The 57671-nt window shown below is 61.9% G+C and carries 47 protein-coding genes, 3 tRNA genes and 1 pseudogene (1 of these 51 running past the window's edge); 28 read left to right on the top strand and 23 right to left on the bottom strand.

The features are described 5' to 3' along the window. Both NA647_RS11730 and NA647_RS11735 read left to right on the top strand, forming a co-directional pair. Positions 1–623 (top strand): annotated as a pseudogene (locus NA647_RS11730) (aminoglycoside adenylyltransferase family protein); the annotation flags it as partial. 107 nt (positions 624–730) lie between these two features. Then, entirely contained in the window at positions 731–2959 is a 2229-nt protein-coding gene (locus NA647_RS11735; RefSeq protein ID WP_256057858.1) for an esterase-like activity of phytase family protein, read from the top strand. Between the two features lie 102 nt (positions 2960–3061). Here NA647_RS11735 and NA647_RS11740 read toward each other — a convergent pair whose 3' ends face one another. After that, positions 3062–3391, bottom strand: a complete 330-nt coding sequence (locus NA647_RS11740) for a four-helix bundle copper-binding protein (protein ID WP_256057859.1) — start codon at positions 3389–3391, stop codon at positions 3062–3064. A gap of 183 nt (positions 3392–3574) precedes the next feature. On the opposite strand from NA647_RS11740, the gene NA647_RS11745 reads away from it, so the two are divergent. From NA647_RS11745 to NA647_RS11755, 3 genes are all read left to right on the top strand, one after another. Next, positions 3575–4165 (top strand): IMPACT family protein, encoded by a 591-nt coding sequence (locus tag NA647_RS11745; protein WP_256057860.1) that lies wholly within the window; start codon positions 3575–3577, stop codon positions 4163–4165. Between the two features lie 157 nt (positions 4166–4322). Continuing rightward, positions 4323–4619, top strand: coding sequence for a hypothetical protein (locus NA647_RS11750; RefSeq protein ID WP_256057861.1), 297 nt, complete (start codon positions 4323–4325; stop codon positions 4617–4619). A gap of 502 nt (positions 4620–5121) precedes the next feature. After that, on the top strand, positions 5122–6072 hold the full coding sequence (locus NA647_RS11755; RefSeq protein WP_256057862.1) for an adenosine deaminase: 951 nt from the start codon (positions 5122–5124) through the stop codon (positions 6070–6072). 30 nt (positions 6073–6102) lie between these two features. Here NA647_RS11755 and NA647_RS11760 read toward each other — a convergent pair whose 3' ends face one another. After that, positions 6103–7020, bottom strand: a complete 918-nt coding sequence (locus NA647_RS11760; RefSeq protein WP_256057863.1) for a LysR family transcriptional regulator — start codon at positions 7018–7020, stop codon at positions 6103–6105. Between the two features lie 105 nt (positions 7021–7125). Here NA647_RS11760 and NA647_RS11765 point away from each other — a divergent pair, with 105 nt between their 5' ends. Further along, positions 7126–8139 (top strand): zinc-binding alcohol dehydrogenase family protein, encoded by a 1014-nt coding sequence (locus NA647_RS11765; RefSeq protein WP_256057864.1) that lies wholly within the window; start codon positions 7126–7128, stop codon positions 8137–8139. A gap of 30 nt (positions 8140–8169) precedes the next feature. On the opposite strand, the gene NA647_RS11770 is transcribed toward NA647_RS11765, so the two are convergent. Further along, on the bottom strand, positions 8170–9360 hold the full coding sequence (locus NA647_RS11770) for a Bcr/CflA family multidrug efflux MFS transporter (protein WP_256057865.1): 1191 nt from the start codon (positions 9358–9360) through the stop codon (positions 8170–8172). Between the two features lie 200 nt (positions 9361–9560). On the opposite strand from NA647_RS11770, the gene NA647_RS11775 reads away from it, so the two are divergent. Further along, positions 9561–10193 (top strand): TetR family transcriptional regulator, encoded by a 633-nt coding sequence (locus tag NA647_RS11775; protein ID WP_256048384.1) that lies wholly within the window; start codon positions 9561–9563, stop codon positions 10191–10193. 38 nt (positions 10194–10231) lie between these two features. On the opposite strand, the gene NA647_RS11780 is transcribed toward NA647_RS11775, so the two are convergent. Then, a complete protein-coding gene (locus NA647_RS11780) occupies positions 10232–10423 on the bottom strand; it encodes a heavy-metal-associated domain-containing protein (RefSeq protein ID WP_256057866.1) in 192 nt (63 codons plus the stop codon). Positions 10424–10569: 146 nt separating this feature from the next. Between NA647_RS11780 and NA647_RS11785 the strand changes: the two genes are divergently transcribed. The 4 genes from NA647_RS11785 to NA647_RS11800 all read left to right on the top strand — a co-directional run bounded on the left by NA647_RS11785 (position 10570) and on the right by NA647_RS11800 (position 17435). Beyond that, complete coding sequence (locus NA647_RS11785) at positions 10570–12951, top strand: heavy metal translocating P-type ATPase (protein WP_256057867.1); 2382 nt, start codon at positions 10570–10572, stop codon at positions 12949–12951. Between the two features lie 61 nt (positions 12952–13012). Further along, a complete protein-coding gene (cueR, locus tag NA647_RS11790; protein ID WP_256057868.1) occupies positions 13013–13444 on the top strand; it encodes a Cu(I)-responsive transcriptional regulator in 432 nt (143 codons plus the stop codon). 281 nt (positions 13445–13725) lie between these two features. Further along, positions 13726–15318: a malate:quinone oxidoreductase gene (locus NA647_RS11795; protein ID WP_256057869.1), complete on the top strand. Its 1593-nt coding sequence runs from the start codon at positions 13726–13728 to the stop codon at positions 15316–15318. 206 nt (positions 15319–15524) lie between these two features. Continuing rightward, complete coding sequence (locus NA647_RS11800; protein ID WP_256057870.1) at positions 15525–17435, top strand: HAMP domain-containing methyl-accepting chemotaxis protein; 1911 nt, start codon at positions 15525–15527, stop codon at positions 17433–17435. A 213-nt stretch (positions 17436–17648) separates the two neighbouring features. Here the strand turns inward: NA647_RS11800 and bfr are convergent, their stop codons facing one another. Then, a complete protein-coding gene (gene bfr / locus NA647_RS11805) occupies positions 17649–18116 on the bottom strand; it encodes a bacterioferritin (RefSeq protein WP_256057871.1) in 468 nt (155 codons plus the stop codon). 217 nt (positions 18117–18333) lie between these two features. On the opposite strand from bfr, the gene NA647_RS11810 reads away from it, so the two are divergent. The 3 genes from NA647_RS11810 to NA647_RS11820 are packed head-to-tail and all read left to right on the top strand — an operon-like array spanning position 18334 to position 23964. After that, positions 18334–19422 carry an efflux RND transporter periplasmic adaptor subunit gene (locus NA647_RS11810; protein WP_256057872.1) on the top strand — a complete coding sequence of 363 codons (1089 nt, stop codon included), beginning with the start codon at positions 18334–18336 and terminating at the stop codon, positions 19420–19422. A gap of 4 nt (positions 19423–19426) precedes the next feature. Next, positions 19427–22483, top strand: coding sequence for an efflux RND transporter permease subunit (locus NA647_RS11815; protein WP_256057873.1), 3057 nt, complete (start codon positions 19427–19429; stop codon positions 22481–22483). Continuing rightward, positions 22483–23964 (top strand): efflux transporter outer membrane subunit, encoded by a 1482-nt coding sequence (locus NA647_RS11820; RefSeq protein ID WP_256057874.1) that lies wholly within the window; start codon positions 22483–22485, stop codon positions 23962–23964. Before NA647_RS11815 ends, NA647_RS11820 begins: the two co-directional genes overlap by 1 nt. A 459-nt stretch (positions 23965–24423) precedes the next feature. Here the strand turns inward: NA647_RS11820 and NA647_RS11825 are convergent, their stop codons facing one another. Next, positions 24424–25314: a PA4780 family RIO1-like protein kinase gene (locus NA647_RS11825; protein ID WP_256057875.1), complete on the bottom strand. Its 891-nt coding sequence runs from the start codon at positions 25312–25314 to the stop codon at positions 24424–24426. A 158-nt stretch (positions 25315–25472) separates the two neighbouring features. On the opposite strand from NA647_RS11825, the gene ada reads away from it, so the two are divergent. From ada to NA647_RS11840, 3 genes are read left to right on the top strand one after another with little or no spacing between them, the layout of a single operon-like run. Then, complete coding sequence (gene ada, locus NA647_RS11830; RefSeq protein ID WP_256057876.1) at positions 25473–26510, top strand: bifunctional DNA-binding transcriptional regulator/O6-methylguanine-DNA methyltransferase Ada; 1038 nt, start codon at positions 25473–25475, stop codon at positions 26508–26510. Between the two features lie 51 nt (positions 26511–26561). Next, on the top strand, positions 26562–26807 hold the full coding sequence (locus tag NA647_RS11835) for a hypothetical protein (RefSeq protein WP_256057877.1): 246 nt from the start codon (positions 26562–26564) through the stop codon (positions 26805–26807). A 33-nt stretch (positions 26808–26840) separates the two neighbouring features. Beyond that, entirely contained in the window at positions 26841–27620 is a 780-nt protein-coding gene (locus NA647_RS11840; RefSeq protein ID WP_256057878.1) for a TatD family hydrolase, read from the top strand. Between the two features lie 140 nt (positions 27621–27760). On the opposite strand, the gene NA647_RS11845 is transcribed toward NA647_RS11840, so the two are convergent. The 6 genes from NA647_RS11845 to nfi all read right to left on the bottom strand — a co-directional run bounded on the left by NA647_RS11845 (position 27761) and on the right by nfi (position 33326). Next, positions 27761–28129: a DUF3140 domain-containing protein gene (locus NA647_RS11845; RefSeq protein ID WP_256057879.1), complete on the bottom strand. Its 369-nt coding sequence runs from the start codon at positions 28127–28129 to the stop codon at positions 27761–27763. Further along, positions 28126–28644 carry a DUF5872 domain-containing protein gene (locus tag NA647_RS11850; RefSeq protein WP_256057880.1) on the bottom strand — a complete coding sequence of 173 codons (519 nt, stop codon included), beginning with the start codon at positions 28642–28644 and terminating at the stop codon, positions 28126–28128. Before NA647_RS11850 ends, NA647_RS11845 begins: the two co-directional genes overlap by 4 nt. A 99-nt stretch (positions 28645–28743) precedes the next feature. Further along, the gene (locus NA647_RS11855; RefSeq protein ID WP_256057881.1) at positions 28744–30774 is read right to left on the bottom strand and encodes a methyl-accepting chemotaxis protein; all 2031 of its coding nucleotides are present in this window, start codon (positions 30772–30774) and stop codon (positions 28744–28746) included. A 237-nt stretch (positions 30775–31011) separates the two neighbouring features. Further along, complete coding sequence (gene ampE / locus NA647_RS11860) at positions 31012–31848, bottom strand: regulatory signaling modulator protein AmpE (protein ID WP_256057882.1); 837 nt, start codon at positions 31846–31848, stop codon at positions 31012–31014. A gap of 22 nt (positions 31849–31870) precedes the next feature. Continuing rightward, positions 31871–32422: a 1,6-anhydro-N-acetylmuramyl-L-alanine amidase AmpD gene (ampD, locus tag NA647_RS11865; protein WP_256057883.1), complete on the bottom strand. Its 552-nt coding sequence runs from the start codon at positions 32420–32422 to the stop codon at positions 31871–31873. A 187-nt stretch (positions 32423–32609) separates the two neighbouring features. Further along, on the bottom strand, positions 32610–33326 hold the full coding sequence (gene nfi, locus NA647_RS11870) for a deoxyribonuclease V (protein ID WP_256057884.1): 717 nt from the start codon (positions 33324–33326) through the stop codon (positions 32610–32612). Positions 33327–33519: 193 nt separating this feature from the next. Here nfi and NA647_RS11875 point away from each other — a divergent pair, with 193 nt between their 5' ends. Continuing rightward, the gene (locus tag NA647_RS11875) at positions 33520–34512 is read left to right on the top strand and encodes a GlxA family transcriptional regulator (RefSeq protein ID WP_256057885.1); all 993 of its coding nucleotides are present in this window, start codon (positions 33520–33522) and stop codon (positions 34510–34512) included. 113 nt (positions 34513–34625) lie between these two features. Here the strand turns inward: NA647_RS11875 and zapE are convergent, their stop codons facing one another. The 3 genes from zapE to NA647_RS11890 all read right to left on the bottom strand — a co-directional run bounded on the left by zapE (position 34626) and on the right by NA647_RS11890 (position 37935). Then, on the bottom strand, positions 34626–35720 hold the full coding sequence (zapE, locus tag NA647_RS11880) for a cell division protein ZapE (protein ID WP_256057886.1): 1095 nt from the start codon (positions 35718–35720) through the stop codon (positions 34626–34628). A 151-nt stretch (positions 35721–35871) separates the two neighbouring features. Next, positions 35872–37230 carry a tryptophan--tRNA ligase gene (locus tag NA647_RS11885; RefSeq protein WP_256057887.1) on the bottom strand — a complete coding sequence of 453 codons (1359 nt, stop codon included), beginning with the start codon at positions 37228–37230 and terminating at the stop codon, positions 35872–35874. Positions 37231–37305: 75 nt separating this feature from the next. Continuing rightward, entirely contained in the window at positions 37306–37935 is a 630-nt protein-coding gene (locus NA647_RS11890) for an alpha/beta hydrolase (RefSeq protein WP_256057888.1), read from the bottom strand. Between the two features lie 240 nt (positions 37936–38175). Between NA647_RS11890 and NA647_RS11895 the strand changes: the two genes are divergently transcribed. After that, complete coding sequence (locus tag NA647_RS11895) at positions 38176–38607, top strand: YhcB family protein (RefSeq protein WP_181099948.1); 432 nt, start codon at positions 38176–38178, stop codon at positions 38605–38607. A 180-nt stretch (positions 38608–38787) separates the two neighbouring features. Here the strand turns inward: NA647_RS11895 and nadC are convergent, their stop codons facing one another. Further along, positions 38788–39636, bottom strand: coding sequence for a carboxylating nicotinate-nucleotide diphosphorylase (nadC, locus tag NA647_RS11900; RefSeq protein WP_256048409.1), 849 nt, complete (start codon positions 39634–39636; stop codon positions 38788–38790). Between the two features lie 337 nt (positions 39637–39973). Between nadC and NA647_RS11905 the strand changes: the two genes are divergently transcribed. The 3 genes from NA647_RS11905 to NA647_RS11915 all read left to right on the top strand — a co-directional run bounded on the left by NA647_RS11905 (position 39974) and on the right by NA647_RS11915 (position 43937). Beyond that, positions 39974–42256 (top strand): DUF1631 domain-containing protein, encoded by a 2283-nt coding sequence (locus tag NA647_RS11905; RefSeq protein WP_256057889.1) that lies wholly within the window; start codon positions 39974–39976, stop codon positions 42254–42256. A 160-nt stretch (positions 42257–42416) separates the two neighbouring features. Then, entirely contained in the window at positions 42417–42590 is a 174-nt protein-coding gene (locus tag NA647_RS11910) for a DUF3094 family protein (RefSeq protein WP_256048411.1), read from the top strand. Between the two features lie 51 nt (positions 42591–42641). Beyond that, positions 42642–43937 (top strand): NAD(P)/FAD-dependent oxidoreductase, encoded by a 1296-nt coding sequence (locus tag NA647_RS11915; RefSeq protein WP_256057890.1) that lies wholly within the window; start codon positions 42642–42644, stop codon positions 43935–43937. A gap of 301 nt (positions 43938–44238) precedes the next feature. On the opposite strand, the gene NA647_RS11920 is transcribed toward NA647_RS11915, so the two are convergent. The 6 genes from NA647_RS11920 to rluD all read right to left on the bottom strand — a co-directional run bounded on the left by NA647_RS11920 (position 44239) and on the right by rluD (position 49166). After that, positions 44239–44314: transfer RNA gene (locus NA647_RS11920), tRNA-Lys, on the bottom strand. Between the two features lie 5 nt (positions 44315–44319). Then, a tRNA-Pro gene (locus tag NA647_RS11925) sits at positions 44320–44396 on the bottom strand. A 9-nt stretch (positions 44397–44405) separates the two neighbouring features. Beyond that, positions 44406–44481: transfer RNA gene (locus NA647_RS11930), tRNA-Asn, on the bottom strand. A 213-nt stretch (positions 44482–44694) separates the two neighbouring features. Then, positions 44695–47265 (bottom strand): ATP-dependent chaperone ClpB, encoded by a 2571-nt coding sequence (gene clpB, locus NA647_RS11935; RefSeq protein ID WP_256057891.1) that lies wholly within the window; start codon positions 47263–47265, stop codon positions 44695–44697. 192 nt (positions 47266–47457) lie between these two features. Next, a complete protein-coding gene (gene pgeF, locus NA647_RS11940) occupies positions 47458–48195 on the bottom strand; it encodes a peptidoglycan editing factor PgeF (protein WP_256057892.1) in 738 nt (245 codons plus the stop codon). Continuing rightward, positions 48192–49166, bottom strand: a complete 975-nt coding sequence (gene rluD / locus NA647_RS11945) for a 23S rRNA pseudouridine(1911/1915/1917) synthase RluD (protein ID WP_256057893.1) — start codon at positions 49164–49166, stop codon at positions 48192–48194. Before rluD ends, pgeF begins: the two co-directional genes overlap by 4 nt. Before the next feature lie 275 nt (positions 49167–49441). Here rluD and NA647_RS11950 point away from each other — a divergent pair, with 275 nt between their 5' ends. The 4 genes from NA647_RS11950 to NA647_RS11965 all read left to right on the top strand — a co-directional run bounded on the left by NA647_RS11950 (position 49442) and on the right by NA647_RS11965 (position 53795). Continuing rightward, the gene (locus tag NA647_RS11950) at positions 49442–50449 is read left to right on the top strand and encodes an outer membrane protein assembly factor BamD (protein WP_256057894.1); all 1008 of its coding nucleotides are present in this window, start codon (positions 49442–49444) and stop codon (positions 50447–50449) included. An 87-nt stretch (positions 50450–50536) separates the two neighbouring features. Then, the gene (locus tag NA647_RS11955; protein ID WP_256048417.1) at positions 50537–50773 is read left to right on the top strand and encodes a PP0621 family protein; all 237 of its coding nucleotides are present in this window, start codon (positions 50537–50539) and stop codon (positions 50771–50773) included. Beyond that, a complete protein-coding gene (locus NA647_RS11960) occupies positions 50763–52355 on the top strand; it encodes a sensor histidine kinase (RefSeq protein ID WP_256048418.1) in 1593 nt (530 codons plus the stop codon). Before NA647_RS11955 ends, NA647_RS11960 begins: the two co-directional genes overlap by 11 nt. 99 nt (positions 52356–52454) lie before the next feature. Further along, a complete protein-coding gene (locus tag NA647_RS11965; protein ID WP_256057895.1) occupies positions 52455–53795 on the top strand; it encodes a sigma-54-dependent transcriptional regulator in 1341 nt (446 codons plus the stop codon). Between the two features lie 223 nt (positions 53796–54018). Here the strand turns inward: NA647_RS11965 and NA647_RS11970 are convergent, their stop codons facing one another. Continuing rightward, positions 54019–55074: a DUF2333 family protein gene (locus tag NA647_RS11970; RefSeq protein WP_256057896.1), complete on the bottom strand. Its 1056-nt coding sequence runs from the start codon at positions 55072–55074 to the stop codon at positions 54019–54021. A 216-nt stretch (positions 55075–55290) separates the two neighbouring features. Between NA647_RS11970 and NA647_RS11975 the strand changes: the two genes are divergently transcribed. Continuing rightward, positions 55291–56904 carry a response regulator gene (locus NA647_RS11975; protein WP_256057897.1) on the top strand — a complete coding sequence of 538 codons (1614 nt, stop codon included), beginning with the start codon at positions 55291–55293 and terminating at the stop codon, positions 56902–56904. Positions 56905–56952: 48 nt separating this feature from the next. Continuing rightward, on the top strand, positions 56953–57671 hold the 5' portion of the coding sequence (locus NA647_RS11980) for a methyl-accepting chemotaxis protein (protein WP_256057898.1). It continues 1246 nt past the right edge of the window; the window shows 719 of its 1965 coding nt (coding positions 1–719); the start codon lies at positions 56953–56955; the stop codon falls past the right edge of the window.

Genomic DNA, 57671 nt, shown 5'->3' on the forward strand with positions numbered 1-57671 from the left:
CAAGCCATCCGGCGGGCGCTCTCGCTCGAACTGTTGACCGTCTCGGCGCCTCCCGGCCACAGCGAAGCGCTGCGGCCGCTGGAGGTGACGGTTGTTTCGCTGGGTGAAGTGCTGCCCTGGCGCTACCCGGCCCGGCGCGAGCTTCAGTTCGGGGAATGGCTGCGAGAAGACCTTCTAGCGGGCGTCTTCGAGCCGCCTGTTCTGGACATTGACCTTGCGATTCTGTTGTCGAAGGCGAGGCAGCATAGCCTCGCGCTGACGAGGCCAGCGGCGGACAGGCTTTTCGAAGCGGTGCCCAAGCAAGACTTCTACGCTGCGCTCGCTGACACGCTCAGGCAGTGGAACGCGCCCGAGGATTGGCTAGGTGATGAGCGAAATGTCGTGCTCGCGTTGGCTCGCATCTGGTACAGCGCTTCGACCGGGCGGATCGCGCCGAAAGAGGTTGGGCGGCCTGGCTGCTGAATTGCCTGCCTGCTGAGCGTCAGCCGGTACTGCACGAGGCTCGGCATGCCTACCTGAATGGCGAGATAGATAATCTGGCGGCTCGCGCAGAGGAGACGACGGCGTTCATACGCTTCGCCAGGGCCGCGATCTCTGCCCTGCCTGAAATGTCCAGAACATAACCACTCATCCGAGCGCGACGGGCGCAACGAGCATCGGTCATCGTCCCGTAAGAAACCCGGCATAGCGTGCTTTGGCTAACTCCCAATCACCGAATGCCGAGGCCCGCATGAGAACACCGACCCGCCTGACCCGCACTGCGCTGTCGACCGCGCTGACACTGGCTCTGCTGCCGTTGGCTGCCCAGGCCGCGCCTTCGCGCGCCGCGGAGTACTTCGAGCGGGTCGCGACCTTTCCGGTGTACCGCAACCTTGGCGCCGATGAAAACACGTCGAACCAGACCGTTGCTGAAATCACCGCCGTGAGCCGTGATGGCCGGACGTTGATCTACACCGACAGCCCTGGCAAGCGGATTGGTCTGGTGGACATTCGTGATCCGAAATCACCGAAGCCGGCGGGCTTCGTGCAGCTCGAAGGCGAGCCGACTTCGGTAGCAGTGCACCAGCACTATGTCCTCGTCGCGGTGAATACCTCGCTCAGCTTCACCCAGCCCGATGGTGTGCTGGCGGTGTTCGATATTCGCCATCCCGCGCAGCCCAAGCGTGTCGCCACGCTGCCGATGGGTGGGCAACCGGACTCGATCGCCGTCAGCCCAAGGGGCCGTTATGCCGCGGTGGCAATCGAGAACGAGCGGGACGAGGACCTGAACGACGGGCTGATTCCGCAATTGCCGGCCGGCTTTCTACGGATCGTCGACCTCAAGGGCCAGCCGTCGCGCTGGAGCACTCGGGATGTTGACCTGACCGGGCTTGCCGATGTGGCCCCAAGTGATCCGGAGCCGGAGTACGTCACGATCAACGACCAGGATGTCGCCGCCGTCACGCTGCAGGAGAACAATCACATCGTGCTCGTCGATCTGCGCGGTGGTCGTGTGATGCGTCACTTCAGCGCCGGCCAAGTCGATCTCGAAGGCGTTGATGTGGAAGAAAACGATCGCATCGAACCGGTCGGCGTGCTCAAAGGCAAGCGCCGCGAGCCAGACGCCATCGCCTGGGTCGGGCCGTTGCTGGCGACCGCCAACGAGGGCGACTACACGGATGCGAACGGCGAGGAAGGCGGTAGCCGCGGCTTCACCCTGTTCGATTACAACGGCCAGGTTTGGCATGAAGCCGGTGCCTCGATGGAGCATGCTTTCATCCGCGCAGGCCATTACCCGGAAAGCCGCTCGGAGAACAAGGGCATCGAGCCCGAAGGCATCGCTTCGGCCAGTTTCCGCAAGCAAGACTTCCTGTTCGTGGGCAGCGAGCGCGGCAATGCGGTGGCCGTTTATGACGTGGCGCGCCCGTGGGCGCCGGTGTTGCATCAGCTTCTGCCGACAGGCATGGGGCCGGAAGGGTTGCTGCCGATCCCGTCGCGCAACCTGTTGGTGGTCAGTAGCGAGGAAGACTCGGCTGAAGACGGCTATCGCTCCACCCTTTCGATTTATCAATTCGGCGCCAAGACGGCATCGTATCCGGAGATTCGCTCGACGGACAGCCAGCTGATTCCATGGGGCGCACTCAGTGGCATGGTCGCGGACCGTACGCAAGACAACCGCCTGTACGCCGTGCCGGACAGCTACTACAAGGCGTCGCGAATCTTCAGCATCGACACGAGCAAAACGCCAGCCCTCATCGACAGGCAGATCGAACTGCGCAAGGCAGGTGAGACGGTCGACTACGACCTGGAGGGAATCGCCCAGGCCAGTAATGGCGATTTCTGGCTGGCGTCGGAAGGCAACGGCAAGGCCAAGCCGAACCTGCTGATTCGCACCAATGCGCAGGGCGGGGTGCTCGAAGAACATGCCCTGCCCGCAGACGTTGCGGCGCAGCAGACCAGCAATGGTTTCGAGGGTGTTGCGGTGGTTGGCGAAGGCGCCAGTACCCGCATTTACGTGGCTTTCCAGCGGGAATGGAAGAACGACCCGGCCGGAAAGGTGCGCATAGGCGTGCTCAATCCGAACAATGGCGAATGGGGCTTTTATCACTACCCGCTCGACCCAGCTGTCGAAGGCGGCTGGGTCGGGTTGTCCGAACTCACCTCGATCGGCAACGGCCAGTTCCTGGTCATCGAGCGCGACAACCAGCAGGGACCTGCAGCCGAAGTCAAACGGCTCTACCGCATCGACCTGAGCGGCATGCAGCCAGTCGCGGAAGGCCAGCGTTTCCCACTGCTCACGAAACAGCTGGAGCGTGACCTGCTGCCTGACCTAATGAGCACTGGTGGTTGGGTGCTGGACAAGGTCGAAGGCGCGGCCGTCGACAGGCAGGGCCGCCTGTTCGTGGTGACCGATAACGACGGCGTGGAAGACGCCAGCGGCGAAACGCGCTTCATGCGTCTTGGCACGATCAAGCGATAGGACCAGCCAGACCGCCTGCTCGGCGGCGCACGTAGCGGTGCTGGATCGGCGCCTCATCGCTACGTGACGTTGCCTGCGCAGGAGCGGCCAGCGCGGCCACCGTCAGGCCGCCATCTTCTCGCACTCCTCGGCGCACTTGCGGCAAGCCTCGGCGCATGCCTGGCAGTGGTCCGCCTGATGCTTGCTGCATTCGTCGGCACATGCACGGCAAGCTTGTGCGCAGATCCGGCACATTTCCTTCGACAAGGCGCTATCGCGAGTCATCAGCACGGCGGCAAGCGCGCAGAGATCGGCGCAGTCGCGGTCCAACGTGATGCAGCCGGCCATCATCTTCACGTCTTCCTCGCGCAGGCAGGACGCCGCGCAGTTTTCGCAGACGAGCGCGCAGTTGGAACATGCCTGGATACACGCCTGATACTTGGAATTGAGCATTCGCTTTTCTCCTCGGTAGGTCGCTGTTGGTAGGGTCGCCATCCCGACGACACTGATATTTCGTTTGGGGGAGCTGAGTGTCTTAAGTTCAGCCCGATCCACCGAGCGGTATCCATGTGTTCAGCGCAGCACGGCCTCGGGCGCCGGTACAATGCCCGCCCACTCCACTACGCAAACACGCCGATGACGTTCACCCTCGTAGCGCCTTGTGAGTTCCAGGAAACCATTCGCAAGAGCCGCTTTCTCGCCACGGCCGCCCCGGTCTCCAGCCCTGAAGAAGCCCAGGCGTTCATTCAGGCGGTCAGCGATGCCACCGCGACGCACAATTGCTGGGCGTGGAAGATCGGCAGCCAGTATCGGTTCAGCGATGACGGTGAGCCCGGCGGAACGGCAGGCCGGCCCATGCTGACGGCGATCGAAGGTCAGGATTGCGATCGGGTCGTGGTGGTCGTGATCCGCTGGTTCGGTGGCATTCAGCTCGGCACCGGCGGCCTGGCCCGCGCCTATGGCGGCTCTGCCGCAAAATGTCTGCAGGCGGGCGTGCTTGTCGAGTTGGTCAAACGCGAGCGCTACGGCTGTCATTGCCGCTTTGCCGAGCTGGCTTTGTTCAAGGCGCGCCTGGGCGAATACGACACCTTGATCGAAAGCGAGACGTTCGATGCAGAGGGCGCCAAACTGGTGCTGGCGTTACCGCCAGAGCAGTGGCCACGGCTGCAGCAGACGCTCGCGGACATCAGCCGTGGTCGCAGCGAACTGCGCCTGCTGGACGCCTGACTGCCCCTCTCCGTGGGAACTGCAAGCAACACGGGAAGTCGCTATTACAACGGCACTGTGTTGGGTCAACCGTTCAACTGCGCGCTTTGTCCCACCGATGCCGTGGTCGTGGAAGTGCCGAAGCACGCATTCCCGTTGCGATAGAAGGAGTCAACCAATGAAAAGCAATTACAAGTGGGTCATCCCAGGCGCCGTGCTGCTCGCCTCCTTAGGCCTCGCCGGTTGCGATGTAGAAAAAACCGAAGAAGGCTCTCTGCCGGACGTAGAAGTCGAAGGCGGCAACATGCCCGAATACGATGTGGATGCGCCGGATGTAGATGTTGGTACCGAGGAAAAGACCATCACGGTGCCTGACGTCGACGTCAATATGCCTGCGGACGACGAGCCGGATATGGGTGAGCCCGTCGAGCCCAGCGTACCGGCTCCAACAACCGAGCCGACGCCTCAGAACTGAACGGCTATCTGCAGATGTCTTGACGAATCCGTTGTCCGTTTGAGCCATGCCCTCCCGTCAGGGCGTGGCGTTTTTATTGATAAGTTTTCCACTGCTGCTGTGCATGGCTTTGTGGATAACATTGGGAAGAAGCGCGCTAGGCCGCCAGCAATGGGCGCTCGAGACGGTCGTTCATTTTTTAGCCAAACTGCCTCCGCTTCAATTCAAGACTCTTAAAAGCCTTGATTTACAAGCATTTTTGGCGTTTCAGGCTGCCCAACAAGCAATAGCATCAAAATGCTACCTCTCAGCCAGTTTTTATACGCAATTTGCGTGGAAAACTCTGTGGATAATCTTTGGATCGTCTATCGCTGGGCACGGCTGCGCTCGTTTGCAGCGCGTTGGTCAATTCTTGCGCAGGACAGGCGGCCCGCTTAGTTTCGTGCCGAGCAGCCTGACCTTGGGGTCAGCTCTTCGCGTGTTGTGGTTAGAATGGCGCTTTCCTACCGGACGGGGTTTCCTTATGTACGACTGGCTCAACGCCTTGCCTAAAGCCGAGCTGCATCTGCATCTCGAAGGTTCTCTCGAGCCCGAACTGCTGTTTCGCCTGGCCGAGCGCAACAAGATCGCCCTGCCCTGGGGTGACGTAGATGCACTGCGTAGCGCGTACGCGTTCGGCAATCTTCAGGAGTTTCTTGACCTCTATTACGCGGGCGCCGACGTGCTGCGTACCGAGCAGGACTTCTATGATCTGACCTGGGCCTATCTGCAGAAATGCGAAGAGCAGAACGTGGTCCACACCGAGCCTTTCTTCGATCCGCAGACGCATACCGACCGTGGCATTCCATTCGAGGTGGCCATGCGCGGCATCAGCGAGGCGCTGGCCGACGGTCGCGAATTACTGGGCATCAGCAGCGGCCTGATCCTCAGCTTTTTGCGCCATCTGCCTGAAGAAGCGGCTTTCAAGACGCTGGAGGAGGCGATGCCCTTCCGCGACGCTTTCTTCGCAGTCGGCCTGGACAGTTCAGAAATGGGTCATCCGCCGAGCAAGTTCGAGCGCGTGTTCGCCAAGGCGCGGGCAGAAGGCTTTCTCGCAGTCGCCCATGCCGGTGAGGAAGGCCCGCCGCAATACATCTGGGAAGCGCTGGATCTGCTCAAAGTCAGCCGAATCGACCACGGCGTTCGCGCCGCCGAAGACCCTAAGCTGATCGAACGCCTGATCGAGCAGCAGATTCCGCTCACGGTCTGCCCGCTGTCGAACACCAAGCTCTGCGTGTTCGACGACATGAGCCAGCACAACATCCTGCAATTGCTGGAACAGGGCGTGAAGGTCACGGTGAATTCCGACGACCCGGCCTATTTCGGCGGTTACGTGACGGAGAATTTCATGGCGCTGCATGAAAGCCTGGGCATGACGGAAGAACAGGCACGCCGCCTGGCACAAAACAGCCTCGACGCACGGCTGGCCAAGTGATAGGCAGCGGGTCGCCCTGCGCAACCCGCATCAATGCGCGAACGGTGCCTGCTGGAGCAGTAGCCGGCATCGATCGACGAGATGTTCGCGCAACAGCCGTACCATCTCGCCCAGATGTGCACGATGAGCACAGATCAGGTTCAGCGGCGCCGGCTCGCCCAGCAGCTCCGGCAACAGCACGACCAGACGTCCCGCCTGCACATCCTGGGCAACGTCCAGCCACGATTTATATACCAATCCCCGTCCTGCCAACGCCCAGCGCCGCACTACATCGGCATCGTCACTGATGCGATCACCGCTCACGATCTGCTCCAGTTCACGTCGACCGTCGTAAAAGCACCAGCGCTCGTGAACCCGCCCCGCCAGCATGAAGCGCAGGCAGTTGTGGTCAGTGAGCTCGGCCAGCGAGCGCGGCGCCCCATGTGCGGCAAGGTAGTCAGGCGCGGCGCAGAGCACGCGGCGATTAGCGGTCGCCACGGGCAGCGCTACCAGGCTGGAGTCCTCCGGCTGGCCGTAGCGCAACGCGATATCGACCGGCTGTCGAAACAGATCGGCATTGCGATCAGCCAGTAACAATCGAAGGCCCAAGCGCGGATGCAACACCTGAAATTCGTCCAGCCAAGGCAAGAGCACATTGCGGCCGAAGTCCGACGGAGCCGATAGCTGCAGCGTCCCACTGATGGTCGCCTTCCCTCCCGCCAGCAGTTGCTGCCCGTCGACAAGGCTCTGCAAAGCCGAGCGCGCATGAGGCAGATACAGCTCGCCTTCACCTGTCAGCCTCAGGCTACGGGTCGAACGCGCCAGCAACCGACAGCCCAGCTCCGCTTCAAGCCGCTTGAGGGCCATGCTTGCCACGGCAGGCGACAGCTCCAGCCGCCGAGCTGCGGCAGACAGGCTTCCCAGCTGAGCGGTCAGGACAAACACGTGGAGGTCATCGGCACGCAGCATTTTCAATAATCCGTTGAAAGAGCCTCTGCGGAATATGCTGTTTTTCTTCGTGGCGCGAAAGCCGAACATGACGGCATTCCGCTTTCCATCCCCGAGGAGACCACCATGAAAGCCATCGGCTACCAACAGTCGCTACCCATCGGCGATCCGCGCTCATTGCTCGATATTGAACTGCATGATCCGACGCCTGGCCCGCACGATCTGCTGGTGGAAGTACGCGCCATCTCGGTAAACCCCGTGGATACCAAGATTCGCATGCGCGTCCAGCCGGAAGACGGCCAGCAGCAGGTGCTCGGCTGGGACGCGGCTGGCGTGGTGCGTGCGGTAGGTAGCGAGGTCAGCCTGTTCAAGCCCGGCGATGAGGTCTTCTACGCCGGGGCGCTGGATCGGCCAGGGGCCAATAGCGAGCTGCATCTTGTCGATGAACGCATTGTTGGCCGCAAACCGACCAGCCTCGATTTCGCTGCAGCTGCGGCGCTACCGCTGACCTCGATAACCGCATGGGAGCTGCTGTTCGAACGCTTGCAGGTCAGCGAAGGCAAGGAAGACCGGGGCCAGCGTCTGCTCATCGTCGGCGCGGCGGGCGGTGTCGGTTCCATCCTCACGCAGCTGGCGCGTCAGCTGACCGGACTGCAGGTGATCGGCAGCGCCTCGCGCAGTGATACCCAGGCCTGGGTTCGCGAGCTCGGCGCCCATGAGGTGATCGATCACAGCCAGCCGCTGGCCGCAGAGCTCCTGCGTCACGGCATCAGCAACGTCACACACGTTGCCAGCCTGACCCACACCGACCTGCACTTGCCGCAGATCGTCGAGGCGTTGCAGCCACAAGGTCGTCTGGCCCTGATCGATGACCCGGCGAGCCTCGACATCAGCCTGCTCAAGCGCAAGAGCCTTTCGCTGCACTGGGAGTTCATGTACACCCGTTCGCTCTACCAGACGCCGGACATGATTGCGCAGCACCATTTGCTCAACCGCGTCGCGGAGCTGATCGACAGCGGTGTGCTTAAGACCACCCTGGGTGAGCACTACGGCACGATAAACGCCGAAAACCTGCGCCGCGCCCACGCCTTCATCGAAAGCGGCAAGGCCAAGGGCAAGATCGTCCTCGAAGGGTTTTGAACCGATCCCGCCGCGCCCCGGGCTGCGTCCTCAGGAGGATGGAGCCCGCGACGCATTCGTTTGCTGACCGGTGTACCAGGCCAGACACGCAGCCATCAGCGCGCAGACCGTAATCACCAACGCCATGGGCACCGCCGTGCCGTTGTGCAGCGCGCCGACCGCCGTCGATGCGCCAGCCGCGACCCCGAATTGCAGACTACCCATCAGCGCGGAGGCCAGCCCCGCCTGCTGGCCCTGGCTGGCCATCGCGCAGGCGGTCGCATTCGGCAGGATGCTGCCAAGGCTTCCCAATCCCATGAACAGCGGGATCAGCAATGGCCAGAGCGACTCCGGCTGGCTCCAGGCAATCACCAACAGCGCGGCGCCGCAGGCGAAGTAGAACCAGACGAAACGCCGCAACCAGAACCCAGGGCCACGAAGCCGCAGCAATCGCGCATTGATCTGCGATATCACGATGAACCCCGCCGCGTTACAGCCGAACAGCCAACCGTAGTGCTCGGCGGGGATGCCGTATAGCTCGATGAATATGAACGGGGAACCGGCGATGTAGGCAAACATGCCCGCCATCGACACGCCGCCACAGAGCGCGAAGGCGATGAACTCGCGATCACGGAAGAGTCCGAGATAACGCCCCAGCGTGCCGCCGAGCGGGTGTTTCGGTGCATCGGCCGGGAGCGTTTCAGGCAACCGCAGGGCAACCGCGAGACCGCACAGTGCGCTGAAAATCGTCAGCGCGACGAAGATCGATTGCCAGCCAAACGCATTCATCAGCAGCCCGCCGGCCAGCGGCGCAAGAATCGGTGCCACGCCCATCACCAGCATCAGCTGGGAGAACACCTTGGCGCCCTGAACAGGATCGCAGCTGTCGCGCACCACCGCGCGGGTCACCACGATACCGGCGCATCCGCCGAGCGCCTGGACCACGCGTGCGGCAATCAACCAGTCCAGAGTCGGCGCAAAGGAGCACGCCAGCGACGCCAGGGTAAACAGCGTCACGCCGATCAACAGCGGCCAGCGCCGCCCGTAGCGATCGGCCAGGGGCCCGTAAATCAACTGGCCGACCGCAAGGCCGATGAAATAGGCTGCCAGCGACAGTTGCACATGCTCGACATCGGTAGAGAATGCCCGCGCCATCGCCGGAAACGCGGGCAGGTAGAAGTCGATGGCCAGCGGACCAAAGGCGCTGAGGGCACCCAGAATCAGGAGAAGCGGGAGGGGCATTGAGGAACTCGCAGAATGGAAAAGTCGATTCGCTAGCGCAGAACGGGTAGCGGCTGATATCGAACGTTTACAGGAACGGTAAGATGCTGTTACATACAAGGGCGTTTGTAAACAGCCAAAGTTGCAGAGATTGAGGTATCAACTCAGCACCATCCGCCTTCAGGACCCTAACGCAGCCTCGACGCTGCCGTAGTGCAGACATGCGAAGAACCAAAGAAGACGCCGAAAAAACCCGTATCGCCCTGCTCGCCTCGGCCGAGCGGTTGTTTCTGGACAAGGGTGTGGCGCACACCAGTCTCGATCAGATCGCTCGCGACGCTGGTGTTACCCGCGGCGCGGTGTACTGGCATTTCCAGAACAAGGCTCATCTGTTTCACGAAATGCTGAATCAGGTGCGGCTGCCGCCGGAACAGATGACCGAGCGACTCTGCAGCTGCACGCAACAGCAGCCTTTGCAGGTACTACGCGAACTCTGCATTGAGGGTCTTGGTGCGCTGGGTCGTGACGAGCAGAAACGCCGCGTGATGACCATCCTGTTACATCGCTGCGAGTTCACCGAGGAGCTGCGCGAAGCCGAAGAGCGCCACCAGGCGTTCATCAATATGTTCATCGATCTCTGCGAAAAGCTGTTCGAGCACGCCGCCGACGCACTTTATCCAGGCATCACGCCACGGCTTGCCGCGCGCACGCTCCATGCGTTGATCGTCGGCCTGTTCAGCGACTGGACACGCGACTCCGCCCTGTTCGATCCCGAGCGCGATGGCCCAGCGTTGATCGATCCGCTCTTCCGGGGGCTGGTCCGCGATTGGGACGCCGTCCAGGCGAAAGGCTGAGGCACATTCCCTGGACCGCGGCCCAGCTGCCGCGGCGCCTACCCGACCTGATACCCCTCCTGCTCGATCACTTCGCGGATCGCCGCTTCGCTCAGATCGCCGTCAACCTCCACTACACTCGCCTGCCGATCGACGCGGACCCTGGCCTGAGCGTCAAGCGCGAGAATCGCGTTGGTCACGGCGCGCTCGCAATGGGCGCACGTCATACCCTGTACGTTGAACGTCTGCATAGATACCTCCCATCTAGTGTTGGCAGGCATGATCAACCTTGCCATGCAGGCAAGGTCAACACTTTAGCTGCGACTGTTACCTGTCTTGACCTTTCCATAAGGTAAAGGTTGAAGATGCTGGCAACAGACCACTCGGGGAGCGAACCATGAGCAGCTCAACCTTCACCCTACCCATCAGCGGCATGACGTGCGCCAGCTGCGCCGGACGAGTCGAACGCGCATTGCTGAAAGTACCCGGCGTGCAGAGCGCAGCCGTGAATCTTGCCGCCGAACAGGTCCGTATCGACGCCACCGAGGGCAGCGCCACCGAGCTGATCCGGGCCGTGGAAAAAGCCGGCTATGGCGTGCCGGTGCAAACGCTGGAACTCGCCATCGGGGGCATGACCTGCGCCAGCTGCGTCGGTCGCGTCGAACGCGCCCTGCTCAAACAACCCGGCGTCAGCAGCGCTTCGGTGAATCTCGCCAGCGAACGTGCCCGCGTCGAGGTGCTCGGCTCAGTCGATCCAGCGCAACTGATACAGGCGGTCGAGTCGGCCGGATACCGGGCTCGGATGAGCGACGCCGCACAGGCGAACGCAAACGATAGCCAACGTCACCTGGGCCGTGAACGCCTCGCTGTAATCGCCGCACTGTTGCTGGCGGCACCTCTGGTGGTCCCGATGTTCGGCGACCTGTTCGGCCTGCACTGGATGTTGCCGCCATGGGCGCAGTTCCTGCTCGCCACGCCCGTGCAGTTCATTCTCGGCGCTCGTTTCTATGTTGCCGGCTGGAAGGCCGTGCGCGCCGGCGCGGGCAACATGGACCTGCTCGTGGCGATCGGCACCAGCGCCGGTTATGGCCTGAGCCTCTATCAATGGTGGGCGGCGCCGGCGGGGCAGATGCCGCATCTGTATTTCGAGGCCTCGGCAGTGGTCATCGCCCTGGTGTTGCTGGGCAAATACCTGGAAAGCCGCGCCAAGCGTCAGACCAGCGCCGCCATCCGGGCACTGGAGGCGCTACGGCCGGACCGTGCGGTACGGGTCGTCGACGACCGCGAAGAGGACGTCGCCATCACCGCGCTGCGACTGGATGATCTGGTGCTGGTCAAGCCCGGTGAGCGCTTCCCGGTCGATGGCGAGGTAGTGGAAGGCGAAAGCCAGGCCGACGAAGCCCTGATCAGCGGCGAAAGCCTGCCGGTGGCCAAAGCCCCTGGCGATCGCATCACTGGCGGCGCGATCAACGGCGAAGGCCGCTTACTTGTACGTACCACGGCGCTCGGCGGCGAGACCGTCCTGGCGCGCATCATCCGTCTGGTCGAGGATGCTCAGGCGGCCAAGGCACCGATCCAGAAGCTGGTGGACAAAGTCAGTCAGGTCTTCGTCCCCGCCGTTCTGCTCATTGCGCTATGCACCGTCGCGGGTTGGATGCTGGCCGGCGCATCGGTGGAGGTTGCGCTGATCAACGCCGTCGCCGTGTTGGTGATCGCCTGCCCGTGCGCCCTCGGACTGGCAACGCCGGCAGCGATCATGGCCGGTACGGGCGTGGCGGCGCGCCACGGCATTCTGATCAAGGATGCCGAGGCGCTGGAAGTCGCGCATGCGGTTACGGCCGTGGCCTTCGACAAGACCGGCACCCTGACATCGGGTGAACCGCGAATCGTCCACCTGCACGCAATCGACGGCGACGAATCCGCGTTGCTGCAGCAGGCCGGCGCCCTGCAACGCGGCAGCGAGCATCCGCTGGCGCGAGCGGTATTGGACCGTTGCGCGGAGCAGGCATTGACGGTCGCGGACGTGAGCCGCAGCCAGTCGCTGACCGGTCGCGGCATCGCCGGCGAGCTTGACGGTCGTTCGCTGGCGCTGGGCAACCGCCGCCTGCTCGATGACAGCGGCCTGCAGCCGGGTGATCTGGCCGACAAGGCCGGGGCTTGGGAAGCCGAAGGGCGAACTCTGTCCTGGCTGATCGAAACCGCGCCGCAACCGCGCGTGCTCGGCCTGTTCGCTTTTGGTGACCGCCTCAAGGAGGGCGCCGCCGATGCCATCGCTCATCTCAATGCCCGGCATATCCGCAGCCATCTGATTACCGGTGATAACCGGGGCAGTGCTCGGGTGGTAGCCGAGGCGTTGCAGATCGATAGCGTGCATGCGGAGGTGCTGCCGGCGGACAAGGCCGCCACGGTGGCCGACTTGAAGAAGAACGGCGCAGTGGTCGCGATGGTGGGTGACGGCATCAACGATGCGCCGGCACTGGCTGCGGCCGACGTCGGCATCGCCATGGGCGGCGGCACCGATGTGGCGATGCACGCGGCCGGCATCACCCTGATGCGCGGCGATCCACGGCTGGTGCCGGCGGCGCTGGAAATCAGCCGACGCACCTATCGCAAGATCCAGCAGAACCTGTTCTGGGCTTTCATCTACAACCTGGTGGGCATTCCGCTGGCAGCTTTGGGCTTTCTCAGCCCGGTGGTAGCCGGTGCGGCGATGGCGCTGTCGAGCGTCAGCGTGGTCAGCAATGCCTTGCTTCTCAAACGCTGGAAGCCGGAGGAATGAGCATGTATGCCGGGAGGCTGCGACTCGGGAATCGAATAGACCTTCAAACGAGGGAAGCAACATGAACATCGGCCAAGCCGCGAAGAAAACCGGTCTTTCGGCGAAGATGATCCGTTATTACGAATCCATTGGACTGATCTCGCCAACCGGGCGCAGCGCCAACGGTTATCGTCACTTCGGCGAGGAGGACCTGCATCGCCTCGCCTTCATCAAGCGCTCGCGGGATCTGGGTTTCTCGCTGGAAGAAGTGGGTAAACTGTTGACCCTCTGGCAGGACCGCCAACGCGCCAGTGCCGATGTGAAGGCCTTGGCAGGCGCGCACATCGAAGCGCTGAACCAGAAGATCGCCGAACTGGTGAGCCTGCGTGACACCTTGCAACAGCTGATCGACCACTGCCACGGTGATGACCGCCCCGACTGTCCGATCCTCATGGATCTGGAATCTGGCGGATGCTGTCCCGGCTCAGCAACCGATAGGCAGCGGGAGATTTAGCGATCCTTTGAGTCAATTGCCGCCAGCCTCTAGATCCCCGTTGCCACACACTTAGCTTGCTAATAAACTCCGCGCCCCTCGCAGGGTGGCAGCGACGAGACAGATCAATAAATCGCTGCGCTTAAGTGCAGCACCGAAACCGCCGCCTTGCCTAAGGCCTCTGGCCTCCCCACCGCACCTGAACCGCCAACGGGCCCGGACCGGCTGCCTTGCCCTACTCCGTCCGTAAGCGCCAGGCGCACCCCCGAGAAATCTCTTTTGACCAGGCAACAAATCCATTGATGAAGAAACTAACACTGGCGCTCATGTGCATCGGACTGATCGCCTGCTCCAAGCCCAACGAGCCCGAGAAAACCGTTGATGTGCTGCTGATTGGCGGCGGCATCATGAGCGCGACCCTAGGCACCTACCTGCACGAGCTCGAGCCCGAATGGACCATCGACGTCTACGAGCGTCTGCCCAGCGTCGCCGATGAAAGCTCCAATGCCTGGAACAATGCCGGTACTGGCCATTCCGCATTCTGTGAGCTGAACTACACACCCCTGAAAGCCGATGGCAGCATCGACATCAGCAAGGCTGTGACCATTGCCGAGTCGTTCGAGATCTCCAAGCAATTCTGGGCGCACCAGGTGGAGCGCGGCGTGCTTCAAGAGCCGCGCCGGTTCATCAATTCCGTCCCGCACATGAGCTTCGTCTGGGGCGAGGACAACATGCAGTTCCTGCGCAAGCGTCATGCGGCGCTGCAACAAAGCCCGCTGTTTAGCGACATGGAATACTCCGAGCAGCCCGCGCAGATTGGCGAATGGGTTCCGCTGCTGATGAACGGCCGCGACGAATCCCAGCCGATCGCCGCGACGCGCATGTCGCTCGGCACCGATGTGAACTTCGGCGAAATCACCCGTCAGCTGTTCGATGCCCTGGGCAAGAACGAGCAGGTCAAGCTGCACCTACAGCATGAAGTGCGCGATATCGTGCGCAACGACGACGGCACCTGGACCGTGGTCTCGGCCAACCTCGCCGACGGCGAATCCCAGACCAGCGTCAAGGCCCGCTTCGTCTTCATCGGCGCTGGCGGCGGCGCGCTGAAGCTGTTGCAGATGGCCGACATCCCCGAAGCCAAGGGCTATGCCGGCTTCCCGGTAGGCGGCCAGTTCCTGATGACACGCAACCCCGAAGTCGTTGCCCAGCATCAGGCCAAGGTCTACGGCATGGCATCGGTCGGCTCTCCGCCAATGTCCGTTCCGCACCTGGACACCCGCGTCATCGACGGCGAGAAAGTGCTGCTGTTCGGACCCTTCGCGACCTTCTCCAGCAAGTTCCTGAAGAACGGCTCTCTCATGGACCTGCCCAGCTCAGTGAGCACCGACAACGCACTGCCGATGATTCAGGCCGGCCTGGATAATCTGGACCTGAGCCAATATCTGGTCGGGCAGCTGATGCTCAGCCAGGAAGACCGCATCGAGGAGCTGAAGAATTATTTCCCCGAAGCGGATGCCAGTGACTGGGAACTGATCACCGCAGGGCAGCGCGTGCAGATCATCAAGGACGATGCCGAGAAAGGCGGCGTGCTGCAGTTCGGCACCGAAGTCGTCAGCTCCGCAGACGGCTCCATCGCCGCCCTGCTGGGTGCCTCGCCGGGCGCCTCCACGGCCGCGCCGATCATGCTCAACCTGCTGAAGAAGACCTTCGCTGAACAGGTCGAGTCGCCGGAGTGGCAAGCGAAGCTGAAAACCATCTTCCCGTCCTACGGACTGGCACTGAACGACGACGCGGACCTCACCGCGCGGGTGCGCGCCTTCACCAGTCAGCAACTGCAGCTCGACGTGCCGGCCGCTCAGGCCGCGGTGAAGCCGAGTGCAACTCCGGTGAACTGAGGCACTCGCTCGAACCGAGAAACCCGCTTCGGCGGGTTTCTTTTTTGTGACCAGATGCCCGCGCTTAGGCGTCGCAAACAGCTCGCTCCGCCCATTTAATTGGCGTCACATTCACGTCGCAGCGGTTACGCCGGCCCCGCCATAGCGCAACGCTCACCGCGACGATGGCTACGGCTTCTTTTGATCCTTTATTTATTGGTATCTGCATGAACAGATGGTTTGGAAACATTGGCGTCAGCCGCAAGCTCACCATCGGCTTCGGCGCCGTCCTGATCCTTACGCTTGTCCTGGCCTGGATCGGCTGGGGTAGCTTAAGCAGCGTCATCCAACGCAGCGGCTGGATGACGCAAATCGCCCAGCTCAACAACGACCTGACGGATCTGCGCATCGCGCGCCTGCAACTCATGTTGGCCAACGGCGACGCAACCACTAGCGCACGCGTGGACCAGACGCTAGACATCTACCTGACCCACCAGACCAAGCTGCTCAACACCTTCAAAAACCCGGTGAACGTGGCGATGCTCAAGGAGCAGGCCGGCTACAACGAGCTGTTCCGCCGCTCGCTGAACGACATGCGCCAGGGTTATGCGCTGGCCAACGACGCCCGCCAGACCATCGATGACAATGCCGCACGGCTCGGCGAACTCACCACGCAAGTCAGCGCGCGGGTCATGCAGCTGGCCGAAGACAACGGCCAGTACCGCGCCACCACTGAGGTCAAGGAAGCGATCAAACAGGCTCAGTATCTGCTGCGGATCTACATGACCTCTTCAACCTCGCAGAACGCCCAGGCCGTCTATGCGCAGCTCGATGCAGCCCTGGCCACCCTGGACCGGCACCACGGCGCCCTCCAGCTGACCAGCCGGGATGCGGCGCCGCAGATTCGCACGGTCCTTGGCCAGTACCGCACGGCAATCGAATCGCTCGACGCCGCGACCCAGGCAATCGCCAAGGCGCGCCAAGGCATGATCGACCATCAGACGGAAATCCTGCGACTGAGCAAGGCGCTGTATGCCTATCAGCTGGAACGGCTGGATATCGAGGGCAGAGAAGCGGGCAATCGCCTGATTCTCAGCGCAACATTGGCTGTACTGCTCGGCATTCTGGCGGCGTGGCTGATTACCCGGCAGATCGTTCTGCCGCTGCGCACCACCCTCGCGGGCGTCGAACGCATCGCTGCGGGCGACCTGACCGCCACCGCGCAGATCACCCGCCGCGACGAACTGGGTGTTCTGCAGCAGGGCATCCAGCAGATGGGCAGCACCCTGCGAGAGTTAATCGGCGGCATTCGCGACGGTGTGAGCCAGATCAGCAGCGCCGCCGAGGAGCTGTCGGCGGTGACTACGCAGACCAGTGCCGGGGTCATTAGTCAGAAGGAGGAAACCGATCAGGTCGCCACCGCCATGCATGAGATGTCGGCCACCGTTCACGAAGTCGCGCAGAACGCCGAACAGGCGGCGCGGGCCGCCACCGAGGCGGATATCGAAGCGAGCGACGGCGACCGCGTGGTGGCCGAGGTGGTCACGCAGATCGAACGCATGGCCAGCGAAGTCATCCGCTCCTCGGAAGCGATGGCGGTGCTGCAGAGCGACAGCGACAAGATCGGTAGCGTGATGGGCGTGATTCGTGCCGTGGCCGAACAGACCAACCTGCTGGCGCTCAACGCCGCCATCGAGGCGGCGCGCGCGGGCGAAGCCGGTCGCGGTTTCGCCGTTGTAGCCGATGAAGTACGCGGCCTGGCGCAGCGTACGCAGAAATCCACCGAGGAAATCGAACAACTGGTCACCGCCCTGCACAACGGCACCCAGCAGGTCGCGGCCATCATGCAAAGCAGCCGCAACCTCACCGATAGCAGTGTCGAACTGGCGCGTCACGCGGGTAGCTCGCTTGCCAGCATCACCCGCACCGTGTCCAACATCCAGGCGATGAACCAGCAGATCGCCACGGCGGCCGAAGAGCAGAGCGCCGTAGCCGAGGAAATCAGCCGGAGCGTGGTGAACGTACGCGACGTCTCCGAGCAGACCGCCGCGGCCAGCGAACAGACGGCGGCATCGAGCGTCGAACTGGCCCGCCTGGGCAGTCAGTTGCAGACGATGGTCAGTCGCTTCCGTATCTGACCGGTCGTTGCCCGAGGCCGGGCATTGCGCCTGGCCTCGCTTGCATCAGGGCTTCCCGTTTCGCCGGAACTCTCGACGGAGCCCGCCTTTCGAGCGGTAGGGCCGAACTTGTTCGGCTTTCGCCCTCTCTGGCCGAATGAGTTCAGCCCTGCGGACTTGAACACTCCAAACAACTTCTCTTACCGGATTAGCCTGAAACTGAACAGGCCCTGATCAACTCCCCTGCGATTGCAGATAGTTCTGCAGGCCGATGCGGTCGATCAGGCCGAGTTGCTGCTCGAGCCAATACGCATGATCTTCTTCGGTGTCCATCAACTGCAGCGCGAGGATGTCGCGCGTCTGATAGTCGCCGTGCTGCTCGGCCAGCGCCATGCCCTTGGCCAGGGCTTCACGCACCTTGTACTCCAGCGCCAGATCGCTGCGCAGCATCTCGGGCACGGTATGCCCGGCGTTTATTGCGTGGGGCGTCATGTCAGGCGTGCCTTCGAGGAACAGGATGCGTTGCAACAGCGCATCGGCGTGCTGGGTTTCTTCTTCCATCTCGTGATTGATGCGCTCGTAGAGCTTGGCGAGGCCCCAGTCGGCATACATCCGCGAATGCAGGAAATACTGATCGCGCGCCGCCAGCTCGCCACGCAGCAGTTCTTTCAGATATTCGATGACTTGTGGCTGACCTTGCATTGCGACTTTTCTCCTGCGCTGACCTTCTGAAAACCTTGGCAATGATACGCCCAATCGGTATCGGACGAACCGCTGCTCCATTGTCGCGGGCAAAAACGACTGACTAGCCGGTCACTACAGCATAGGTCGAACTCCCGAGCCGGAGCAGGGCTCTACTGAATCGGTCGCAGCGTTTCGCATTGCCGCGACGCCTTTGCTCGCCCTATCAGGAGTACGGATGCCGCAGCCATTGCGAACACCCCGAGGCCCGCTACCACATTTCCGCATCACCACCGCCTTGTGCGCATTGCTGGCACTGTCCGGTTGCGGCGGCGACGAGACGCCTGCCCAAGTGTTGCCGCGCGTGGCTTTCGTCGAGCCGCTGCAACGCATAGATTACGGCGCGCAGACCCTGCGCTTTCCTGGCGTGGTCGAGAGCGTGACCACCACACAACTGGCGTTCCAGGTACCGGGGCGCGTCGAGCGCATTCTCGTCGACGAAGGAGAGCGCGTGGAAAAGGGCCAGCCACTGGCCAAACTCGACCGCACGGATTATGAGCTGCAACTGCGCGAGGCCGAGGCTCGGCTGCGCCAGCTAGAAGCGGACCTGACACGCAAGCGCACATTGCTCGCCGAAGGCATTCTCGCGCCAGCAGCAGTCGAGCCATTGCAGGCCAACGTCGTGGCGGCGCGCGTGGCCCGCGACAGTGCCCGGCGCGACATCGACCACAGCACGCTGAATGCCCCTTACGACGGAGTCGTCGCGCGGCGTCTGGTCGAGCCGGACATGGTGGTCGCCACCGGTTCGCCGGTGCTCGAACTGCAGAACAACCAGCACATCGAGGTCACGGTCGACCTGCCCGAGACCGCCGCGTTGAACATTCCGCTGAACGCCACCTTGCAGGCCGAAGGCGAGCTGGTCATTGCCGACCTGACGCTGCCGCTGACCTACAAAGAGCACAGCACCCAGCCACGCGAAGGCTCGCGCACCTACCGACTGACGCTGCGAGGCGATCCGCCGGCCGACTACAACCTGCTGCCGGGAATGGCCATGCGGGTTCGTCTGCAGCGCCCAGCTGCCCCGCGAGACGATGCGCCACCACGTTTTCGCCTGCCGCTGACTGCAGTACAAGCGGCACCGAACGGCAGCCACTATCTGTGGCTAGCGGTGAACGGCCACGCCCAGCACCGCGATGTGCAACTCGAACGCATCGAAGAGGACTACGCGGTAGTCAGCGGCGAGCTGAACGATCAGATGCTGGTGGTGGTGGCTGGTGGCAGCAAGCTGTCCGAAGACCAACCGATCAAAGCTGAACGGCGGAAATAAGCGGATGGACTTAGCCCGTTACGCCATCTGCAAGCCGGTCAACATCTGGGTGTTGCTCCTGATCTGCCTGATCGGCGGGACCATTGCGTTCTTCGAGATGGGCCGCCTGGAAGATCCCGAGTTCACCATCAAGGAAGCCGTCGTCACGGTGCAATATCCCGGCGCGACTGCCGTAGAGGTCGAACAGGAAGTCACCGAGCCGCTGGAAAGCGCCATCCAGGAACTCGCCGAGATCAAGGAAATCCGCTCGCGCTCGATGATCGGCCAGGCCGAAATCCGTGTGGAAATCCAGGACCGCTACACCGGCGAGCAGCTCGATCAGATCTGGGACAAGCTGCGCAACAAGCTCGACGATGCCCGGAAGGAGCTGCCACCGGGCATCGACCCACCGCTGGTCAATGATGATTTCGGTGACGTCTACGGCATTTTCTTCGCCTTGACCGGCGACGGCCTGACCCTGGAAGAGCTGCACGAGGTGGCCAAGGATCTGCGCCGTGGCCTGATCACGGCTAACGGTGTCGGCCAGGTCGAAATCGCTGGCGTGCGCGAGGAACGGATTCTGGTCGAGGTCGATCAGGCGCGCCTGGCCGCGCTGCGTCTGTCTCCACAGGAACTGGTCGCCGCGCTCAGCGACGCCGATGCCGCGGTGGAAGCCGGCGGCGTGCGCGCCGGCGAGTTCTTCGTGCATATTCGCCCGAGTGGCGCCTTCGATTCGCTGGATGCCCTGCGCGCGCTGCCAGTCGGCCAGGGCCAGCAGAGCGTCGACCTGGGCTCCATCGCCACTTTGAAACGCGAGTATGCCGAGCGGCCTCGCCAGATCATCCGCCATAATGGCGAGCCGGCGCTGACGCTAGGAACCAGTGGCATTTCCGGCAGCAACATTGTCGAGGTGGGCGATAGCGTCGAAGCGGCGCTGCAGGCCATGCAGCCCTTGATGCCGCTGGGTGCCGAGCTGCATCCGCTTTACCAGCAGCACAGCATCGTCAACGAGTCGGTCAATAACTTCGCGCTGAACGTCTTCCTGTCCGTGGCGATCGTCGTCGGCGTGCTGTGTCTGGCGATGGGCCTGCGCGCCGGCATGATCATCGGTGCAGTGCTGTTCCTGACGGTGCTCGGCACGCTGCTGTTGATGTGGCTGGCCGGAATCGAGCTGGAGCGCATTTCCCTCGGCGCGCTGATCATCGCCATGGGCATGCTGGTGGACAACGCCGTGGTGATCTGCGACGGCATGCTGATCCAGAAACAGCGCGGCATGAGCATCCTCGACGCGTCACGCAAGACCCTGCAGCAGACGCAATGGCCGCTGCTGGGCGCGACCATCATCGGCATTCTGGCGTTCGCCGGGATCGGTCTGTCGCAAGACACCACCGGCGAATTCCTGTTCTCGCTGTTCTTCGTCATCGCCGTCTCGCTGCTGCTGAGCTGGCTGCTGGCGCTGCTGGTGGTGCCGCTGTTCGGCCATTACCTCCTGGAGCGCAAAGATGACCGGCAAGCGGACGACGCGAAAGGCGCCGACGAGGCTTACAGCGGACCGATCTACAACCGTTACCGTCGCATGGCCGGCGCAGTGCTGGCGCGCCCCTGGCTGACGCTTGGGGTATTGGTGGTGCTTACCGTGCTCAGCGTGCTGGGTTTCAGCCGTGTGCCGCAGAGCTTCTTCCCGCCGTCGAGCACACCGCTTTTCTACGTCAATCTGTTCCTGCCGCAGGGCGCGCACATTCGCGAAACCAGCCGCACCGCGGAAGACGTCGAGGGTTACCTGAAGGGGCTCGACGGCGTCACCGATGTGTCCACCTTCGTCGGTGCGGGCGCGTCGCGCTTCATGCTGACCTACGCGCCGGAGCAGCCCAACCCGGCGCTGATGCACTTTCTGATACGCACCGAAGATGCGGAGGTGATCGCTGGACTGGTTCACGAGGTGAACCAGACATTGCCAGGCCGTTACCCTTCTGCCGATGTCGCCGCCGCGCAATTCCTGTTCGGACCCAACGCCGAAGCCAAGCTCGAAGCCCGCATCAGCGGGCCGGAGCTGGAAGAACTGCGCCGGTTGTCCGCCGAAGGTCAGCGAATACTTCAAGAACAGGGACAGGTCTTCAACGTCCGCGACGATTGGCGCGCCCCGGTGCCGGTGCTGCGCCCGCAGCTGGATCTGGACCGCCTGGCCGATGCGGGGCTGACCCGCCAGCAGGTGGCGCAGGCGTTGGCCGTGGCCAGCGAAGGGCAGCAGGTAAGCGTCTTCCGAGATGGTGACGAGCTGATTCCGATATTGCTACGCGCAACGCCCGAGGATCGCGTGGCGCCGGGCGACCTGCTGCAACGGCTGATCTGGAGCCCGGCGACCAACCGCTACGTGCCGCTGGCGCAAGTGGCCGACGGCATCGAGGCCACCACCGAGGAATCGATGATCCGCCGCTACGGCCGCGAGCGCACCATTGCTGTGCGCGCCGAACCGCGCGACGGCGAGAACACCAACGTCGCCTTCCAGCGGATTCGCCCGTTGATCGAGGGCATCGAATTGCCGGTCGGCTACTCGTTGGAATGGGGCGGCGACCATGAGCAGTCTTCCGACGCTCAACAGGCGCTGGCCAGCACCCTGGCGCTGCCCTATCTGGCGATGGTGCTGGTCACGGTGTTGCTGTTCGCCAAGGTGCGCCAGCCGCTGATGATCTGGCTGGTGGTGCCGATGGCGCTGTGCGGCGTCACCCTCGGCCTGCTGCTGACCGGCCAGGCATTCGGCTTCATGGCGCTGCTCGGCTTGCTCAGCCTGACCGGCATGCTGATCAAGAACGCCGTGGTGCTGGTGGATGAGATCGACCGGCAGATCGCCGACGAGGTCCCACGCCTGACCGCCATCATCGAGGCATCCGCCTCGCGCCTGCGGCCCGTGGTCATGGCTGCGGGCACCACGGTGCTGGGCATGGTGCCGCTGCTGTTCGATCCATTTTTCGCCAACATGGCGGTGACCATCATGGGCGGGCTGGGTTTCGCCACGCTGCTCACGCTGTTGGCGGTGCCGTGCCTGTACCTGCTGTTCATGCGCGTCAAACCGGAGGAAACCTGATGCCGCGCCGATTGCCTCGTACGCCCCTGCTCTACGCATTGGCATTGGCGCTCGGCGCCTGCTCCAGCGTGCCCGAGCGGCCCGCGCCCGATGTGCCTGAATCCTGGTTTCATGCGGTGCGCGAGCAACCGGCAGACGCTGAGGCGCTCGCCGACTGGTGGCGGCAGTTCGACGATCCGGCATTGACTCAGCTGGTGCACCGGGCATTGGCAAACAACCGCGACATCCGTCTGGCGATGCTGCGCGTCGACACCGCGCGGGCGCAGTTGCGTCAGACTCGCGCCGGGCTGTTCCCGACCTTCGATCTGCCAGGTTCGGCCAGTCGTCAGTGGATCGAAAACAACAATGAGCAAGACCCCGATAGCCCCATCGGCGAGTTCGTCCCGGATGACGACGTGATCACCTTCGACAGCTGGGAACTGGCGCTACAGGCTACTTGGGAGTTGGATATCTTCGGCGCCACCCGCGCACGGACCGACAGTGCACGGCAGCAGATTCGCTCGGCCCAGGCCAAGGCCATCGCCGCTCGGCTGGCGGTTGCCTCGAATACCGCTCAGGGTTACGTGCAACTGCGTGCGCTGGAAGGCCAGCGGGCGTTGCTGGTGGAAGGTATCGAACTGGCCTCAGGGCTTGAGCGTATCGCCCGCGCGCTGTTCGAGGCCGGCGAGGTCACCCGTCTGGATGTCGAAGCCAGCGCCGCCGAGCGGGCTTCGCTGGAAGCCGATCTCGATGAACTGGACATCGATCTGGCCGAAGTGCGGTTGGCGTTGGACACGCTGCTTGCCGAACCGCCGGGCAGCACCGCGCGCCAGCTCACAGCGTCGACTAACGTGCCGCTGGCAGACCATCCCATTCCGCCGGGGCAACCGCTGGACCTGCTGCGCAGACGCCCGGATTTGATCGCCGAAGCCGCGCAACTGGAGGCCGCACAACTGCAGTCGCTGGCCGCTCGCCGTGACTTGTTCCCGACGCTGGCCCTGCAGGCTGCCGTGGGCCGCTCAGGGCTGGCGCTGGGTGACGCCATTTCCAGCGCATCGAACTTCGCCCGCCTCGGCGCCACCTTTGGCCTGCCCTTCCTCGACTACCGGCGACGTGGCGCGGCCATCGATCTGGCCGATGTCGAGGGTGAAAGCACGTATCTCGGTTTTCAGCAGACCTTGGCCGAGGCGCTGGAAGAGGTCGAGCGATCATTGGTACGTATCGACGGCCAGCAACGCCGCCTGGATTCGCTGCGTAAGACCCTGCGCCATCGCCAGTACGCCTACGAGCTCGCGCAGAAAAGCTATCGGTTGGGCGAGGCGAATCTCAACGAAGTACTCGATGCCCAGCGCGGCTCACTGCAGGCGAGGCAGCAAGCCCTGCAGGGCCGCACCGCTCTGGCGACAGCGCAGGTCGTGCTGTTCGTGGCGCTGGGTGGCGGCTGGGAGATGAATCCGAATGCGCTGGGGGCTGGGACGGACACCGAGACGTCGGGCCAATAGAGCCTGGCCGAGCCGGACGCGAATGCTCATGGTCCTACGCTCTTGCATGGAACCGCCGATACCAAGCGCTCCGGCGTCTTGGACGCAAAGCGTCCCCGAAGTGCCGTGCCCAGGCGGGACCGTGGGCACGATCAATCCGTGCCTTCCTCGACGTTAGATCATCGCCAGCTGATCTGGCTGTTTCGGGCTCTGGCTATGGAGCTGGCTTACCCACCGAAACCAAGCTCTGAGGCCGGGCCGAGCGCCAAGGCCGAACAAGTTCAGCCCTACAACTGCTCCGTGGAGCCAAAGACCTTCGGCCACCTTGCCAGCACAGCACCCGTCACAGTGATCAAGGACACCACACTGCCTCGTAGGGCCGAATTCATTCGGCCCTACGGCCGCCCGGTTCGCGAGCAAGGACTCGGCGTCCCCCTCGCTCCTACGAAAAGCGCACGGGGCGAACCTCGCTTTTTTCGATCACCCCCGCATCCACGGCGGCGTGGGCGGCTCGTCGTTAGGCTCGTCCGTTGCGTTGCGCAACGCTTCCTTGCGCGCCTGATCGGCGAGTGTCGCCTTGATTTCACGCATCACCGCGTCCAGGTCAGCGGCATCCTCCGGCTCGGCAAATTCACCGGTCAGCTTGGTCTCTGGCGTCAGCTTGCCGTCCTCATACAGCGCCCACATTTCCTTGGCATAACGGGTGAACTTGAGTTCCGGCGCGAACTGCCCGAAGTACGCCGACATGTTGCCGACGTCGCGTTCGAGCATCTCGAACGCATGGTTATTCCCTGCCGCGTCGACCGCCTGCGGCAGGTCGATGATGACCGGGCCGTACTCGTCGAGTAGCACATTGAATTCGGACAGGTCGCCATGCACCAGACCGGCGCAGAGCATCTTCACCACCTCGCCGATCATGAAGGCATGGAATTCGCGCGCGTCGTCGGGGTGCAGGTCGACGTCGTTGAGACGTGGAGCGGCGTCCCCATCTTCGCCGGAGATCATCTCCATCAGCAGCACGCCATCGAGGAAGTCGTACGGCTTGGGCACACGCACGCCGGCGTCTGCCAGCCTGAACAACGCTGCCACCTCGGCGTTCTGCCAGTTTTCTTCCTTTTCCTTGCGCCCATGCTTGGAGCCCTTGGCCATCGCCCGGGCGTCGCGGCTGCTGCGGACTTTGCGACCTTCCTGGTACTTCACCGCCTGACGAAAGCTGCGGTTGTTGGCTTCTTTGTATACCTTCGCGCAGCGCAGCTCTTCACCGCAGCGCACCACATAAACAGCTGCTTCCTTGCCGCTCATCAGCGGCCGTAGCACTTCGTCGATCAGCCCATCCTCGACCAGCGGCTCGAGTCGTTTTGGCGTTTTCATCAGTGGCTTACAGACCCTATTCGACTATGCAGGCATGCAGGTTACGGTAATCGTCAGCACGCTTCCATGCTCGCCCGCAAGTTTGAAAGCGCATTGCGGATTGGCATCGCGGGCGAGCAGGACGGACAATCGAACCCGACTACCCAAGGAGCCGCGAAATGATCGATTTCGACCGCTGCTGGCAAGCTCTCAGCGAACGCGACGCAGACTTCGATGGCCGCTTCGTGTTCGCCGTACGCTCGACCGGCATCTTCTGCCGCCCAAGCTGCCCAGCGCGTCGCCCCCGGCGGGACGGCGTCAGTTTCTTCAGCAATTCAGCAGACGCCGAAGCCGCCGGCTATCGCCCATGCAAGCGCTGCGCGCCGCATGGCCAGAGCCCGACCGAGCAGCTGGATGCGCTGGTGATCGCCGCCTGCCGTCTGCTCGATGAAAATCCCGAGCCGATGACGCTGGACCGGCTGGCTGCCCGCATCGGCCTGTCCACCTCGCATCTGGCCCGCGCATTCAAGGCCCGAACCGGCCTTACGCCTCACGCATGGGCGGCGGCGCGGCGACGCGAGCGGTTGGAGGCGCAGCTCCCAGGCGCCGAATCGGTACTCGGCGCGGCGCTGGAATCAGGCTATGGCAGCACGCGCGGCGCCTATCAAAACATTGCCGCACTCAGCCCGGCACAGCGCCGGCGCAAGGGGGCCGGCGAAGCTCTGCGTTATGCGATCAGCCCGTGCCCCCTGGGATTACTGCTGGTCGCCGCCAGTGACAGGGGCATCTGCGCTCTATTGTTCGCCGATGAGGAGCAAGCGCTGCTCGACGAGCTGCAATCACGTTTCGCCGCGGCGGAGTTGACGCGCGATCAAGCTGGGCTCGGCGAATGGCTGCACTCGATTCTGGAGCAGTTACACGAACCGACTCGCGCCGCCCTGCTGCCGCTGGATCTGCGCGGCACGGCGTTTCAGCAACGCGTCTGGCAGGCCTTGCAAGACATTCCGGCTGGCGAGACTCGCCGTTATGGCGAACTGGCGGCGAGCCTGGGCACCCATGCGCGCGCCGTGGCCCGTGCCTGCGCCAGTAATCCGATCGGGCTGCTGGTGCCGTGCCACCGCGTCGTCGGAGCCAACCAGGCGCTGACCGGTTACCGCTGGGGCATCGAGCGCAAGACCGCTCTGCTCGAATCGGAGCGAGGAGAATCGGGAGCCTGACGGCGATCTGGCGGTCGGATATTCCACGCCACCGGAAAAAGAGCCGCCTCCATGACCGAACTGAAACGCTACCGCATCCATTACCTGATCAATGGCAACCCAGCGTCGCTGACGCTGGACGCCTTCGAAGAGCCGGCCATCGAGCAGGCCGAACTGGAAATACTCCTGCATCACGTCAGAGAACCGCGCGCCACCACTGACGCCCCTTGGGAGATTCCGGAGCGCGCCAGCGAGCACAGCCGAATGGCCGAGCTGGGCGTCAGCGACATCCAGATCGAAGAAGAACAAAGGCGCTGAGCCCCCCCGATACAACGAAAGGAGATGCCCGCCGTGCCCCTGATCGACACCCACACGCACCTGGACTTCGACCCCTTCGATACCGACCGCAGTGAGGTGCTGGCCCGCTGCGCCCGTGTGGGCGTCGAGCGCATTCTGGTGCTCGGTGTGCATCAGGCTAACTGGGAGAGGGTCTGGCAGATGGCACTGGACGAACCCGCCGTGTACGCCGCGCTGGGGTTGCATCCGGTCTTTCTGCAGGATCATCGACCGGAGCACATGGAGGAGCTGCGCGACTGGCTGCAACGCCTGCGCGGGGAAGAAAAGCTCTGCGCCATTGGTGAGATCGGCCTGGACTATTACATTGAGGATCCGGACAAGGAGAGGCAGCAGCACATTCTCGAAGCCCAGTTGGACCTGGCGGACGAATTCGAGCTGCCGGTACTGCTGCACGTACGTCGTGCCCATGCACCGATGATCGCAACCCTGAAGCAGCGAAAGCTCAAGCGCGCCGGCATCGCCCATGCCTTCAGCGGCAGCTGGGAAGAAGCCCGCGAGTACATCAAGCTCGGCTACAAGCTCGGCCTGGGCGGCGCCGGCACCTGGCCGCAGGCGCATCGCATGCATCGGGTGCTGCAGCAGCTGCCGCTAGACAGCATCGTCCTAGAAACCGACGCGCCAGACATCACGCCGCACAGCCATGCAGGGCAACGCAACAGCCCGGAGTTTCTTCCGGACATCTGCCGCGAACTGGCCGAGCTGCGTGGCATCAGCCCTGATGAACTGGCGGATGCCAGTTACCGCAACAGCCGCGAGCTGTTTGGCTGGAAGTGAGGATCAGCTTGCCGAACCGGCAAGCGCTGCATGGAAAGCGGACATAGCCATAGCTGGCATTGGATCAGTGCGATCAGACGCGAACGCACTAAACGACGTAGAAGCTGAGACCACCAGCTTCAAATACGGGGTAGCGGAGGTCAGTCCTCCAGCGGATCGTGACCCCAGTTCATTAACGATTGGTGCCAACGGCTATCCTGGATATCGCCCTTTGGCCGCTGAGCCAAATGCCGGTGGACGTAGCCGATGACCTTGCGCATGGCTTGGTAGTCATCTTCTTCGAGGTCGGCCTGACGCCGCCCCTTGAGTTCCAAAATGCGCTTGCCCATGGCATGCCCCACCGCTTCGCCATCGCTTGGATCGGTAACTTTCTCGCCCTCGGCAGTCATACCGACGCTGCGGCTGGTCTCACTCTCAAGCCAGCGACGCAGGGCAGATGGCGCCATGTTCACAACCTGATGGAACTCTTCGCGGATATCCCGCCGATCATCGTCGTCGAGCGTGCTCATTGCTCGCCCTCCCGCTTCAGCGCCGCGACCAGCTCGTCCTTCTTCATCTTCGAGCGCCCACGAATGCCGCGCTGAGCGGCGCGGCGCATTAGTTCGGGTTTGTTCAGTCCGCTCAGGGCCGGTTCGCGCTCGCGGCTGGCCTTGTGCGCGACGTCTACCGGTTGCTTTGAATGCTGCTTCCCGCGCCGTGAGTCCGCGCGCTTCTTGCGTGTCGTGCGGGCATACTCTTCGTCGCTGAGCGATTCTCGGGCGTGCTTGGGTAGATAGCGTTCACCGGTTTCGCCAGAGGGCTTACCGGACTGAGTGCCCCAATCCTCGCGGGTCCACTCTCTTAGATGGTTGTCGGCCGATTTCTTGCCTTCGTAGCCACCGCCGCGCTTCTTGTACTCCTGCACGGCATATTGCGCCTTGCGCGCAGACCACTGACCGGGCTCGCCGCCCTTGCTGCCATCGGTGACCTCTTTCTTGACCCGCTCCCACAGTGCGGGGTCGGTCTTTTTTGCGGTGCTGGCCATGAAGCGCAACTCCCAGGTTTGCCTGTTCGGCAGACCCAGGTGTGAGAGGAGTTGTTCATAGCCACCGATGGATGGCCTGGCACCGTATGCAGCTGACGATCAGACCCGAAATGCGCCGATCAATTGCTGCAAGCGCCCAACCAGCTCGGTCAACTCGCGACTGGCCTGCTCGGTATGCCCAGCGCCTTCGGCGGTACGCTGCCCGGCTTCGTTGATCGCGACGATGTTGCGGTCGATGTCGTGCGCGACGGCGGTTTGTTCCTCCGCGGCGGCGGCGATCTGCTGGTTCTGGTCGACGATGACGCCGACCGCACCGAGAATGTTTTCCAGCGCCTGACGAACCTGGGCCGACTGATTGACCGTCTCATCGGCCATCGAGTGGCTGGCATGCATGGTTTTCACCGCAGCGCCAACGCCGCCCTGGAGCCGCGCGATCATCTGCTCGATTTCTTCGGTGGACTGCTGGGTGCGTCTGGCCAGGTTGCGCACTTCATCGGCGACCACCGCGAAACCACGCCCCTGCTCGCCGGCACGCGCGGCTTCGATCGCGGCGTTGAGCGCCAGCAGATTGGTCTGCTCAGCGACACCTTTGATGACGTCCAACACCTGACTGATGGCCTTGCTGTCGCTGGCCAGCTGATTGATCACGGTGACCGACTGCTCGATTTCCGCGGCCAGCCGCTCGATACCACTGACCTGAGCCTCGACCAGACCGCGCCCGCTAACCGTTTCTTCATTGACGCTTTGCGCGCTGCCGACCGCCGCCTCAGCACTGGACGCGACGCCCTGTGCGGTCGCCGACATCTGGTTCATCGCGGTGGCGACCTGCTCGATCTGCCCGCGCTGTTCGGACACCGTCTGATTGCTTTCGCCCGAGACGGTCTCCACACGCGAAGCCTGACGCTCCACCTCACCGACGGTCTGGCCGACCCGCTCGATCAGCTCACGTATCTTGGCCACGGTCTCGTTGAATACCTGGCCCAGTTCGCCCAGTTCATCGCGGCTTTGCACGTTGAATCGCGCAGTCATGTCGCCTGCGGCGACGCGGTCCATGGTTGCGCCGAGGCTCTTCAACGTCGCGCGAGTGGACATGTAGAACGCGCTGTAGAGATAGACCACAAGCACGAACACCAGCACCAGCGCGGCCAGCAACAGAGTCATGAGCAGGCGTTTCTGCTCCAGGCGCTGCTCGAGCTGCTCGTCGAGGAAGCCCAGAATCGCGTCGTTGAGCGCGTAGGTCTTCGCCATCTCGGCGCTGATCAGGTCATAGAACGCGTCCCATGGCTGATCCAGCGCTTCGGCCATGATCACCTGGTCCTGGAAGATATCGCTGCTGATCCTCAGAGAGTCGCGACTGGCGGCGGTGTGGCTGTCGAGCTGGCGCTGCGCGGACGCGCTACTGGCCAATACGTCCTGCAGCTGAGCGCCGTATTGAGCCTGTTGCTTCTCCAGCTCCAGGAGAAGTTCGTCCAACTTATTGCTGGCGTCGGAGTTCAGATAGCCCTGGCCGAAGGTGTAGGAGCCGACTGCTCGCCCTTCGCCGAGGATGGCGGTGATCGAGGGCGTGACCGAGGTCAGTAGCTCCGCCAGAATCCGAACATCACGCTGGCTGTCCTGGCTCAGACCCGACTGGCTGGCGATCAGCTTGATCATCACCTGAGCCTTGCCCAACAGCGCACGCGCCATGGCGACCTTGGTTTGCAGCGATTGCTGCGCCTGCGCCTCGCGCAGGGCGGCATCGAGGTCGTCCCGGCGGGTATTGAATTCGGCCACTTGTTCGGGGTTATCGCTGACTGGCGTCAGACTTTGCATCCGCGCGGACAGCCCTCGTTCGGCGTCCGCCAAACGGGTCACCAGCGCCTGTACCTCGCCGGTCTGGCCAATGATGCCCTCGATTTCCACGAGGTCTTTCCAATCTTCCATCTCGCGGCGCAGCTGCAATGCCGTACCCAGCAACTCAAGGCTCTGCAGTTCGGTGCGGGTGCCCTCGAATTCCCGATATGAATCACGCACCAGATAAAAATTGGTGAGCAGCATGGGAACGAAGAAAAGAACGCTGATCAAGCTGAACTTCATGCCGAAGCTCAGGCGATTCATCAACGCGATGGCGGGATACAAAAGACCTTTCAAAAGACGTCTCCCAATTTTTATTGTTGCCAACAGCATCAAGGCTGCAGCAAGGGCTCGTCAGAGTGTGAGGAACTTATACGGGATATCGGTCAGGGGTTATGTAACTTAAGGTAATGGCAGAGTGATGGCGCGACAAGCGGCAGAAGGCCCGCCAATTCCGACCTATCCACGGTGCTTATGCAGGCGCCAGACGACGGGCGGCGGCGACGCGGCGCCCGACGCAATTGCGCGGGGCGGCTAGAGAAAGAGCGTCCAGAGCGCGATGGCGGCATACCAGAGCATGCGGGTTCTCACCAGCAGTGCGGCAAGGCTGTCCAGCCGTGAGATACCCGCCTCGCCTTCATACGGCTCGCGCAGATCCGCCGCAGCAGGACCGACGTTGGCCAGCAGCCGCGGCGCGGGCGTTTCCCAGCGCAACAGATCCTGCAGCAGGGCGCGATTCATTGCGACGAAGTTACCGACCAATCCGAAGCTGACCAGCAGAAGCCGCACCGGCAGCCAGTCGAAAGCGTGTCGCAGCTGCCCTGCCCGCTCGCGCACGGCTTCGCTCCCGGTGTGTTCAATCGTCAGCGCAAGCAGCCGGTAAGCCAGTGCAGCCATGGGACCGAGCAGCACGTACCAGAAGATCACCGCAAAGAAGCCTTGATGGCTACGCCAGAGCAGCTGCGCCTCGACGGCGCGCAACAGGCTCGGCGCATCCGGCGCGCTGAGGCCCAGGTCGCGCTCGGCCACCAGAGCGGCGGCGTTGCCATCACCCCGGCGCCAGGCGTCGCGGAACGCCCCGAATTCACGCTTGCCCTGCCCTCGTCCCAAACTGTAGAGCAGCAACAGCAGATGCAGCGGCAGGCTGAGCCAACCGTAGGCCAGCGGCTTGAGCGCCATCAGTAACAAGCCGAGCACCAGCACCGGCAGCAGCACCAGGAGCGAGAGAGACAGCCATGGCCTGGACGCCATGTCCGCGCGCCCTTCGACGCGCCGCAGCAACTGCAGCCATGGGCCGTCGTGCTGCACGTCACGTCGCCAATCGGTGAGTTTGTCGATGAGCAGAACCAGCAGCACCACGAGAAAAATCATTATCGAATCCTATGCGAGGCTCTCAGGCCACGATCGAGGCCGCGCGCAGGCGCAGCCAGTCGAATGCCGGGCCGGGGTCGGTCTTGCGGCCCGGTGCGATGTCGCTGTGACCGCAGACTCGCTCCGGCGTGATCGCCGGATATGCCTGTTGCAGCAGGAGGCAGAGGCGGATCAGGCTGTCGTACTGGGCCTCGCTGAAGGGCAAGTCATCGGTGCCTTCCAATTCGATGCCAAGGGAGAAGTCGTTGCAGCTTTCGCGCCCATCGAAGCAGGAAATCCCGGCGTGCCAGGCGCGATCCAGACAGGAGACGAACTGCGTGATCGCACCATCACGCTCGATGAGAAAGTGCGCCGAGACCTGCAGGGCGGCGATTTCTTCGAAGAAAGGATGTTCGTCGCTGGGCAGGCAATTCTGAAAGAACTGCTGGACCTTGCCGGTCCCGAAGCAACCCGGCGGCAGGCTGATGTTATGGATGACCAGTAACGAAATCTCGTCATCGGGGCGCTTGTTGAAGTTGGGCGAGGGGCAATGGCGAATGCCTCGGCACCAGCCTGTCGCATGATCCAGCTGCATCGAAGCGGAACCTGGGTTGGCTGAGGGGTCTGCAGGCTAGCGCTTGCACGCTGCACGCTGCAAGCTGGAAACTGGAAACTGGAAACTGGAAACTGGAAACTGGAAACTGGAAACTGGAAACTGGAAACCATTGTGCCTAGCTGGCGCGCCGAAACACCGTCCAGCCCTTACTGCTTTAACTTCACGCTTACGGCTTCAAGCTTCCAGCTGCTTTTTCATCCCTACGCGAGGCCAGACGGTCGGCCAACCGCGTCGGCTCCGGTAGTCGATAGCGAGTGACATAGCGCATCACCAATTGCGGAGCGGTCGCCAAGCTGACCCGGTTGCCGGGCGAAATGATCAGTGGCCGCACCTTGTCCTTGCTGCGCAGCACCGTGCCGATCACCTTGCCGTGCTTGTCCAGCAGATCGACCTGATCGCCGCGCCGCTCGCCGAGCGGTTCATGCAGGCCAGTGAGAATTTTCTTCGCCACGCCGATTGTCGGCAGCCCGGTGATGACGCCCAGATGCGCAGCGATGCCGAGGCCGCGCGGATGCGCAATGCCGTGCCCGTCGGAGAAAATCAGGTCCGGTGTCTGGCCGAGCGAGTCGAGCGCCTGCAACACGGCGGGTAGTTCGCGGAACGACAGCAATCCAGGGATATACGGCATGCTGGTAGGGATCCGCGCCAAGGACTGCGCCAGCGGTTCGAGGGTTTCAGCGTCGAGCAGCACGACGGCGGCGCGGGTGACTTGGCCGCCCTCTTCGAAACCGACATCTACACCGGCGATCAGTCGGAGGGGTCCGAAGTCATCCTCCAGCACCACCTTGCTGGCCAGCTCTTTCTGCATCTCCCGGGCAGAGCCAGGGCTACCATCCCAGCCGCCGAACGCATCGGGGCGAAAGGGTGTTGTATTGACGGTCATGGAAATCCTCTTTGCTAGTTAGATCAGCGACATCATGAGCAGTTCCTCCACCTGAGACTGATTGCGACTAGACAGTCAGCCGAAAAAAGAAGACGCTCCCGCCGAACTACGGCAGTTTTACCCTGCATCGTCCCTATAACAGTCCCTATAACAGTCCCTATAAAAACAATCGAAACACGTAGAAACCACATCCATGCGCAATGCCCAATCGTTGAAACGTATCAGCATTCTGGCCACCGACGGGGTGTTTGCATCCACCCTGATGCATGCCAAGGATTTTTTTCACATGGCCAGCCTGCGCTATGGCAAACAACTAGGGATGGATCTGACGCCAGCTTTCGAGACGGTGCTGGTCAGCCCTGATGGCCGTCCGGTCACTACGTTCAGCGGTGCCATCGTCGCGGTGGACGGCGCGCTGGATGGCGCCGATGCGGTGATATTGCCGGCGTTCTGGGGCGATTTCGATACGCTTGGCCTGCAGTACCCAGAGGTAACGCCCTGGCTGAAGGAACGACACGCGGCCGGCAGCACCATCTGCGGCGAAGCCACCGGCGCATTCTGGATGGCTGCCGCGGGATTGCTCGACGAGCGCGAAGCCACGACTCACTGGCGCTTCGCGCGTGAGTTCGTCGAGCGGTTCCCACGGGTACTCTTTACTCAGGAGAAGCATCTGACCGACAGCGACAATCTGTACTGCGCAGGGGGCACCACTTCGGCGTGCGATCTTTATATGCATCTGGTCGAACGCTTCTGCGGCTCGCATATCGCACAGGGCATGGCCCGCGACGTGCTGTTCGAGGTGCAACGCAACTACAGCCCGGGACGCATCGGCTTTGGTGGCCAGAAGCTCCATCTGGACACCCGCGTGCTACAGATTCAGGAATGGCTCGAGGAGCATTTCGCGGAGAAATTCCGCTTCGAGGACGTGGCGCGGGACCACGGCATGAGCATTCGCAACTTCATGCGACGATTTCAGGCAGCGACCGGCGACAAACCGTTGCACTACCTGCAGCGGTTGCGCATCGAGACAGCCAAAAACCTTCTTTCCACTACCCGCAAAAGCATCAAAACCATCAGCTACGAAGTGGGTTACGACGATGCCAGCTTCTTCGCTCGGCTGTTCCGCCAGCACACCGAGCTATCGCCGAATCGGTATCGGCAGCAGTATCGATATAAGAGCAGCTAGAAGCTGGAAGCTGGAAGCTGGAAGCTGGAAGCTGGAAGCTGGAAGCTGGAAGCCAGTGTGTGGGGCCGGACAGAAGCCGGCCAAGTGCTTTCTTTCAGCTTCAAGCTGCTTCTCTACGGTTTATGCGGTCGAGCCAGATACTCATGCGACTGCATTTCCAGCAGACGGCTGAGGGTGCGCTGGAATTCGAATTCCAGACGGCCGCCGGCATATAGGTCCTTGAGTTCGACTTCGGCTGACAGGATCAACTTGACGTTACGGTCGTAGAACTCGTCGACCATGTTGATGAAGCGCCGCGCCATGTCGTCCTTGGCAACGTCCATCCGCTCGATGTTGGAGACCAGCACCGCATCGAAGATCTTGCCCAGCTCGATATAGTCGTTCTGGCTACGCGGACCATCGCAGAGCTCGCGAAACTCGAACCAGGCGACGCCGCCCGCCGTCTTGCGTGCGACGATCTCGCGGTTTTCGATCATCAGCGCTTCGTTTTCCTGCACCCGGCACTGCTCCGGCAACAGGCTGCGAAAGCTCTTCTCCAGGCTCAGCTCCGCCTCGGCATCGAGCGGGAAGTGGTAGAGCTCGGCCTGTTCGAGCGCGCGCAAGCGATAGTCGATGCCGCTGTCGACGTTGACGATTTCGGTGTGTTTCTTCAAAAGCTCGATTGCCGGAAGGAAGCGGGCCCGCTGCAGACCGTCCTTGTACAGGCCATCCGGAACGATGTTGGAGGTGGCCACTAGACTCACACCGTTCTTGAACAGCTCTTCGAGCAGGGTCGCGAGGATCATCGCGTCGGTGATATCCGACACGAAGAATTCGTCGAAGCAGATCACGCGTGATTCATCGGCGAAGCGCTTGCCGATGATGGTCAGCGGGTTCTTCTCGCCCTTGAGAGTGCGCATTTCCTCGTGCACGCGCTTCATGAAGCGGTGAAAGTGGGTGCGTGTCTTCTGCTCGAATGGCAGCGCGTCGAAGAAGGTGTCGACCAGATAGGTCTTGCCGCGACCAACACCGCCCCAGAAATACAGGCCTTTTACCGGCTCCTGCTGCTTCTTGCCGAACAGCTTGCCCAGCAGCCCGGATTTGTTGCGGTCGTCGGCGAGCAGATCGTCATACAGACGCTGGAGATGGCGCACGGCAGTTTCCTGGGCGGCATCGTGGAAGAAGTCGGGACGTTTCAGGTCTGCCTGATAGCGCTCAAGAGGTGTCATGGCGGGGTCTGGGTAGTGAAACGGGGCCGACACTTTAGCCGTGCCCTCGGTGGTTGGCAATTTACGCAGATCGTTCAAGCGCTTGGGCCTCGAGGAAAACAGGGATCGACAGCGATACACCGTTCAGGCATTGAACGGCGACAGTCCGGAGTTACACGGCAAGTGTCGCCAATGCCTGGCGCAAGCGCAGCATGGCGGCTTCCAGCGCCTGCTCATCGGCGTAGCCGGGGCTGTCGGCGATGCATTCGCCGTCCAGCCACAGCGTGAATTGATTGCTCTCGTCGGCACGGAGTTCCAGCGCGTCCACGCCCTGCGCGATCAGTCGTTGGCTGGTCACACCGATCGCCTTGGGATCGTTGAACGGCCGCGACAACAACAACTCCTCGCCATCGGCGGCGAAAAAGCGGAAACGGAAGCTGCCGTCGTTCTCGCGGAAACTGGCAAAGCGCGCGGCCTTTCCGCCTTTTTTCTTGGCCGGCGCGGTACTCGCCACTTCACTGCGGAAATTACGCAGTCCCACCGCTTCACGCAGCTCGCCGAGAAATGGCGTAGCGATCTTACGCGCCTTGGCGGCACCGGCCTGCAGGATGTCCTCCAGATCGCCGGGGCGCTGCATCAGTGCGTGATAACGCTCGCGTGCTTCGCCCAGTTCGTTGTCGAGCAACTGGAACAGGCGCTGCTTGGCCTCGCCCCAGGCCAGCCCACCGATCAGCTCGGCGCGGAACTCGGCCAGTTGCGCCGGGGTAGCGAAGGCTTGGTAAATAGTGAACAGATGGGAGTCGTCCGGGTCTTTCGGCTCGCCCGGCAGTTTCGAGTCGGTGACGATGCGCGCGATGGTGCTTTTCAGCTCCTTGGCACTGGCGAACAGCGGAATGGTGTTGTCGTAGCTCTTGGACATCTTGCGTCCATCGAGCCCCGGCAAGGTCGCCACGCCTTCCTCGATGATGGCAGCCGGCAGCGTGAAGAACTCTTTGCCATTGCCGAACAGGTGATTGAAGCGCTGAGCGATGTCACGCGCCATCTCCACATGCTGAATCTGGTCACGGCCGACCGGCACCCGGTGCGCATTGAACATGAGGATGTCTGCTGCCATCAGCACCGGATAGCTGAACAATCCCATGGTAACGCCGGCGTCCGGGTCCTCGCCCAGCTCGACATTCTTGTCCACCGACGCCTTGTAGGCATGCGCGCGGTTGAGCAGCCCCTTACCAGCGACGCAGGTCAACAGCCAAGTCAGCTCGGGGATTTCAGGAATGTCGGACTGCCGATAGAAAGTCACCCGATCCGCATCCAGACCACAGGCCAGCCAGGTGGCAGCGATCTCCAAACGCGACTGCTGGATGCGCCGCGGATCATCACACTTGATCAGCGCGTGATAGTCGGCGAGGAAGTAGAAGGAATCGGCATCGGCTTCACGACTGGCCACGATAGCCGGCCGAATGGCCCCGGCATAGTTGCCCAGATGGGGCGTGCCCGTAGTGGTAATGCCGGTAAGGATTCGGGTTTTCATACGATCATCTCGGTTCAGTCAGCGCAAACGGCACGCCGTTGGAAGGCCATTTGAAGGCGGTCACGCAGCGGAGCACTAGGCCAGCCGGGGCGCTACCAGCTCTTTCAGCTCGACCAGCTTGCCGTGGAAAAAGTGGCCGCATTCTGCCACTTTCAGCAGCTCGTGGGGGCGCTGGAGCTCAGCCGAGAACGCGTGCACCGAAGCCGGATCGATGACTTCGTCATCGTCTGGCTGGATAACCACTAACTCACAGCGCTCGGCCAGCGGCTGATCGGCCAGTCGCGAAACCGCGGGCGCGACCATGAATAACCGCTCCAGCGACTCGCCACGGCCTTCGAGTCGGCCGGCCAGCGTGGCCGCTACGAAACCACCGAACGAGAAGCCCAGCAGGGTCAATGGCAACTCGGGATGCTGATCACGAAGCCAGAGCAGGGCAGCTTCGGCGTCATCCACTTCACCGGCATTCATGTCATGGCTGCCGGCGCTGCCGCCAACGCCACGAAAGTTAAAGCGCAGCGTGACGTAGCCGGCATCGCGCGCGGTGCGCTGCAGCGTCGAAACCACCTTGTTGAGCATGGTCCCGCCCTTTACCGGGTTGGGATGACAGATCAGCGCCAGCCCGCGAGCATCGGCTTGATCGAAATACAGGCCTTCCAGCACACCGGCCGGACCGTCGATGGAAATGGGGTTTTCACGTTTCAACAAAGTAACTCCGTGACGTTGGGGCGAGTCGACTCGTCTTGCTTGTACCTGCGACGCGATCGCCGCATCGCGTCGCGGTATACAGCGCAGGTACGAGACGTTAACGTATCAGGCCGTGGGAAAACCACCGCACAGCAGTTGATAGGGCGGTGCAGAGCACCGGATGTCTGCTGCGTCCGGCATCTCACCATCACACCGTTTTCGCTGCCGAACAGCACAGCCGTTTATATAGAGGAAGTACTCGTGGAACAGACCCTCGCGACCTGGTTGCTCCCGATCGTTGGCGTGATTGCCGGCATCGTCATTGGATATCTGATCGCGCGCAACAGCGCACCGAATAGCACGCAGCGTCAGGTGGATGAATTGCAGGAGCGCCTCGATACCTATCAGAGCGAAGTGGTCACGCATTTCAATACGACTGCCAGCCTGCTGCGCAAGCTGACCAACAGCTACCAGGACATGCAGAATCATCTATCCGAAGGCGCCGACAAACTCGCGCTCGACGAACAAACCCGTCAGCGTCTGCTCGCCGCGTTGCATAGCGAGGAAAGCCATAGCCACCGGGAGCGCCTGAGCTCACCGGCATTTACCGAGCCGCCGAAGGACTACGCGCCTAAAGACGGCGACACGCCCGGCACGCTGAACGAAAACTTCGGCCTGAAAAGCCGGCATTGACTCTAAGGCGGCACGTCTCGCGTGCCGCTCCCTCACGCTAGCAGGTCGTTGAAAACGTAGGCGAGGCAGGCAAGACAAGGCAAAAACAGCCGAAGAAGCGGAGTTTAGGTGTTCTAAATGAGCATTCTGAGGCTGTTTTTAACGCCGTATTGCCAACGCAGGTAGTTTCTCAACGGCCTGCTACTGCTTCAGACGCATCGACAGATCAATTGCCCGCACATGCTTGGTCAGTGCACCGATCGAAATATAGTCCACACCGGTTTCAGCAATCGCACGTAGCGTCTCGTCATCGATGCCACCCGATGCCTCCAGCTTTGCCCGCCCCGCCGCGATGCCTACCGCAGCTCTCATGTCAGCCAGGCTCAACTCGTCGAGCATCACGATATCGGCGCCTGCGCGCAGCGCCTGCTCCAGCTCGTCAAGATTCTCGACCTCCACCTCTACCGGCTTGCCTGGCGCGATGCGATGGGCCGCAGCAACGGCTTCGACGATTCCACCACAGGCGGCGATATGGTTTTCCTTGATCAGGAACGCGTCGTACAGGCCGATTCGGTGGTTATGGCAGCCGCCGCACGTCACCGCATATTTCTGGGCCAGGCGCAGGCCCGGAAGAGTTTTACGCGTATCGAGCAGACGGACCCCGGTGCCCTCGACCAGATCCGCGTAATGCCGACAGCGCGTCGCGACGCCGGAGAGCGTCTGAAGAAAATTCAGCGCCGCACGCTCGCCACTGAGCAAAGCGCGCGCAGGCCCCTCAAGATGAAAAAGGACCTGATCGGCCGCGACCTGCTCGCCATCGGCCACATGCCAATGAACCGCCACCCGTGGGTCCAGCTGTCGAAACACCGCGTCGACCCAGGCCGTGCCACTGATTACCGCTGCCTCACGCGTGATGACCGAGGCATACGCGAGCCGTTCGGCAGGGATCAGTTGAGCCGTGATGTCACCGGTACCGACATCTTCTGTCAGCGCTTTACGCACATTGGTTTCGATTTCGGCGGAAAGGTCCGCAAGAGTGATATTGGTCACGACGGGCTCCCATTGAATTCGGCGAGAGTATACGGCGCCGCCCCTTCATGACGCAGCATAGAGCCGCTTGCTAGCAGAATGCTCACTGAGTAGTCGCGCCAGGGCTAATGCCTTTCCGACCGTCTGTAGGAATTTCGGGAAGTATCTGTGAGCCGCATCATGTCTAAGGCAAAACCGCGCTAGGCTAATAAATAAGATGCATGTAATGTCTCCGTTAATTGGCGCCACCAAAATGGCGGCCATTGGCCATGACTGACAAATCGTTGCCCCTGCCCATTAACAGCGGCATGCTACGGGTTGTTGAGCGCTTGCATCAGCAGGCGACCGGAGAGTCTCGATGCGAACTGATGCGAAAGTGGTGCACCTGAAGGCCGCCCCTGAGCAAAAGCAGACCTCACCGACAGGCAGGTTGCCCGTCGCGCTCATTAGCGTCCGCGACAAAGCAGCTCAGCAGCTGCGTCTGGCATTGCAAACGCTGTTCGACAACGCCGACGACTCGCTCTTCGAAATCGCAGACCGCGCCACCAGCAATGCCGAACAGAACGCGTTCTTCGAAGCCATGCGCGATCTGCGGATGAAGCGCCGCGGTATCGAGCGCAGCTTTCTGCAACAGGTTTTCGAATCCTTCTCCAAGCTCAACCAGTACGAAATCGGAAAACCCGCGCCGCAGGAATCGTCATTCGAAAGCCTGGCGCTGGTGCAGAACGACGAACTGGAAGAGTCGGTTGCGATCGACACCATGGTCGCCAAGGTAATGAGCCGCGCCACCCAGCCGCTCAGCCACCTCACCACACGCATGAATGTTCTGGTCAGCAGGAAGCTGGACGACAAGAGCAACCCGCTTGGCCCACAGCAGCTATGCGAATACTTTCTTGAGGCCTGCCGCAACCTGGGCGTCGAGATCAAGGTCAAGCTGATCATTCTCAAATTGTTCGAGCGTTACGTGCTGACGGACCTCGAACAACTTTACGCCGAATCGAACCAGACCCTGATCGCAGCGGGCGTTCTACCGGAACTGCAGTCCAGCCCGCCGCGCCGCTCGTCCAGCCGCCCGAACGCACAGGAAGGCAGCACACAACGATCACTGGGCTCAGGCTTCAATCATTCGCCCACGCATTCAGATGACAGCGCTCACGAAGCGTTTGGCGCACTCCAGACGCTGCTTTCGGAACTGCGCGGAAGCGCACTGCCCGCACGCAACCTGCCTAGCGATGCCATTCCGATTTCCAGCAATGATTTGATGCGACTGCTTTCGCATCTCCAGTCTCGCGCCCCCCAACAGATCGAGGAATACGACCTGCAGGGCCAGCTCGAGCAGCTCTTGCAACGCGTCAGCGCCAGGAGCGGCAAATCTCGCGTGGTCGGAGAGGTCGACGAAGACGTCATCAATCTTGTGTCGATGCTGTTCGAGTTCATCCTCGACGACCGCACCCTGCCCGACTCGCTCAAGGCGCTGATCGGCCGATTGCAGATCCCGGTTCTTAAAGTCGCCGTTCTGGACAAGACTTTCTTCAGTCGCGGTAGTCACCCTGCCCGCCGTCTGCTCAACGAGATCGCCTCGGCCGCCATGGGCTGGGTCGACCAGGATGAAGCGCAGCGCGACAGCCTGTATCAGAAGATCGAGCAGATCGTGGCTCGCCTGCTGAATGACTTCGTCGACGATCCTGCCATTTTCTCCGAATTGCTTGCCGACTTCCTCGCTTTTACAGGAGACGAGCGCCGTCGCAGCGAGCTGCTTGAGCAGCGCACGCGAGACGCCGAAGAAGGACGCGCCAAGGCCGAAATGGCCCGCCAGGAAGTAGAACACGCCCTCAACGAACGCCTGCTTGGCAGAACCCTCCCTGAGGTAGTGGTCCGGCTGCTGCAGGAAGCATGGAGCAAGGTTCTGTTGTTGACCTGCCTGAAAAACGGCACTCAATCCAAGCAATGGCGGGACGCCTTGGCGACGATGGACGACCTGATCTGGAGCGTTACGCCTCATGAGGATCCAACGTCCCGGGAAAGGCTGCTCGAGCTGGTTCCGAGCCTACTGAAGAATCTTCGTGAAGGCCTGGTCAGCGCAGCATTCGACCCCTTCTCCACCAGCGATTTCTTCACCCAGCTTGAAGCGCTGCATGTCCAGACCCTGCAGCAGCTCAACCAGCCTACTTCAAATAGTGCCCCGCTCGCGCACGGTGAGATCATCACCGAACCGAAGCTGGAGCTGCCGCCGCGCGATGAATACCCCGCCGAAGCCCCCACCACGGCGATGGTCGAGGTCAGCGAGGAGATCGTGCTGTTAGCGCCTGGTGAAAGCCGGGAAAAGGAACCCGAGATAAACCTGGCGGACAATGATGAAGCGCTGATACAGGTTGATAATCTACGGGTCGGTAGCTGGGTCGAATTTCAGGAAGACGAGGACCACAAGCTACGTTGCAAGCTGGCCGCGGTGATCAAGCCCACCGGCAAATATATCTTCGTCAACCGCACCGGCATGAAGGTTCTGGAAAAGACTCGCATGGGGCTCGCCACAGAGTTCCGTCGCGGCGCAATCCGCCTACTCAACGATGCCCTGCTTTTCGATCGCGCACTGGAATCGGTGATCGGAAACCTTCGCAGCCTGAAGAGCAGCGGGCGCTAAGTGCAACCGGCGTGTCGGCTGAGGCCTGCATGCCCTCCTTTCGTTGTCCGCAGCTGCATCACACAGCCTCCGTCCCGCTTCGATACCCGCCCTCATTTGTCGCCGCGCTTGGCATTTGCCGTCGCGCCGCTAGAATGCCCGCATATCCTTCGAGGTGCGTATGCCCAGCCGCCTGAACCCCGACGACCAAAAACGCGTTGACCAATACCTCAGCGCGCCACAGCACCAAGTCGAGCGCCGCCCCTTTCGGCCCTGGCTGCTCCTTGCGCTGATACTCGTCACGGTCATCGGCCTGGGCTTATTGAGCCGCCTCCTCAGCCGCCTGGTGTCATGAGTATCGCCCAGATGAGCGACCGAATTCCGCAAAGCCTTATGAGTCCATCCCATGACACACCGTATCGTAATCGTCGGCGGCGGCGCCGGCGGCCTGGAGCTTGCCACCCGCCTGGGTAGAACGTTGGGTACGCGCCGCAAGGCGCGCATCACCCTGATCGACGCCAATCTGACGCATATCTGGAAGCCACTGCTGCATGAGGTCGCTGCCGGCTCGCTGAACTCGTCCGCCGATGAGCTCAATTATGTCGCACAAGCCAAATGGAACCATTTCGAGTTCCAGCTCGGCCGTATGAGCGGTCTTGAGCGGGAGCGCAAATGCGTACACCTTGCCGCCTCGCTCGACGAACACGGCGCCGTGCTGGTACCGGCTCGCACGCTCAGCTACGACACCCTGGTGATCGCGGTCGGTAGCACTACCAATGACTTCGGCACCAAAGGCGCAGCCGAACACTGCATTTTCCTCGACACCCGTGAGCAGGCTGAGCGCTTTCACCGCCGCCTGCTCAGCCACTACATGCACGCCCACGCCAGCGAAGGCCGCCACGGCACGATCAACATGGCGATCGTCGGCGCGGGCGCTACCGGGGTAGAACTCGCCGCCGAGCTCCACCATGCCGCGCGCGAACTCGCCGCCTACGGCCTGGATGGCATCAAACCGGAAAATGTCCATATCACGCTTATCGAGGCTGGCCCGAGGGTTCTGCCGGCGCTGCCGGAGCGCATCAGCCAACCTGTACATCAGACGCTACAGAACCTGGGCGTGACCGTGCTGACCAACGCTGCCGTGAGCGAGGTAACCGAGGAAGGTCTGCATACCAACAATGGCGACTTTATAGCGGCGACCCTGAAAGTCTGGGCGGCCGGTATCCGAGCGCCGAGCTTCCTGCACGAAATCGACGGCCTGGAAACCAACCGGATCAATCAGCTGCAAGTGTTGCCGACCCTGCAAACCAGCCGCGACGAGAATATATTCGCCTTCGGCGACTGCGCCGCATGCCCGCAGCAGGACAGCGACCGCAACGTACCGCCGCGCGCGCAGGCCGCGCACCAGCAGGCCTCGCTGCTCGCCAAATCCATCGCCCGCCGCTTGGAGGGCCAAAGCCTGCCGAGCTACCGCTACCGTGATTACGGCTCGCTGATTTCGCTCTCGAGCTTCTCTGCGGTCGGCAATCTGATGGGCAATCTCACGGGCAACGTCATGCTCGAGGGCTGGCTGGCGCGGATGTTCTATGTCTCGTTATACCGAATGCATCAGATCGCACTGTATGGAGTGGCTCGTACCACGCTGATGATGATCGGCGACAAGCTCAGCACCAGTACCGTACCGCGCCTGAAACTGCACTGAAGCTCATGCCCATGGGTCTGTTCCCGCTCGGCGCGAGCATGACTCATGGCGCCACTTCCCGACTGCCGATGCAGCAGGGCCTCGCCCTATAGAAAACCCGCGTGCGGGTTAGCGATTGCGCGCAGTGCTTCGCCAATATATGCGCAAGAGAACGATAACGGCCGCGATTTGAGTTGTGGGATAGCGAGTCGCACGTTCGCGAGCAAGCTCGCCCCTGCAAGTGACCTTCGATAAACGCGCACAAGAAAAAGCCGGAAGACCCTCGCGGCTCTTCCGGCTCTCGTGCGCCTTCGGCGCTATTTGGTGGGTCGTGTAGGATTCGAACCTACGACCAATTGGTTAAAAGCCAACTGCTCTACCAACTGAGCTAACGACCCAAAAATGGTCGGGGTAGGGGGATTCGAACTCCCGACATCCTGCTCCCAAAGCAGGCGCGCTACCGGACTGCGCTATACCCCGATTGGAAATTGGCTCCGCGACCTGGACTCGAACCAGGGACCCAATGATTAACAGTCATTTGCTCTACCGACTGAGCTATCGCGGAACTATCATTTCCAGCTCTTCGGATGGTTCGCTGTGATGCTTTGCAAACCCCCCTCAGAGGCGCGCCATTTTACGGTTCTCGACGCGCCTGTCAACAGAAAAAATGCGATTTACTACAACGCGTTGCGAGCTCAGCCGACTCGCGACGAGCGACACCCAAGCCTTGCCGCAATATCGACAGAGCCACCTTGGTTGGGTGGCCCTGCCGCAGGTCTCAAGCCTTGGCGAAGCGAATCTCATCGCCCTCCACTTTGCCGGCTATGCTGGTCCCCGGCTCGAATGCGCCAGAAAGGATGTCCTGAGCGAGTGGGTTTTCGATCCAGCGCTGGATGGCGCGCTTCAGGGGCCGCGCCCCATAGACCGGGTCATAGCCAACAGCGACCAGCTTGCTCATCGCCTCGTCGCTGAGCTCCAGGCTCAACTCGCGCTCAGCCAGACGCTGCCGCAAGCGGCCCAGCTGAATCTGAGCGATACCCGCGATTTGCTCGCGCGCCAGAGGATCGAACACCACCACTTCATCGATGCGGTTGATGAATTCCGGCCGGAAATGGCTGCTTACCGCGTCCATGACCGCCGCCCGCTGCGCATCGGGGTCACCCACCAGATCCTGGATCTGGCTCGATCCCAGATTCGAAGTCATCACGATTACCGTGTTGCGGAAATCCACCGTACGCCCGTGGCTGTCGGTCAGACGACCATCCTCAAGCACTTGCAGAAGAATGTTGAAGACGTCCGGGTGAGCCTTCTCGACCTCATCCAGCAGTACCACCGAGTATGGTTTGCGACGGACCGCCTCGGTTAGGTAACCGCCCTCTTCGTACCCCACATAGCCCGGCGGGGCACCGATCAGCCGCGCCACCGAATGCTTTTCCATGAACTCGGACATGTCGATGCGGATCATCGCCTCCTCGGTATCGAAGAGGAATTCGGCCAGCGCCTTGCACAATTCGGTCTTGCCCACACCGGTCGGGCCGAGGAATAGGAAGGAGCCACTGGGGCGATTCGGATCGGCCAGCCCGGCACGCGAGCGGCGCACCGCATTGGCCACCGAAACCACCGCTTCGTGCTGCCCGATCACGCGCTGGTGCAGCAAATCCTCCATCTTCAGCAGCTTCTCGCGCTCGCCTTCGAGCATTTTCGAGACCGGAATGCCGGTCCATTTCGAGACGACCTCGGCGATCTCTTCATCGGTCACCTTGTTGCGCAGCAACTGGTTCTCCGCCTTGCCGTGCTGGTCGACCATCTGCAAGCTGCGCTCCAGATCCGGAATGATGCCGTACTGCAGTTCGGCCATACGCGCCAGGTCGCCCTTGCGTCGTGCGGCTTCGAGTTCGGCCTTGGCCTGCTCGATCCTTTGATGCATCTGGGCGGAGCCCTGCACCTCGGCTTTTTCCGATTTCCAGATTTCTTCCAGATCGGCGTATTCGCGCTCCAGCTTGACGATTTCCTCGTCGAGCTTGGCCAGGCGCTTGCGGGTCGCCTCGTCGTCTTCGTTCTTCAGTGCCTCGCGCTCGATCTTCAGCTGGATCAAGCGTCGATCGAGGCGATCCAATTCCTCAGGCTTGGAGTCGATTTCCATGCGAATGCGGCTACCTGCCTCGTCGATCAGATCGATGGCCTTGTCCGGCAGCTGCCGATCGGTAATGTAGCGGTGCGAGAGCTTCGCGGCGGCGATGATCGCGCCGTCGGTGATGGATACGCCGTGATGCACCTCGTAGCGTTCCTTCAGGCCGCGCAGGATGGCGATGGTGTCTTCTTCGCTCGGCTCATCGACCTGAACGCGCTGAAAGCGCCGCTCCAGCGCCGCGTCCTTCTCGATGTACTGGCGATACTCATCCAGCGTGGTGGCACCGACGCAATGCAGCTCGCCACGCGCCAGTGCCGGTTTGAGCATGTTGCCGGCATCCATGGCGCCCTCGGCCTTGCCGGCACCGACCATGGTGTGCAGCTCGTCGATAAACAGAATGACCCGACCTTCCTGCTTGGACAGTTCATTGAGCACGGCCTTGAGGCGCTCCTCGAACTCGCCGCGGAACTTGGCGCCAGCGATCAATGCGCCCATGTCCAACGCTAGCAAGCGCTTGTCCTTGAGGCCGTCGGGCACCTCGCCGTTGACGATGCGCTGGGCCAGCCCCTCGACGATGGCAGTCTTGCCGACACCAGGCTCGCCGATGAGCACCGGGTTGTTCTTGGTGCGCCGCTGCAGCACCTGGATGGTTCGGCGAATCTCGTCGTCGCGGCCGATCACCGGGTCGAGCTTGCCGTCTTCGGCGCGCCTGGTCATGTCGACGGTGTATTTATCCAGTGCCTGACGCGACTCCTCCACATTGGGGTCGTTGACCGCATCGCCACCGCGCAGGTTGGAGATAGCGTTTTCCAGCGCTTTCTTGCTCACGCCTTGGGCCAGCAGCAGCTTGCCCAGCCGGGTGTTGCTGTCGAGCGCAGCGAGCAACACTAATTCGCTGGAAATGTACTGATCACCCTTCTGCTGCGCCAAGCGGTCGGCCTGGTTGAGCAGACGTGCCAGATCCTGCGACATGTTCATGTCACCCGTGGGGTTCTGTAGTTTGGGCAGCTGATCCAGCTCTTTGGTCAAGGCCTGGCGCAAGCCATTGATGTCAAACCCCACCTGCATCAGCAGCGACCTGATCGAACCGCCCTGCTGATCGAGCAGCGCCTGCATCAAATGCAGCGGCTCGATGGAGGGGTGATCAAGACCGACGGCGATGGATTGGGCATCGGAGAGGGCAAGCTGCAGCTTGCTGGTCAAACGATCGATACGCATGTAGTCACCTTTCAGTAAGGCAGGCCGGCGCACTCAATCGCACCTCGAACGAAAGCCTGCGAGATGGAAACTTAGATGAGGCTGATTGTGAGAGATTCAAGCCGGATGAGGCTGATGCATGTCATGGCTGGGGCTGTAACCTGCCGGCATGGGGTTGCCAGACGCGCCGTTGCAGCTCCAGCTTGCTGCTCTTTAGCCATCGATCCAGACTAGGCTGGCGAAGCGTCCGGTACGAGCAGCCCGACGATATGAATAGAAGCGAGGGTCAGTCACGGTACAAAAGCCTCCCCCGAAGACCCTGGTGACACCGTAGGCAGCAAGCCGGATGCGGGCGAGCTGATAGATATCAGCCATGTAGCGTCCTGCGTTGCGGCTGGGTACGAACGCTTCGGCTGCGATGGCGTGCTGCGACACGAACGCCTCGCGCACTTCGGCGCCGACCTCGAATGCAGCAGGTCCGATCGCCGGGCCGAGCCAGGCCATCAACTTCGCATCTGACCCGCCCATCGCCGCCACGGTCGCCTCCAGCACGCCGCCGGCCAATCCGCGCCAGCCTGCATGCGCGGCCGCTACCCGGGTCCCGCTGAGGTTGCAGAACAACACAGGCAGGCAATCGGCGGTCAGTACGGCGCTGGCGATACCCTGTGCGCCCGTCCAGCTGGCATCAGCGACGGGACAGGCATTCGGATCAGCTTCGACGACAGTGCTCGAATGCACCTGACTCATCCAGGCCGGCTGACAACCGAGCAGCTGCTGCAAGCACTGCCGATTTGCAGCCACAGCGGCTGGATTATCGTCGACGTGATCACCCAGGTTGAAGCTGTCGAAAGGCGCCTGACTCGCCCCGCCGTTGCGGGTGGTGACACAGGCCCGCACGTGCTGCGGGGCTGGCCAGTCGGGGAAGATCCAGTCGCCAGCCCAGCCGTTCACCCGACGAACGCCTCGCGATCCTGCTGCAGCAGTGTCAGCAACCAGACGAAATCATCCGGCAATGGCGATTCCCATTTCAGCCGCTCACCACTGACCGGATGGTCCAGTTCGAGAAACCGCGCGTGCAGCGCCTGTCGCGGGAAATCGCGCAGCGTCTGCACCATGGTCGGGTTCGCCGCCGGCGGAATACGGAAGCGCCCGCTATACAAAGGATCGCCCACCAGCGGATAGCCGAGATGGGTCATGTGTACACGAATCTGGTGAGTGCGGCCGGTTTCCAGCTTGACCCGGACATGGGTGTGCGAGCGGAAGCGCTCCAGCACTCGATAGTGGCTGACTGCAGGCTTGCCGCCTTCGACCACCGCCATGCGTTGGCGCTGCTGGCCGTGCCGGCCGATGGGCGCATCGACAGTACCGCCGGTGATGATCACACCAATGACGATGGCTTCATAGATGCGGCTGACGCTGCGCGCCTGCAGCTGCTCGACCAGGCGCGTCTGCGCCTGCAGCGTCTTGGCCACGACCATCAGCCCCGTCGTGTCCTTGTCCAGACGATGCACTATGCCGGCGCGCGGCACATTGATCAGATCCGGCACATGGTGCAGCAGTGCATTGAGCAGCGTGCCATCGGCATGCCCTGCCGCGGGATGCACCACCAGACCAGACGGTTTGTTCAGCACCAGGATGTGCTCGTCCTCGAAGACGATATCCAGGGGAATATCCTGCGCCACCCACTCGCCCTGAGCCTGTTGCTCGGCGGAAAGCTCCAGAACCGCGCCCGCATGCACCGTGTCGCGGGGGCGTAACGCGGCGCCGTCTACCGTCAGCCGCCCGTCCTTGATCCAGGCCGCGAGGCGCGAACGGGAATGTTCCGAAAAAAGCTGAGCCGCGACCTGATCGAGGCGCTGCCCGCCGAGGTCGAACGGCACCTCGGCGCGAAGGTGAATGGCCTGAGTCGAGATCGTGGACATAATTAAGGGCGCTTCATAAAGGAGGGAAAAGGCAAGGGTGCGGCAGTTAGGCCAGCCTGACGAGCGATTATCGACCGGGTGCCGCGCAGGGCCAATGCCAAAGCAGGCTGACGTACAAGAAGGGCCGACCTGTGATAGCGGCGCAGGCGGAGCCTTTGGTTTCGGCAACACGCTTGTGTTTAAATACGGCGTCTTTGTCCCGGCCAGCCGGGGCGCTCATCATAACAGGACGGCTCAGCGCGAGACAGCCAGCCGTCACAGGGACGCAAGCCGCCATGCAAGTGAAACACCTGCTGCTGATCGCCATTTTCGCCCTCACCGCTGCCTGCTCATCGAACGAAACCATCAGCGAAAACCTCGGCGAAGCGGAACTGTACCGGCAGGCACAGGCCGACCTGGACAACAAGAGCTATACCAGCGCCATTAACAAACTGAAGACTCTTGAGTCCCGCTATCCCTTCGGCCGCTTCGCCGAACAGGCGCAGCTGGAACTGATCTACGCTTACTATCGCAACACCGAGCCTGAAGCCGCGCGCTCCTCGGCTGAACGCTTCATTCGGCTGCACCCGCAGCATCCGAGCGTCGATTACGCCTACTACCTGAAGGGCCTGGCCTCGTTCGACCAGGACCGTGGTCTGCTCGCACGCTTTCTGCCGCTGGACATGACCAAGCGTGATCCGGGAGCCGCACGCGATTCCTTCAACGAATTCGCACAACTGACCACACGCTTCCCGAATAGCCGCTACGCCCCAGATGCCAAGGCACGCATGGTCTATCTGCGTAACCTGCTGGCGGCCAACGAAATCCATGTCGCCGACTACTACTTGCGTCGTCAGGCCTATGTCGCTGCGGCCAACCGCGGCCGTTACGTGGTGGAAAACTTCCAGGGCACGCCCGCTGTCGGCGATGGCCTGGCCGTCATGACGGAAGCCTACCAGCGCCTGGGGCTCGACGACCTCGCTGGCACCAGCCTGGAAACACTGAAGCTCAACTACCCGCAGCATCCTAGCCTGGAAGACGGCGAGTTCGTGCCGCGCGAGGAGGAAGCCGACAACCGTGGCTGGTTGTCTCGCGCTACGCTTGGCCTGATCGAAACGGAAAACAAGGTTCCGGACAGCTCGCAATCCAACCGCGACGTCGTACGCCAGTACGAAAACGCCGCACAGGATCTGCCTGACGAACTGCGCCCCGTCCTGCGGGAGGCAGAAGCCGAAGCGGAAAACGAGCAAGAAGGTGAAGGCCGCTCCTGGTGGAGTTATCTGACCTTCGGCCTATTCGACTAAGGCAGCCCGACACCAGGACGACCAACGTGCAAAACCACAGAACCTGCCAGAGGGCAGATCCGCACGCCTTAGCCAGGAAATAGCAATATGGGCCTGTTTCGTCTGTTGTTCTGGATCATTCTGATTGCTGCGGCGTTCTGGCTCTGGCGCCGCCTGACAAGCAAGCCGAAGGCGACCAGCAAACCGCAACAAACCACTGTGATGATGGTCCGCTGCGCTCACTGCGGCGTGCATCTGCCACGCGAGCAAGCGCTGCAGAACCATGATCAGTGGTACTGCAGCCAGGGACACCTGGAACAGGACAACCAGTCAGGTGGGAATTGAGCGCCTGACGTTTTTGGGCCACCAAGGCCAGCGAATCCTTCGCCTCTACCACCTCTATCGCGTCGCGATCGGCCTCGTGCTGGTGCTGCTCATCAGCAGTGATCTGCATAGCGACCTGATGCGCATGATCAACCCAGCGGCATTCCACTATGGCGCCTGGGCCTACCTGATACTCAACATTCTCATCGCCGTACTGCTGCAAAGCCCTAAGCGGGAGCTGCCGATTCTGGGCCTCGCCCTGCTGGACGTCGTGCTGCTCACGGCGTTGTTCTATTTTGCCGGCGGCACGCCCAGTGGGATCGGCAACCTGCTGATCGTCGCGGTCGCCATCGCCAACATACTGCTACATGGACGCATCGGTTTTTTCATCGCCGCGGTTGCCGCGACCGGGCTCATCTATCTGACGTTCTACCTCAGCCTCAGCGATCCCTCCACGGGCAGTCAATACGTCCAGGCCGCGGCGCTGGGAACGCTCTGCTTCGCCGCTGCGCTACTGGTGCAAGGTCTGACGCGGCGGCTGCAGGTCAGCGAAACCCTGGCGCGCCAGCGCGCGGAGGAAGTCGCCAACCTCGAAGCGCTTAATGCACAGATCCTGCAGCGTATGCGCACCGGAATACTCGTGCTGGACCAAGCGGAACGCGTGCTGCTCGCCAATCAAGGTGCGCTCGACCTGCTTGGCCAACAATCACTGGCTGGAGAGCGACTGGCGCCACGCTGCCCGGACCTGATCAAAGGACTGCAACAATGGCGCGACAACCCAACCCTGCGCCCGCGTAATTTCAAGGCAACGCCCAATGGCGCCACGCTACAACCGAGCTTCGCCATCCTGCAGCACGGAGTGAAACAGGACACGCTGGTGTTTCTCGAGGACATCTCTCAGATCGCACAGAAAGCCCAGCAGCTCAAGCTCGCATCCCTTGGCCGCTTGACGGCAAGCATCGCCCACGAGATCCGCAACCCGCTCGGCGCAATCAGCCACGCCGCTCAGCTGCTGCAGGAATCAGAAGTTCTGGACGCGGCGGATCTGCGGCTCACGCAGATCATTCAGGACCATTCGCGGCGCATGAATCTGGTCATCGAAAACGTGCTGCAGCTGTCGCGCCGGCGCCAGGCCGAGCCACAATTACTGGACCTGAAATACTGGGTGCATCGGTTCGCCAGCGAGTTTCGTGAGAATTTACCGCCCCATCAGCACGTGCACGTGGAAACCCGCGGCAGCTCGCTGCAGACCCGCATGGACCCGAACCAGCTGATCCAAGTGCTGACCAATCTCGTGCAAAACGGCCTTCGCTACAGCGGCCAGATGAACGATCAAGCACAGGTGTGGCTACAGCTGTTCCGCGACGAGTCCAGCGATCTGCCAGTGCTCGAAGTGCTCGACGACGGCCCAGGCGTGCCAACCGACAAACTGCAGAATATTTTCGAGCCTTTTTTCACGACAGAGAACAAGGGCACGGGTCTTGGCCTCTATATCTCGCGAGAGCTATGCGAAAGCAACCAGGCTCGTCTGGATTACCGAGAACGAGCCGAGGGCGGCAGTTGCTTCCGTATCGTCTTCGCGCATCCGCGCAAGCTGACCTGACGAGGCGGCACGGGTCACACATCCGCCAGGTCGCGGTACAAAGTACGCGCTGTAGCGTTAACATTGCCGACTCCGCGCCACAACCGAAAGACCGAGACCATGACCGCCCGCCAAAAAGCGCTGATCATCGATGACGAACCCGATATCCGGGAACTCCTGGAGATCACCCTCGGGCGCATGAAGCTGGACACCCGCAGCGCCCGCAATCTCAAGGAAGCCCGCGAGTGCCTGGCGCGCGAGCATTACGACCTGTGCCTGACCGACATGCGCCTGCCCGACGGCTGCGGACTGGAGATGGTGCAGTTCATCCAGCAACAGTATCCACATCTTCCTGTGGCGATGATTACCGCCTACGGCAGCCTCGATACGGCCATCGGTGCGCTCAAAGCCGGTGCTTTCGACTTTCTCACCAAACCGGTCGACCTTGGCCGGCTACGGGAACTGGTCAACACGGCGCTGCGCCTGCGCGCGCCGAACCCCAATGATCTGAGCGTCGATAGCCGTCTGCTCGGCGCCTCTCCGCCAATGAACGTGCTACGCAAGCAGATCGGCAAGCTGGCACGCAGTCAGGCGCCGGTCTACATCAGCGGTGAGTCCGGCAGTGGCAAGGAATTGGTGGCGCGGCTGATCCATGAGCAAGGTCCACGTCACGAGCGCCCGTTCGTTCCGGTCAACTGTGGCGCGATTCCATCGGAGCTGATGGAGAGCGAATTTTTTGGCCATAAGAAGGGCAGTTTCACGGGCGCGGTGGAAGATAAACCGGGCCTGTTTCAGGCCGCTGATGGCGGGACCTTGTTTCTCGACGAAGTGGCCGACCTGCCCCTTCCGATGCAAGTGAAACTGCTGCGCGCGATTCAGGAAAAAGCCGTCCGCTCGGTCGGCGGAGCGAAAGAGGTCGTGGTGGACGTACGGATTCTCTGCGCCACCCATAAGGATCTCGCCAGCGAAGTGGCGGCCGGCCGTTTCCGTCAGGACCTCTACTATCGGCTCAACGTCATCGAGCTGCGCGTACCGCCGTTGCGGGAGCGCCGCGAAGACATCGCCCAATTGGCCGAAGCCATGCTCCGCCGCCTCGCCCGGGAATGCAACGACACGCCGGCGCGACTACATCCCGACGCAGTGGCCAAACTGCAGAGCTATCGGTTTCCCGGTAACGTTCGCGAGCTGGAAAATATGCTGGAACGCGCCTACACGCTTTGCGAAGGCGATGAGATCAAGCCCAGCGATCTGCGCCTAGCAGACGCACCCGGCATGTCGGAAAACGGCGAAGCGAACCTCGCGCAAATCGACAACCTCGAAGACCACCTCGAGGATGTCGAACGCAAGCTGATCATGCAGGCGCTGGAAGAAACCCGCTGGAACCGCACCGCAGCCGCTCAACGGCTGGGCCTTTCGTTCCGCTCCATGCGTTATCGGCTGAAGAAGCTCGGGCTGGATTAAGCCAAGCTGGAAGCTGGAAGCTGGAAGCTGGAAGCTGGAAGCTGGAAGCTGGAAGCTGGAAGCTGGAAGCTGGAAGCTGGAAGCTGGAAGCTGGAAGCTGGAAGCTGGAAGCTGGAAGCTGGAAGCTGGAAGCTGGAAGTCAGCATGGCTGGCACTGAAGTCCCGTCAAGTACTTGCCCGCTTTTACCTCAAGCTTCTGACTTCCAGCTTCAAGCTGCTTCTTCTACCCCTGCGACAGCAGCATGCGCAGATCAATGATCGCCGCATTGGCACGCGAGATGTAGTTCGCCATCACCAGCGAATGATTCGCCAGCACGCCATAGCCGCTGCCATTGAGCACCATCGGGCTCCAGAGCGGCTCCTGTGCGGCTTCGAGTTCACGGATGATCTGCCTGACGCTGATCGTCGCGTTCTTCTTGGCCAGCACATCAGCGAAGTCCACTTCAATGGCGCGCAGCAGATGTGACAATGCCCAAGCCTGCCCACGCGCCTCGTAGAACACGTTATCGATCTGCAGCCAGGCGGTTTCGACGCGCTCCTCCTCGAGCACTTGTTGTACGCCTTCACGCTCCAGCTCCGGGGCTACCTGGGCATCCAGGCGTACCCGACCGACGCTGGCCGACAGCCGCTGGGACAGCGAGCCCAGCCGAGTACCGACATCTCCCAGCCAGTTATTCAGATTATCGGCACGCGAATAAAACTGCGCCTTGGGCGCTGGGTCGCTCAAGCGCGCCAGGTAACGGTCCAGATAGCGAATGCCGTTGCGGTATTCCGATTCGCTGGCAGGCAGCGCCCAGCTGCGATTGTCGAAATTGAACAACGGCTCGGCCTTGGACAGGTCGGCATCCTCGGTCGATTGGGATTGTGATCGTGCAAAGTCCTTGCGCAACGCTCGGCTGAGATCACGCACCTGAACCAGGACCCCGTATTCCCAGCTGGGCATGTTGTCCAGCCACAGGCCGGGCGGCGCGACGTCATTAGTCAGGTAACCGCCTGGCTTGTCCAGCAGGGTGCCGGCAACTCGCTTGAGGGTCTCGACCGTGGTGTAGCCATTGACGATCTGCTGCTGCGAAGCATCGGCTGTATGCTGAACATGCTGCTGCACCGAGAAACGATCAGGCTCGGAACTCCAGTACCAGCCCACCAGCAACGCAACCAGCAAATAGACTGCAATCACTGCGACGAGCGCCAGTACCAGGGGATTGCGAGTCGCGCCGTCCGTCCTGGCTGTGCTTCCCGACGAGCCGAGACGGCCGAAGCGGTTCTTCCAATCCAACATGGGGTCTGTCCTTCTTCTCAAAATGCAAAGATTCGACCATCGGTCGCCAAGAGCGTTGCGGCAGGCGAACCACTATAACGCAGCCGATACACCCAAACCTCATAATGAGAACCAAGCCACCGACATACATTCTGTCGATCGACCAGATCAGTGGTAGCATGCGGCCACCATCGCGCCCTCTCAGAAGACTGCCGCAGCGGGCCCAGGAAACCGAAGATGTCGGACCAAGAAGAACTCAAACAGCACTTCGCGCAACGGGTCATCCACCAGGCACGAGAGGTACTCGAAGTCTGGCAGCAGCTGCAACGCAGCGAATGGAACGATCACTACCGAACTGCCCTTGCCGATGCCAGCCAACGGCTGCGGCGATTTGCCGAACGATTCGAACAGACCGAGCACCGACAACTTGCACTCGCTATTGAGGAGTGTCTGAGGGATATCAAGGAAAACCGCGGGCGCTTGTCGAGCGACACCATCGCCACCCTCAGCCAGCTGATCTATCGCCTCGCCCGTACCGGCCTACGTCATAGCGACCCGCGTGGGCAGTCCGGCTATGTCCCCGCATTGAGCAAGCCTATCTACATCGCACTGGAGGACAACGAGCGCGCCAATCACGTGGTCCGTCAGCTCGAGTTCTTCAGCATGGCCGCTCAGGCTTTTGCCAGCGACGAAGCATTTCGTGCCGCCATGCATGAGCGCCACCCCGCAGCCCTAATCATGGACGTCGACTTCAATGGGCCGGGCGAAGGGCTGAAACTCGCCGAACGCGTGCAACTGGGCCTGGAAGAGAAACTGCCGTTGATATTCTTCAGCCACGAGGAGACCGACACGCCCATGCGCCTGGCCGCCGTGCGCGCCGGCGGCCTTGAATTTTTCACCGGTACCATCGATGCATCGAGCCTGTTGGAAAAGGTCGAAGTGCTTACCCGTACCGCCCACTACGAACCCTTTCGCGTACTCATCATCGACGACTCGCGTGCCCAGGCGACACATACCGAACGCGTATTGAACAACGCCGGAATCATTACCCAGACGCTCAACGAACCCATTCAAGCCTTCACCTATCTGGCTGAATTCCAGCCGGATTTGATTATCTTGGACATGTACATGCCCGAATGTCTGGGCACCGAACTGGCCAAGGTCATTCGCCAGCACGAACGCTACGTGAGCGTGCCGATCATCTATCTGTCGGCCGAAGATGATCTCGAAAAACAACTCGATGCGATGAACGAAGGTGGCGACGACTTCCTGACCAAGCCGATCAAGCCCAGCCATTTGATCGCCACCGTGCGGACTCGCGCCGAGCGGGCACGCAATCTCAAGGCACGCATCGTTCGCGACAGCCTGACCGGGCTGTACAACCACACGCACAGCCTGCAGTTGCTCGAAGACGCCGCCTCACGAGCCCGCCGAGACGGTCAGCCGCTGTGTTTCGCCATGATCGATATCGATCATTTCAAAAAGGTCAACGACAGCTACGGGCATCCCATGGGCGACAGAGTTATCAAAAGCCTCGCCCTGTTCCTGAAGCAGCGCCTGCGCAAGACTGACCATATCGGCCGCTATGGTGGAGAGGAGTTCGCTGTGGTGCTGCCGAACACGGATATCGAAAACGCGGCAAAGGTGCTCGACGAAATCCGCCTGCGCTTTGCCGAAATCCGCTACCCGGCACAACCAGCCGATCTGTCCTGCACCTTCAGTTGCGGCATTGCCGAACTGACTCCCGGCGCCAGCACCCGGTCGCTTACCCAGCGGGCTGACGAAGCGCTCTACCGCGCCAAACACGGCGGCCGTAACCGAGTCGAGCGATACACCCTGTCACATGGATGACATCAAATAGCCATACATTGCTGACCTCCCTACCATTCGGAGGTCAGGATGCGTCTGAAGTCGCTCACCACAGTCAACACATGCCTGCTCGTTGCGATCTGCCTCGCCTTGGGTATCACGCTCTGGTGGTCTGAGCGCGAACTGCAGCGCCCTTATCAGCTGATGGATCGTTATCTTGGGCTTTCTCAGCGATTCGAGCATCAGGCCGCTGACAATATCCATGACTATCTGGCTAGCGGAAACGCCGTCAGTCACAGCGCGGCGATGCAGGCACTGGAAGGGCTCTCAGCGGAGGTGGAAGCCCTACCGAACCAGTTTGCCGACCGCCTAAGACCTAGCCTGGAGCAGCTCGAGCGATACACTGCCAACGAGCTGCTGGCCGCCGGCAAGCTCGCTGGCGACCCCCAGGGCCTGCTGCTACAAGCCGAACGGGAGATTGCCGGCACATTGGCGCAGCTTCATCGATACACAGTGCAAAGTTCTCAAACGGCGGCACATTCCTACCAGGCACCGCTGTTCGAGGCCAGCCGTCAGCTGCTGCGCCTCAGCCACGCGCGCGGAAAGCTGGTAAGCAGCAGCCAGGACGAACTGGCGATGGAGGTGAATCAGGTACTGCAGGCGCTGAGCAAGGAGGCGGACACGCTCAATGCGCTGCCTTTGCTGGGCATCGCAACCGAACAGCGCACGGGCGCCAGCGCCTTCGCCGCATTACTGAATCTCGAACAGGAGCAGTCCGAGCGGGCCAGTGAAGACCAGGGCATCGCTCT

Origin of the sequence: Stutzerimonas stutzeri, assembly GCF_024448985.1 — a bacterium.
Classification (GTDB): Bacteria; Pseudomonadota; Gammaproteobacteria; order Pseudomonadales; family Pseudomonadaceae; genus Stutzerimonas; species Stutzerimonas stutzeri_AP.

What these genes read in the sequence shown, in the direction of transcription:
- NA647_RS11735 (WP_256057858.1), top strand. Translation starts at nt 731, where the DNA reads ATGAGAACACCGACCCGCCTGACCCGCACTGCGCTGTCGACCGCGCTG.
- NA647_RS11740 (WP_256057859.1), bottom strand. Translation starts at nt 3,391, where the DNA reads ATGCTCAATTCCAAGTATCAGGCGTGTATCCAGGCATGTTCCAACTGC.
- NA647_RS11745 (WP_256057860.1), top strand. Translation starts at nt 3,575, where the DNA reads ATGACGTTCACCCTCGTAGCGCCTTGTGAGTTCCAGGAAACCATTCGC.
- NA647_RS11750 (WP_256057861.1), top strand. Translation starts at nt 4,323, where the DNA reads ATGAAAAGCAATTACAAGTGGGTCATCCCAGGCGCCGTGCTGCTCGCC.
- NA647_RS11755 (WP_256057862.1), top strand. Translation starts at nt 5,122, where the DNA reads ATGTACGACTGGCTCAACGCCTTGCCTAAAGCCGAGCTGCATCTGCAT.
- NA647_RS11760 (WP_256057863.1), bottom strand. Translation starts at nt 7,020, where the DNA reads ATGCTGCGTGCCGATGACCTCCACGTGTTTGTCCTGACCGCTCAGCTG.
- NA647_RS11765 (WP_256057864.1), top strand. Translation starts at nt 7,126, where the DNA reads ATGAAAGCCATCGGCTACCAACAGTCGCTACCCATCGGCGATCCGCGC.
- NA647_RS11770 (WP_256057865.1), bottom strand. Translation starts at nt 9,360, where the DNA reads ATGCCCCTCCCGCTTCTCCTGATTCTGGGTGCCCTCAGCGCCTTTGGT.
- NA647_RS11775 (WP_256048384.1), top strand. Translation starts at nt 9,561, where the DNA reads ATGCGAAGAACCAAAGAAGACGCCGAAAAAACCCGTATCGCCCTGCTC.
- NA647_RS11780 (WP_256057866.1), bottom strand. Translation starts at nt 10,423, where the DNA reads ATGCAGACGTTCAACGTACAGGGTATGACGTGCGCCCATTGCGAGCGC.
- NA647_RS11785 (WP_256057867.1), top strand. Translation starts at nt 10,570, where the DNA reads ATGAGCAGCTCAACCTTCACCCTACCCATCAGCGGCATGACGTGCGCC.
- cueR (WP_256057868.1), top strand. Translation starts at nt 13,013, where the DNA reads ATGAACATCGGCCAAGCCGCGAAGAAAACCGGTCTTTCGGCGAAGATG.
- NA647_RS11795 (WP_256057869.1), top strand. Translation starts at nt 13,726, where the DNA reads ATGAAGAAACTAACACTGGCGCTCATGTGCATCGGACTGATCGCCTGC.
- NA647_RS11800 (WP_256057870.1), top strand. Translation starts at nt 15,525, where the DNA reads ATGAACAGATGGTTTGGAAACATTGGCGTCAGCCGCAAGCTCACCATC.
- bfr (WP_256057871.1), bottom strand. Translation starts at nt 18,116, where the DNA reads ATGCAAGGTCAGCCACAAGTCATCGAATATCTGAAAGAACTGCTGCGT.
- NA647_RS11810 (WP_256057872.1), top strand. Translation starts at nt 18,334, where the DNA reads ATGCCGCAGCCATTGCGAACACCCCGAGGCCCGCTACCACATTTCCGC.
- NA647_RS11815 (WP_256057873.1), top strand. Translation starts at nt 19,427, where the DNA reads ATGGACTTAGCCCGTTACGCCATCTGCAAGCCGGTCAACATCTGGGTG.
- NA647_RS11820 (WP_256057874.1), top strand. Translation starts at nt 22,483, where the DNA reads ATGCCGCGCCGATTGCCTCGTACGCCCCTGCTCTACGCATTGGCATTG.
- NA647_RS11825 (WP_256057875.1), bottom strand. Translation starts at nt 25,314, where the DNA reads ATGAAAACGCCAAAACGACTCGAGCCGCTGGTCGAGGATGGGCTGATC.
- ada (WP_256057876.1), top strand. Translation starts at nt 25,473, where the DNA reads ATGATCGATTTCGACCGCTGCTGGCAAGCTCTCAGCGAACGCGACGCA.
- NA647_RS11835 (WP_256057877.1), top strand. Translation starts at nt 26,562, where the DNA reads ATGACCGAACTGAAACGCTACCGCATCCATTACCTGATCAATGGCAAC.
- NA647_RS11845 (WP_256057879.1), bottom strand. Translation starts at nt 28,129, where the DNA reads ATGAGCACGCTCGACGACGATGATCGGCGGGATATCCGCGAAGAGTTC.
- NA647_RS11850 (WP_256057880.1), bottom strand. Translation starts at nt 28,644, where the DNA reads ATGGCCAGCACCGCAAAAAAGACCGACCCCGCACTGTGGGAGCGGGTC.
- ampE (WP_256057882.1), bottom strand. Translation starts at nt 31,848, where the DNA reads ATGATTTTTCTCGTGGTGCTGCTGGTTCTGCTCATCGACAAACTCACC.
- ampD (WP_256057883.1), bottom strand. Translation starts at nt 32,422, where the DNA reads ATGCAGCTGGATCATGCGACAGGCTGGTGCCGAGGCATTCGCCATTGC.
- nfi (WP_256057884.1), bottom strand. Translation starts at nt 33,326, where the DNA reads ATGACCGTCAATACAACACCCTTTCGCCCCGATGCGTTCGGCGGCTGG.
- NA647_RS11875 (WP_256057885.1), top strand. Translation starts at nt 33,520, where the DNA reads ATGCGCAATGCCCAATCGTTGAAACGTATCAGCATTCTGGCCACCGAC.
- zapE (WP_256057886.1), bottom strand. Translation starts at nt 35,720, where the DNA reads ATGACACCTCTTGAGCGCTATCAGGCAGACCTGAAACGTCCCGACTTC.
- NA647_RS11885 (WP_256057887.1), bottom strand. Translation starts at nt 37,230, where the DNA reads ATGAAAACCCGAATCCTTACCGGCATTACCACTACGGGCACGCCCCAT.
- NA647_RS11905 (WP_256057889.1), top strand. Translation starts at nt 39,974, where the DNA reads ATGCGAACTGATGCGAAAGTGGTGCACCTGAAGGCCGCCCCTGAGCAA.
- NA647_RS11910 (WP_256048411.1), top strand. Translation starts at nt 42,417, where the DNA reads ATGCCCAGCCGCCTGAACCCCGACGACCAAAAACGCGTTGACCAATAC.
- NA647_RS11915 (WP_256057890.1), top strand. Translation starts at nt 42,642, where the DNA reads ATGACACACCGTATCGTAATCGTCGGCGGCGGCGCCGGCGGCCTGGAG.
- clpB (WP_256057891.1), bottom strand. Translation starts at nt 47,265, where the DNA reads ATGCGTATCGATCGTTTGACCAGCAAGCTGCAGCTTGCCCTCTCCGAT.
- rluD (WP_256057893.1), bottom strand. Translation starts at nt 49,166, where the DNA reads ATGTCCACGATCTCGACTCAGGCCATTCACCTTCGCGCCGAGGTGCCG.
- NA647_RS11950 (WP_256057894.1), top strand. Translation starts at nt 49,442, where the DNA reads ATGCAAGTGAAACACCTGCTGCTGATCGCCATTTTCGCCCTCACCGCT.
- NA647_RS11955 (WP_256048417.1), top strand. Translation starts at nt 50,537, where the DNA reads ATGGGCCTGTTTCGTCTGTTGTTCTGGATCATTCTGATTGCTGCGGCG.
- NA647_RS11965 (WP_256057895.1), top strand. Translation starts at nt 52,455, where the DNA reads ATGACCGCCCGCCAAAAAGCGCTGATCATCGATGACGAACCCGATATC.
- NA647_RS11970 (WP_256057896.1), bottom strand. Translation starts at nt 55,074, where the DNA reads ATGTTGGATTGGAAGAACCGCTTCGGCCGTCTCGGCTCGTCGGGAAGC.
- NA647_RS11975 (WP_256057897.1), top strand. Translation starts at nt 55,291, where the DNA reads ATGTCGGACCAAGAAGAACTCAAACAGCACTTCGCGCAACGGGTCATC.